At 62.4% G+C, this 57,671-nt stretch carries 50 protein-coding genes (2 of these 50 running past the window's edge); 30 read left to right on the top strand and 20 right to left on the bottom strand.

The genetic code is table 11. The annotated features are described in order from the left end of the window. The 5 genes in view from kdpA to LBW87_RS22490 are tightly spaced (at most 36 nt apart) and all read left to right on the top strand, a layout consistent with a single transcriptional unit that may run on beyond the window. Window positions 1–734, top strand: the final stretch of a protein-coding gene (gene kdpA, locus LBW87_RS22510) for a potassium-transporting ATPase subunit KdpA (protein WP_225203714.1). 1,048 nt of this gene lie to the left of the window's left edge; 734 of the gene's 1,782 nt are visible here — the last part of the coding sequence; the start codon falls outside the window, past its left edge; its stop codon occupies window positions 732–734. A 13-nt stretch (window positions 735–747) separates the two neighbouring features. Continuing rightward, window positions 748–2,916: a potassium-transporting ATPase subunit KdpB gene (gene kdpB, locus LBW87_RS22505; RefSeq protein ID WP_225203713.1), complete on the top strand. Its 2,169-nt coding sequence runs from the start codon at window positions 748–750 to the stop codon at window positions 2,914–2,916. Window positions 2,917–2,944: 28 nt separating this feature from the next. Next, entirely contained in the window at window positions 2,945–3,556 is a 612-nt protein-coding gene (kdpC, locus tag LBW87_RS22500) for a potassium-transporting ATPase subunit KdpC (RefSeq protein WP_225203712.1), read from the top strand. A gap of 36 nt (window positions 3,557–3,592) precedes the next feature. Beyond that, window positions 3,593–6,355 (top strand): sensor histidine kinase, encoded by a 2,763-nt coding sequence (locus tag LBW87_RS22495; RefSeq protein WP_225203711.1) that lies wholly within the window; start codon window positions 3,593–3,595, stop codon window positions 6,353–6,355. Window positions 6,356–6,372: 17 nt separating this feature from the next. Then, window positions 6,373–7,083 carry a response regulator gene (locus tag LBW87_RS22490; RefSeq protein WP_225203710.1) on the top strand — a complete coding sequence of 237 codons (711 nt, stop codon included), beginning with the start codon at window positions 6,373–6,375 and terminating at the stop codon, window positions 7,081–7,083. Between the two features lie 101 nt (window positions 7,084–7,184). Here the strand turns inward: LBW87_RS22490 and katG are convergent, their stop codons facing one another. Together katG and LBW87_RS22480 are read right to left on the bottom strand one after the other, a co-directional pair. Further along, window positions 7,185–9,431 (bottom strand): catalase/peroxidase HPI, encoded by a 2,247-nt coding sequence (katG, locus tag LBW87_RS22485; protein WP_225203709.1) that lies wholly within the window; start codon window positions 9,429–9,431, stop codon window positions 7,185–7,187. Between the two features lie 267 nt (window positions 9,432–9,698). Then, on the bottom strand, window positions 9,699–10,541 hold the full coding sequence (locus LBW87_RS22480; protein ID WP_225203708.1) for a TorF family putative porin: 843 nt from the start codon (window positions 10,539–10,541) through the stop codon (window positions 9,699–9,701). 260 nt (window positions 10,542–10,801) lie between these two features. Here LBW87_RS22480 and LBW87_RS22475 point away from each other — a divergent pair, with 260 nt between their 5' ends. Further along, window positions 10,802–12,427, top strand: a complete 1,626-nt coding sequence (locus LBW87_RS22475; RefSeq protein ID WP_225203707.1) for a methyl-accepting chemotaxis protein — start codon at window positions 10,802–10,804, stop codon at window positions 12,425–12,427. A 298-nt stretch (window positions 12,428–12,725) separates the two neighbouring features. Further along, complete coding sequence (locus LBW87_RS22470; RefSeq protein ID WP_225203706.1) at window positions 12,726–13,679, top strand: DMT family transporter; 954 nt, start codon at window positions 12,726–12,728, stop codon at window positions 13,677–13,679. Between the two features lie 94 nt (window positions 13,680–13,773). Here LBW87_RS22470 and LBW87_RS22465 read toward each other — a convergent pair whose 3' ends face one another. The 3 genes from LBW87_RS22465 to LBW87_RS22455 all read right to left on the bottom strand — a co-directional run bounded on the left by LBW87_RS22465 (window position 13,774) and on the right by LBW87_RS22455 (window position 15,506). Further along, entirely contained in the window at window positions 13,774–14,337 is a 564-nt protein-coding gene (locus tag LBW87_RS22465) for a phage tail protein (protein ID WP_225203705.1), read from the bottom strand. 26 nt (window positions 14,338–14,363) lie between these two features. Beyond that, window positions 14,364–14,879 (bottom strand): phage tail protein, encoded by a 516-nt coding sequence (locus LBW87_RS22460; protein ID WP_225203704.1) that lies wholly within the window; start codon window positions 14,877–14,879, stop codon window positions 14,364–14,366. A gap of 72 nt (window positions 14,880–14,951) precedes the next feature. After that, window positions 14,952–15,506, bottom strand: coding sequence for a phage tail protein (locus LBW87_RS22455; protein WP_225203703.1), 555 nt, complete (start codon window positions 15,504–15,506; stop codon window positions 14,952–14,954). A 278-nt stretch (window positions 15,507–15,784) separates the two neighbouring features. Between LBW87_RS22455 and LBW87_RS22450 the strand changes: the two genes are divergently transcribed. After that, window positions 15,785–20,929 carry a putative Ig domain-containing protein gene (locus tag LBW87_RS22450; RefSeq protein ID WP_225203702.1) on the top strand — a complete coding sequence of 1,715 codons (5,145 nt, stop codon included), beginning with the start codon at window positions 15,785–15,787 and terminating at the stop codon, window positions 20,927–20,929. A 16-nt stretch (window positions 20,930–20,945) separates the two neighbouring features. On the opposite strand, the gene LBW87_RS22445 is transcribed toward LBW87_RS22450, so the two are convergent. Beyond that, window positions 20,946–21,755: a metallophosphoesterase gene (locus tag LBW87_RS22445; protein WP_320442748.1), complete on the bottom strand. Its 810-nt coding sequence runs from the start codon at window positions 21,753–21,755 to the stop codon at window positions 20,946–20,948. Window positions 21,756–21,887: 132 nt separating this feature from the next. Between LBW87_RS22445 and LBW87_RS22440 the strand changes: the two genes are divergently transcribed. The 5 genes from LBW87_RS22440 to LBW87_RS22420 all read left to right on the top strand — a co-directional run bounded on the left by LBW87_RS22440 (window position 21,888) and on the right by LBW87_RS22420 (window position 27,034). Next, window positions 21,888–23,378: an ATPase domain-containing protein gene (locus tag LBW87_RS22440; protein ID WP_225203701.1), complete on the top strand. Its 1,491-nt coding sequence runs from the start codon at window positions 21,888–21,890 to the stop codon at window positions 23,376–23,378. A gap of 2 nt (window positions 23,379–23,380) precedes the next feature. Next, window positions 23,381–23,773, top strand: a complete 393-nt coding sequence (locus LBW87_RS22435) for a response regulator (protein ID WP_225203700.1) — start codon at window positions 23,381–23,383, stop codon at window positions 23,771–23,773. A gap of 193 nt (window positions 23,774–23,966) precedes the next feature. After that, entirely contained in the window at window positions 23,967–24,404 is a 438-nt protein-coding gene (locus tag LBW87_RS22430; RefSeq protein ID WP_225203699.1) for a response regulator, read from the top strand. Window positions 24,405–24,548: 144 nt separating this feature from the next. Then, a complete protein-coding gene (locus LBW87_RS22425; RefSeq protein WP_225203698.1) occupies window positions 24,549–25,259 on the top strand; it encodes a response regulator transcription factor in 711 nt (236 codons plus the stop codon). Between the two features lie 464 nt (window positions 25,260–25,723). Continuing rightward, on the top strand, window positions 25,724–27,034 hold the full coding sequence (locus tag LBW87_RS22420) for an MFS transporter (protein WP_225203697.1): 1,311 nt from the start codon (window positions 25,724–25,726) through the stop codon (window positions 27,032–27,034). 85 nt (window positions 27,035–27,119) lie between these two features. On the opposite strand, the gene LBW87_RS22415 is transcribed toward LBW87_RS22420, so the two are convergent. From LBW87_RS22415 to LBW87_RS22390, 6 genes are all read right to left on the bottom strand, one after another. Further along, complete coding sequence (locus LBW87_RS22415; RefSeq protein WP_225203696.1) at window positions 27,120–27,488, bottom strand: response regulator; 369 nt, start codon at window positions 27,486–27,488, stop codon at window positions 27,120–27,122. 92 nt (window positions 27,489–27,580) lie between these two features. Then, a complete protein-coding gene (locus LBW87_RS22410; protein WP_225203695.1) occupies window positions 27,581–28,237 on the bottom strand; it encodes a GntR family transcriptional regulator in 657 nt (218 codons plus the stop codon). A gap of 62 nt (window positions 28,238–28,299) precedes the next feature. After that, the gene (locus LBW87_RS22405) at window positions 28,300–29,559 is read right to left on the bottom strand and encodes an amidase (RefSeq protein ID WP_225203694.1); all 1,260 of its coding nucleotides are present in this window, start codon (window positions 29,557–29,559) and stop codon (window positions 28,300–28,302) included. A gap of 72 nt (window positions 29,560–29,631) precedes the next feature. Continuing rightward, the gene (locus LBW87_RS22400) at window positions 29,632–30,615 is read right to left on the bottom strand and encodes an ABC transporter substrate-binding protein (protein ID WP_225203693.1); all 984 of its coding nucleotides are present in this window, start codon (window positions 30,613–30,615) and stop codon (window positions 29,632–29,634) included. Continuing rightward, entirely contained in the window at window positions 30,597–31,361 is a 765-nt protein-coding gene (locus LBW87_RS22395; RefSeq protein WP_225203692.1) for an ABC transporter permease, read from the bottom strand. The genes LBW87_RS22400 and LBW87_RS22395 overlap by 19 nt, the downstream gene beginning before the upstream one ends. 12 nt (window positions 31,362–31,373) lie before the next feature. Continuing rightward, window positions 31,374–32,174: an ABC transporter ATP-binding protein gene (locus tag LBW87_RS22390; protein WP_225203691.1), complete on the bottom strand. Its 801-nt coding sequence runs from the start codon at window positions 32,172–32,174 to the stop codon at window positions 31,374–31,376. A gap of 341 nt (window positions 32,175–32,515) precedes the next feature. Between LBW87_RS22390 and LBW87_RS22385 the strand changes: the two genes are divergently transcribed. From LBW87_RS22385 to LBW87_RS22370, 4 genes are all read left to right on the top strand, one after another. After that, window positions 32,516–32,806 carry a hypothetical protein gene (locus LBW87_RS22385; protein ID WP_225203690.1) on the top strand — a complete coding sequence of 97 codons (291 nt, stop codon included), beginning with the start codon at window positions 32,516–32,518 and terminating at the stop codon, window positions 32,804–32,806. A gap of 671 nt (window positions 32,807–33,477) precedes the next feature. Continuing rightward, window positions 33,478–33,981, top strand: a complete 504-nt coding sequence (locus LBW87_RS22380; protein WP_225203689.1) for a sigma-70 family RNA polymerase sigma factor — start codon at window positions 33,478–33,480, stop codon at window positions 33,979–33,981. Further along, window positions 33,978–34,949: a FecR family protein gene (locus tag LBW87_RS22375; RefSeq protein WP_225203688.1), complete on the top strand. Its 972-nt coding sequence runs from the start codon at window positions 33,978–33,980 to the stop codon at window positions 34,947–34,949. Before LBW87_RS22380 ends, LBW87_RS22375 begins: the two co-directional genes overlap by 4 nt. Before the next feature lie 90 nt (window positions 34,950–35,039). Then, a complete protein-coding gene (locus LBW87_RS22370) occupies window positions 35,040–37,424 on the top strand; it encodes a TonB-dependent siderophore receptor (protein ID WP_225203687.1) in 2,385 nt (794 codons plus the stop codon). A gap of 66 nt (window positions 37,425–37,490) precedes the next feature. Here LBW87_RS22370 and LBW87_RS22365 read toward each other — a convergent pair whose 3' ends face one another. From LBW87_RS22365 to LBW87_RS22355, 3 genes are all read right to left on the bottom strand, one after another. Then, window positions 37,491–39,533, bottom strand: a complete 2,043-nt coding sequence (locus LBW87_RS22365; RefSeq protein ID WP_225203716.1) for a TonB-dependent siderophore receptor — start codon at window positions 39,531–39,533, stop codon at window positions 37,491–37,493. Window positions 39,534–39,721: 188 nt separating this feature from the next. Next, a complete protein-coding gene (locus LBW87_RS22360; protein ID WP_225203686.1) occupies window positions 39,722–40,636 on the bottom strand; it encodes a GNAT family N-acetyltransferase in 915 nt (304 codons plus the stop codon). Between the two features lie 8 nt (window positions 40,637–40,644). After that, the gene (locus tag LBW87_RS22355; protein WP_225203685.1) at window positions 40,645–41,412 is read right to left on the bottom strand and encodes a GAF domain-containing protein; all 768 of its coding nucleotides are present in this window, start codon (window positions 41,410–41,412) and stop codon (window positions 40,645–40,647) included. Window positions 41,413–42,015: 603 nt separating this feature from the next. On the opposite strand from LBW87_RS22355, the gene LBW87_RS22350 reads away from it, so the two are divergent. From LBW87_RS22350 to LBW87_RS22340, 3 genes are all read left to right on the top strand, one after another. After that, window positions 42,016–43,614 (top strand): methyl-accepting chemotaxis protein, encoded by a 1,599-nt coding sequence (locus tag LBW87_RS22350; RefSeq protein ID WP_225203684.1) that lies wholly within the window; start codon window positions 42,016–42,018, stop codon window positions 43,612–43,614. Window positions 43,615–44,049: 435 nt separating this feature from the next. Then, window positions 44,050–44,628 (top strand): response regulator transcription factor, encoded by a 579-nt coding sequence (locus LBW87_RS22345; RefSeq protein WP_225203683.1) that lies wholly within the window; start codon window positions 44,050–44,052, stop codon window positions 44,626–44,628. Beyond that, complete coding sequence (locus LBW87_RS22340) at window positions 44,621–45,283, top strand: GGDEF domain-containing protein (RefSeq protein WP_225203682.1); 663 nt, start codon at window positions 44,621–44,623, stop codon at window positions 45,281–45,283. Before LBW87_RS22345 ends, LBW87_RS22340 begins: the two co-directional genes overlap by 8 nt. Here LBW87_RS22340 and LBW87_RS22335 read toward each other — a convergent pair. Then, a complete protein-coding gene (locus tag LBW87_RS22335; protein ID WP_225203681.1) occupies window positions 45,260–45,973 on the bottom strand; it encodes a FadR/GntR family transcriptional regulator in 714 nt (237 codons plus the stop codon). The two genes, LBW87_RS22340 and LBW87_RS22335, sit on opposite strands and share 24 nt — an antisense overlap. 276 nt (window positions 45,974–46,249) lie before the next feature. Between LBW87_RS22335 and LBW87_RS22330 the strand changes: the two genes are divergently transcribed. Then, window positions 46,250–47,509, top strand: coding sequence for an MFS transporter (locus LBW87_RS22330; protein WP_225203680.1), 1,260 nt, complete (start codon window positions 46,250–46,252; stop codon window positions 47,507–47,509). Window positions 47,510–47,544: 35 nt separating this feature from the next. On the opposite strand, the gene LBW87_RS22325 is transcribed toward LBW87_RS22330, so the two are convergent. Both LBW87_RS22325 and LBW87_RS22320 read right to left on the bottom strand, forming a co-directional pair. After that, on the bottom strand, window positions 47,545–48,657 hold the full coding sequence (locus LBW87_RS22325) for an alpha/beta hydrolase family esterase (RefSeq protein WP_225203679.1): 1,113 nt from the start codon (window positions 48,655–48,657) through the stop codon (window positions 47,545–47,547). A 24-nt stretch (window positions 48,658–48,681) separates the two neighbouring features. Continuing rightward, window positions 48,682–49,095, bottom strand: coding sequence for a CopG family transcriptional regulator (locus LBW87_RS22320; protein ID WP_225203678.1), 414 nt, complete (start codon window positions 49,093–49,095; stop codon window positions 48,682–48,684). A gap of 220 nt (window positions 49,096–49,315) precedes the next feature. On the opposite strand from LBW87_RS22320, the gene LBW87_RS22315 reads away from it, so the two are divergent. Next, window positions 49,316–50,542, top strand: a complete 1,227-nt coding sequence (locus LBW87_RS22315; RefSeq protein WP_225203677.1) for a DUF2252 family protein — start codon at window positions 49,316–49,318, stop codon at window positions 50,540–50,542. Between the two features lie 62 nt (window positions 50,543–50,604). Here the strand turns inward: LBW87_RS22315 and LBW87_RS22310 are convergent, their stop codons facing one another. Further along, window positions 50,605–50,904, bottom strand: coding sequence for a hypothetical protein (locus LBW87_RS22310; RefSeq protein WP_225203676.1), 300 nt, complete (start codon window positions 50,902–50,904; stop codon window positions 50,605–50,607). Window positions 50,905–51,158: 254 nt separating this feature from the next. Next, window positions 51,159–51,800, bottom strand: coding sequence for a TetR/AcrR family transcriptional regulator (locus tag LBW87_RS22305; RefSeq protein ID WP_225203675.1), 642 nt, complete (start codon window positions 51,798–51,800; stop codon window positions 51,159–51,161). 505 nt (window positions 51,801–52,305) lie between these two features. Between LBW87_RS22305 and LBW87_RS22300 the strand changes: the two genes are divergently transcribed. The 8 genes in view from LBW87_RS22300 to LBW87_RS22265 are tightly spaced (at most 28 nt apart) and all read left to right on the top strand, a layout consistent with a single transcriptional unit that may run on beyond the window. Continuing rightward, window positions 52,306–53,583, top strand: coding sequence for an SRPBCC family protein (locus LBW87_RS22300; protein ID WP_225203674.1), 1,278 nt, complete (start codon window positions 52,306–52,308; stop codon window positions 53,581–53,583). An 18-nt stretch (window positions 53,584–53,601) separates the two neighbouring features. Beyond that, window positions 53,602–53,973, top strand: a complete 372-nt coding sequence (locus LBW87_RS22295) for a hypothetical protein (protein WP_225203673.1) — start codon at window positions 53,602–53,604, stop codon at window positions 53,971–53,973. A 28-nt stretch (window positions 53,974–54,001) separates the two neighbouring features. Further along, complete coding sequence (locus LBW87_RS22290) at window positions 54,002–54,415, top strand: cupin domain-containing protein (protein WP_225203672.1); 414 nt, start codon at window positions 54,002–54,004, stop codon at window positions 54,413–54,415. Window positions 54,416–54,417: 2 nt separating this feature from the next. Continuing rightward, window positions 54,418–54,789 (top strand): cupin domain-containing protein, encoded by a 372-nt coding sequence (locus LBW87_RS22285; protein ID WP_225203671.1) that lies wholly within the window; start codon window positions 54,418–54,420, stop codon window positions 54,787–54,789. Between the two features lie 3 nt (window positions 54,790–54,792). Next, complete coding sequence (locus LBW87_RS22280; protein WP_225203670.1) at window positions 54,793–56,016, top strand: NAD(P)/FAD-dependent oxidoreductase; 1,224 nt, start codon at window positions 54,793–54,795, stop codon at window positions 56,014–56,016. Beyond that, window positions 56,013–56,579 carry a nuclear transport factor 2 family protein gene (locus LBW87_RS22275; RefSeq protein WP_225203669.1) on the top strand — a complete coding sequence of 189 codons (567 nt, stop codon included), beginning with the start codon at window positions 56,013–56,015 and terminating at the stop codon, window positions 56,577–56,579. Before LBW87_RS22280 ends, LBW87_RS22275 begins: the two co-directional genes overlap by 4 nt. After that, window positions 56,576–57,457, top strand: a complete 882-nt coding sequence (locus tag LBW87_RS22270) for a dihydroorotate dehydrogenase electron transfer subunit (RefSeq protein WP_225203668.1) — start codon at window positions 56,576–56,578, stop codon at window positions 57,455–57,457. Before LBW87_RS22275 ends, LBW87_RS22270 begins: the two co-directional genes overlap by 4 nt. After that, on the top strand, window positions 57,451–57,671 hold the beginning of the coding sequence (locus tag LBW87_RS22265) for a dihydroorotate dehydrogenase (RefSeq protein ID WP_225203667.1). Its footprint extends 718 nt past the window's final position; only the first 221 of its 939 coding nucleotides appear in the window; it begins with the start codon at window positions 57,451–57,453; the stop codon falls past the right edge of the window. The genes LBW87_RS22270 and LBW87_RS22265 overlap by 7 nt, the downstream gene beginning before the upstream one ends.

Genomic DNA, 57,671 nt, shown 5'->3' with positions numbered 1-57,671 from the left:
GCATGATGGAAGGCAAGGAAACCCGCTTCGGCATTACCGCCTCCAGTCTCTTTGCGGCCATCACCACCGCCGCCTCCTGTGGCGCGGTCAACGCCATGCACGATTCGCTGTCGCCCATCGGCGGACTGGTGACGATGCTGCAGATGCAATTGGGTGAGGTGGTCTACGGCGGCGTCGGCGCCGGCTTGTACGGCATGCTGATCTTTGCCGTATTGGCGGTGTTCATCGCCGGCCTGATGATTGGCCGCACGCCCGAATACCTGGGCAAGAAGATCGGCGTGTACGACATGAAGATGATGTCGCTCGCCATCCTGATGACCCCGGCGCTGGTGCTCATCTTTACCGCCGTGTCGGTGATGGTGGAAGGCGGCCTGGCCGGTATCGCCAACCCTGGCGCCCATGGCTTCTCTGAAATCCTGTACGCCTTCAGCTCCGCGGCCAACAACAACGGCAGCGCTTTCGCCGGGCTCTCAGCCAATACGCCTTACTACAACACCACCACCGGCCTGGCCATGTGGCTGGGGCGCTTCGGCGTGATCGTGCCGGTGCTGGCCATGGCCGGCTCGCTGGCCGGCAAGAAGCGCCTGGCGGCAACCTCCGGCACCTTGCCGACACACGGCCCGCTGTTCGTGGCCCTGCTGATCGGTGCTGTGATCCTGGTCGGCGCTCTGACCTATGTGCCGGCGCTCGCGCTAGGACCGGTGGTCGAGCACCTGCAAATGATGGCCATGTGAATTGGAATTCGATATGACTACCCCTGTTAGCAGTAATTCTTCCGACGCCATGCCGTCGACCGCACAGACCGCCCGCTGGATGTTCGATCCCAAGATCGTCAAGCCGGCCCTGGTCGATTCCCTGCGCAAGCTGTCGCCACGCGTGCAATGGCGCAACCCGGTGATGTTCGTGGTGTATCTGGGCAGCATCCTGACCACGCTGCTGTTCGTCCAGGCGTTGCTGGGCGATGGCGAGGCACCGGCCGGCTTCATCTTCGCGGTCACTGCCTGGCTGTGGTTCACGGTGTTGTTCGCCAACTTTGCCGAGGCGCTTGCCGAAGGTCGCAGCAAGGCGCAGGCCGCGGCCCTGCGCGGGGTCAAGAAAAGCGTGCTGGCCAAGAAGCTGCGCCGCGCCGACCAACTGCACACGCCCGGCTTCAAGGCCGACCAGTGCGAAGTGGTCGAGGGCGGCAGCCTGCGTCGCGGCGACCTGGTGCTGATCGAGGCCGGTGACACGGTGCCGGCCGACGGTGACGTCGTCGAAGGCGTGGCCACCGTCGACGAGAGCGCCATCACCGGCGAATCGGCGCCGGTCATTCGCGAGTCGGGCGGCGACTTCTCGGCCGTCACCGGTGGCACCCGCGTGCTCTCGGACTGGATCGTGGTGAAGGTGTCGGTCAATCCCGGCGAGGCCTTCCTGGATCGCATGATCGCCATGGTCGAAGGCGCGCGTCGCCAGAAGACCCCTAACGAATTGGCCCTCACCCTGTTGCTGGTGGCCTTGACGCTGGTGTTCCTGTTGGTCACCGTCAGCCTGCTGCCGTTCTCGCTGTTCTCGGTCACTGCCGCCGGCAGTGGCGCGCCGGTGTCGGTGACGGCGCTGGTGGCGCTGCTGGTCTGCCTGATTCCGACCACCATCGGCGGCCTGCTGTCGGCCATCGGCGTGGCCGGCATGAGCCGCATGATGCAGGCCAACGTGATCGCTACCTCGGGTCGCGCGGTCGAAGCCGCCGGCGACGTCGACGTGCTGTTGCTCGACAAGACCGGCACCATCACGCTGGGCAATCGCCAGGCGGCTGCGTTCTTCCCGGCGCCGGGCGTGTCCGAGCGAGAACTGGCCGACGTCGCCCAACTGGCTTCGCTGGCCGACGAGACCCCGGAAGGGCGCAGCATCGTGGTGCTGGCCAAGAACCGCTTCAACCTGCGCGAGCGTGAAATGGCCGGGCTCGGTGCGCAGTTCATCCCGTTCAGCGCCCAGACCCGGCTGTCCGGCATCGATGTCGGTCCGCGCCGCATTCGCAAGGGCGCAGCCGACGCCATCCGCAAGCTGGCCCGTTCGGCCGATCAGCGCCTGCCGAGCCAGGTCGAGACCGATATCGAAGCCATCGCCCGTCGTGGCAGCACGCCGCTGGTGGTCGTCGAGTGGAGCAGCGAAGCGGCGCTCATCAACCAGGGCGCGCCGATCCGCATTCTCGGTACGGTGGAGCTCAAGGACATCGTCAAGGGCGGCATCAAGGAACGCTTCGGCGAGCTGCGCCGCATGGGCATCAAGACCGTGATGATCACCGGCGACAACCGCCTGACTGCCGCCGCCATCGCCGCCGAAGCCGGGGTCGATGATTTTCTGGCAGAGGCCACGCCCGAACAGAAGCTGGCGCTGATTCGCCAGCACCAGGCCGAGGGCAAGCTGGTGGCCATGACCGGCGACGGCACCAACGATGCACCGGCGCTGGCGCAGGCCGACGTCGCGGTGGCCATGAACAGCGGCACCCAGGCGGCCAAGGAAGCCGGCAACATGGTCGACCTCGATTCGAACCCGACCAAGCTGATCGAGATCGTCGAGATCGGCAAGCAGATGCTGATGACGCGCGGCAGCCTGACCACCTTCAGCATCGCCAACGACGTCGCCAAATACTTCGCGATCATCCCGGCCATGTTCGTCGCCACCTACCCGCAACTCGATGCGCTGAACGTGATGCACCTGGCCAGCCCGGCCTCGGCCATCATGTCAGCCGTCATCTTCAATGCCTTGGTGATCGTGGCGCTGATCCCGCTGGCCTTGCGCGGCGTGCGTTATCGCGCACTGGGCGCGGCCGTGCTGTTGCGCCGCAACCTGCTGGTGTATGGCCTGGGCGGTTTGCTGGTGCCGTTCGTCGGCATCAAGCTGATCGACCTGCTGCTGTCGGGCTTCGGTCTGCTCTGAGCACTCCCTCATTCATCAAGGAAAAATCATGAAAGCATCTTCCAGCAAGTCGCCACTGCGTCCCGCGCTGACCTTGTTCATCCTGCTCGGCGTGGTGCTGGGCGGGATCTATCCGGCGCTGGTGACCGGCCTGGCGCAGGCGTTCTTCCCGCACCAGGCCAATGGCAGCATCATCGAAAGCCGGGGCGTTGCGGTCGGCTCCGAACTGATCGGCCAGAACTTTACCGGCCCCGCCTATTTCTGGGGCCGGCCATCGGCCAGCGGCACCTTTCCCAACAACGGCATGGCATCCGGCGGCAGCAATCTGGGCCCGACCAATCCGGCCCTGAAACAAGCCGCCGATGACCGCGCCAAGACGCTGATCGAAGCCAGCGACGGCAGCCAGCGGCCGATTCCGATCGATCTGCTGACCGCTTCGGCCAGCGGCCTCGACCCGCACATCAGCCCGGCTGCAGCCGACTATCAGCTCACCCGCGTAGCCCAGGCGCGCGGCATCGATGTCCAGCGCCTGCGCGCGCTGGTGCAGCGTCATACCGAGGCGCCGCAATGGGGCCTGTTCGGCGAGCCCCGGGTCAACGTGCTGAAACTGAACCTGGCGCTGGATGAGGCCGCGCCGCTCAACCCGGCCGCCGCCAGGTAGCTCAGCTACAATGCCTCAACAACCAGCCAGCGCCCGATGACCACCCGCCCCGACCCCGACCACCTGCTCGAACGCGTCATGCGCGAAGAAGACCGCCAGGCGCGCGGCCGGCTGAAGATTTTCTTTGGATTCTCGGCCGGGGTCGGTAAGACCTTCGCCATGCTGGAAGCGGCCCAGGCGCTGCTGGCGCAGGGCGTCGACGTGGTCGCCGGGGTGGTCGAGACGCACGGCCGCGGCGAGACCGAGGCACAACTGGCCGGGCTGGTTCGCCTGCCGCCGCGCATGCTGGAGCATCGCGGCCACCAGCTACCCGAATTCGATCTCGATGCCGCGCTCGAACGCGCCCCGCAAGTCCTGCTGGTGGATGAACTGGCGCACTCCAACGTGGCTGGTTCGCGCCACGCCAAGCGCTGGCAGGATATCGATGAACTGCTGCGGGCCGGCATCGACGTCTACACCACCCTCAATGTGCAGCACATCGAAAGCCTCAACGACGTAGTTGGCCAGATCACCGGCATCCGCGTCTTCGAGACCGTGCCCGATCATGTGTTCGATCGCGCCGACGATGTGATGCTGGTCGACATCCCGCCTGACGAATTGCTGGCGCGTCTGCAGCAGGGCAAGGTCTACCTGGCGCAGCAGGCCGAGCATGCCCGGCGCAATTTCTTTCGCAAGGGTAACCTGATCGCACTGCGCGAAATCGCCTTGCGCCGCACCGCCGACCGGGTCGATGCGGACATGCGGCAATATCGTGCCGACCGCTCCATTGCCCAGCTCTGGCAAGCCCGCGAACGCATCGTCGCCGCCATCGGTAGCGGCCCGGGGGAAGAGCGCGTGATTCGCGAGGCGGCACGGCTGGCCGCCAAGTTGCAGGCCGAATGGCTGGCCGTGCACGTCGACCTGGCCGATACCCGACGCAGCCTGGCTGCCCGCGAACGGGTACTCGATCATCTCAAGCTGGCCCAATCGCTGGGGGCGCAGACCGCCAGCATCAGCGGCGACGACCTGCCGGCGGCGTTGCTGCAATTTGCCCGCGCCCGCAATGCCGGCAAGCTGGTGGTCGGGCAGCAACGCGGCCGGCGCTGGTGGCGCGGCACGCTGTCGCAGCGCCTCGCCGCGCGCGGCGAAGGCATCGACATCTATAGCGTGGCGCGCAGCCACGCCAATGGCCCGTCGGGCGATGACGGCATGCTGGCGCCAGTGACCGATCCGCAGGGCCGGCGACGACGTACGCGCGGCAGCCTGTGGGCCGTCGCCAGCTGCGCGGTGACCACTGCGCTGGCTTTCGTGCTCAACGATTTCCTGCATCCGGCCAACGTCATCATGCTGTACCTGGTCGGCGTGATGCTGGTGGCGACCCGTCATGGGCGTTCGGCCTCGGTGCTGGTGTCGGTGCTGTCGGTGCTGTCGTTCGATTTCTTTTTCGTCGCGCCCAGGTTTTCGATCTCGGTCTCCGACGCCCAGTACCTGCTGACGCTGGCGGTCATGCTGGCGGTGTCGCTGTTCATCAGTTCGCTGACTGCGCGTATGCGTCGCCAGGCGCGGGTGGCGATGCAGCGCGAAGCGCGCGCGTCGAACCTCTATATGCTCGGCAAGGAGCTCTCGGCCCTGCTGACGCTGGACCAGATCCTCGAAATCGGACGGCGTCACCTGGCGGCGGTGTTCGGTGCGCGCATCGCTTTCTTCCTGCCTGACAGCGGCAATCAATTGCGCCTGGCCGCGCCCGATGCCAGCGCGCCCGCCCTGCACAGCGTCGATGATGGCGTCGCCCAGTGGGTCTACGACAATGGGCAGGCCGCCGGGCGCGGCACCGCCACGCTGCCGTCGGCAACCGCCTTGTACCTGCCGCTGACGGCCACCATGCGCACCCGTGGGGTGTTGGCGTTTGCCGTCGAAAGTGACGGTGAGGGGGACGATCACCAACTGGCCGCAGCCCAGCTGGCGCTACCCGAAAACCGCCAGATGCTCGAGATATTCTGCTCCCAGATCGCGATGGCCATCGAGCGCCTGCATTACGCCGAAGTGGCTCAGGATGCGCTGGTCAGCATGGAATCCGAGCGCCTGCGCAATTCGCTGCTGGCGGCCATCTCGCACGACCTGCGCACGCCGCTGACGTCGCTGGTGGGCAGCGCCGACGTGCTGGCCGCCGACGTCCGCCTGCCGGACGACGCGCGCGACAGCGCCCGCATGTTGAGCCAGCAGTCGCACCGCATGATCGGCTTGATGAACAACCTGCTCGACATGGCGCGCCTGCAGGCTGGCGCGGTCACGCTGCAGCGTCAGTGGAATGCGTTGGAGGAAGTGCTGGGTGCGGCCTTGAGGCTGTTGCAGCACGCGCTGGCGCAGCATCGCATCGAGATTCGCCTGGCGCCCGATCTGCCGCTGCTGAGGGTGGACGCCGTGCTGCTCGAACGGGTGCTGTGCAACCTGCTCGAGAATGCCGCCAAGTATGCCCCGGCGGCGACCACCATCACCATCGGCGCCCAGTTGCGGGAGCAGGGCAGCGAGCGCGAGATGTGGGTCAGCGTGAGCGACCAGGGGCCGGGATTCGGTGCCGCTGCCGCGTCCCATGCGTTTGAAAAGTTCACCCGTGGCGAACACGAATCGAGCACCCCCGGGGTCGGACTGGGCCTGGCGATATGCCGTGCCATCATCGAGGCCCACCAGGGGCGTATCTGGATTGCCGCACCCGCGCCCGGGGCCAGTGCGATCAGCGGCGCCAGCGTCGTATTCGCGCTGCCGGTCGAACGCCAGCCGGACTTGCCCGACGAGGACGACATCGTCCCGCCGGGCCATTAATGACATCGAGGAGCATCATGCAGGAGCACGCCGGCAATATCGTCTTCATCGAGGATGATCCGCACATCCGCAAGTTGGTCAAGGGCGCGCTTGAGCAGGAGGGCTTCATCGTGCACGAAGCCACCAGCGCCCGCGCCGGCATCGTCGAGGCCGGCACCCGCAAGCCCGACCTGGTGATCCTCGACCTGGGCCTGCCCGACATGGACGGCAAGGCCGTCATCACCGAACTGCGCAGCTGGAGCAGCGTGCCCATCGTGATCCTGTCGGCGCGCACGCAAGAGTCGGAAAAGGTCGAGGCGCTCGACGCCGGCGCCGACGATTACCTGGTCAAGCCCTTCGGCATGCCCGAACTGCTGGCGCGCATGCGGGCGCAGTTGCGACGCCATGCGCGCGGCGCGGCGCGCGACGGCAGCACCGGTCGTTACCGCCTGGGCGAGGTGCTGGTCGATTTGCCGGCCCGCAGCGTCAGTCGCAACGGCGAGCCGCTGCACCTGACCCAGATCGAATATCGCCTGCTGTCGACGCTGTTGCGTGACGCCGGACGCGTCATCACGCATCGCCAGTTGCTGGTGGCAGGGTGGGGGCCTTCGCATGTGGACGACCACCATTACCTGCGCATCTACATGCAGCGGCTGCGTCAGAAGCTGGAGCGCGACGCCACGCAACCGGTGCATATCGTCACCGAGATCGGCGTCGGTTATCGGCTGGCCGAGGTGGCGGGGGAATAGGCGGCGATCGGCAGGCGAACAGCACCACACGCTGCAGGCAGAAAAAAACGGCGGGACCCTTGGGCCCCGCCGTTTTCACGACCAGCTGCAAACCGGCTTGATCAAGCCAGGTCGAAGCGGTCCAGGTTCATCACCTTGGTCCATGCTGCCACGAAGTCCGTGACGAACTTCTCCTGCGCGTCGGATTCGGCATAGACCTCGGCCAGTGCGCGCAATTGCGCATGGGCGCCGAACACCAGGTCGACCCGGGTGCCGGTCCATTTGGCGGCGCCCGTCTTGCGGTCGCGACCTTCGTATTCCTGCTGGGCTGGCGAGGTGGCTTTCCACTCGGTGTCCATGTCCAGCAGATTGACGAAGAAGTCATTGCTGAGGGTGCCCACGCGCTGCGTCAGCACACCGTGCTTGCTGTCGCCCGCATTGGCGCCCAGCACCCGCAGACCGCCCACCAGCACCGTCATTTCCGGCGCAGTCAGGGTCAGCAGTTGCGCCTTGTCGATCAACAGGTCTTCGGCGCGCACCGCGAAGCGCTGCTTGGTGAAGTTGCGGAAGCCGTCATAGACCGGCTCCAGCGGCACGAACGAATCGGCATCGGTCTGCGCGTCGCTGGCATCGGTGCGGCCCGGCGCGAACGGCACGGTGACCGATTGGCCGCCGGCCTTGGCTGCCTGTTCCACGGCGGCGCTGCCGGCCAGCACGATCAGGTCGGCCAGCGAGATCTTCTTGGCGCCGGCATTGAACCCGGCGCGGATGCCTTCCAGCACCTGCAACACCTTGGCCAGCTGCTGCGGCTGGTTGACCGCCCAGTCCTTTTGCGGCGCCAGGCGGATACGCGCGCCGTTGGCGCCACCGCGCTTGTCCGAACCACGGAAGGTCGAGGCCGAAGCCCAGGCGGTCGACACCAGTTCCGACACCGTCAGGCCGCTGGCCAGTACCTTGGCCTTCAGCGCGGCGACGTCCTGCGCATCGACCAGCGGGTGATCGACGGCTGGCACCGGGTCTTGCCAGATCAGTTCTTCGGCCGGGACTTCCGGTCCCAGGTAGCGGGCACGCGGACCCATGTCGCGGTGGGTCAGCTTGAACCAGGCACGGGCAAAGGCATCGGCGAACTGGTCCGGGTTGGCCAGGAAGCGGCGCGAGATCTGTTCGTAGGCGGGATCGAAACGCAGCGACAGGTCGGTCGTCAGCATGGTCGGCAGACGCTTGCCGTCACCTTGCGGATCCGGCACGTCGGCTGCCGCACCCTTGGCCACCCACTGATGCGCACCGGCCGGGCTCTTGGTCAGTTCCCATTCGAACTTGAACAGGTTTTCGAAGAACAGGTTGGTCCATTCGGTCGGCTTCTGGGTCCAGGTGACTTCCAGGCCGCTGGTGATGGCGTCACGGCCAACGCCGGTGTTGAAGGTGCTCTTCCAGCCCAGGCCCTGGTGTTCCAGGTCAGCGCCTTCGGGTTCGCGACCGACGTGCTTGGCGTCGCCTGCACCGTGGGTCTTGCCGAAGGTGTGGCCGCCTGCGATCAGGGCCACGGTTTCTTCATCATTCATCGCCATGCGGGCGAAGGTCTCGCGAATATCCTTGGCCGCTGCGACCGGATCCGGATTGCCTTCGGGGCCTTCCGGATTGACGTAGATCAGGCCCATCTGCACTGCCGCCAGCGGATTCTCGAGATTGCGGCCGGCCGGTTCGGTGCGGTCCTGCTCCTGGCCGTGGCGATCGGCGTCGGCGGTGATCTCGCCGGTCTGGCTCGCGCCTTTACCCTTGCCATAGCGGTCGTCGCCACCCAGCCAGGTGGTCTCGGTGCCCCAGTACACGTCCTGGTCCGGTTCCCACACATCCTGGCGACCACCGGCATAGCCGAAGGTCTTGAAGCCCATGGTTTCCAGCGCCACGTTACCGGTCAGGATCAGCAGGTCGGCCCACGATATCTTGCTGCCGTATTTTTGCTTGATCGGCCACAGCAGGCGGCGCGCCTTGTCCAGGCTGACGTTGTCGGGCCAGCTGTTGAGTGGAGCGAAGCGTTGTTGACCACGGCCGGCGCCGCCGCGACCATCGGCGATGCGATAGGTACCGGCGCTGTGCCAGGCCATCCGCACGAACAGCGGACCGTAGTGCCCGAAGTCGGCTGGCCACCAGTCTTGCGAGTCGGTCATCAGGGCCGCCAGGTCGCGCTTGACTGCGGCCAGGTCCAGGCTCTTGAAGGCTTCGGCGTACTTGAATTGCGAAGTCATCGGATTGGATTTATCCGAATGCTGCGCCAACAGGTCCACTCGAAGTTGTTTTGGCCACCACTCACGGTTACCGGTGCCGCCGCCGGCGGTATGGTTGAACGGACACTTTGCTGGTTCGGACATTCGCTTTTCTCCTGGGGATTGACTTGGTGATCAGTTGGCCTGGGACAGGACTGCAACAGAAAATTGATGGTAGCACCGGCACCATCGGGCCGTGAAATTGGAAATCCTGATGAGTTCGCTAGTCAAAAACTAACGCGCTCATGAATGCGAGCCGGCATGACTGTGATGGATGCCGGAAAACATAACATAAGCGCCATTCAGGAAGTCGGCAATTATCCTTAGGATCAATACATCGCCCCACCCAGGTGGTCCTGACGCAAGTCAGCGTCAGAAGCTCTTGGTCATGCTCAGCACCAGTTGCGAACGCCCGATGTTCTTGCCCTTCAGGGTATAGCCGGCATCGCTGGCGTTGCTGTCGGTATAGAACAGACCCAGCAGATAGCCGGAGAAGTCACGCGTCAGGCCGAGTTTCCAGTCGGTGTACGACAGGGCCGATGCCGATGCGCCGGTGTAGCGCTGGCGTCCGATATGGGCCACGCCCGTGATGCCGCCAAGCAGCTCATGGCTCAGGCCCAGGTCGGCATAACTGGTGCCGCGGGTGTCAGCCGCGCCGAAGGTGTTGCCCAGGCTGTACGAATACTTGAAGGTGATCCATTTGGCATCCAGCCCCAGATAGAGTTCAGTGGTGTCGGGATGAGTCATGCCGACCGGGTAGCTACCGGGGTAGGCGTAGCGCAGCACACCCATGTCGGCGTTCAGCCAATCGTTCAGTGCGGGCTTCCAGCCGGCATAGAAGTCGGCTTCGAGCGAAGCCGACGCGGCCGGGTTGGTGTCGCTGATCCAGCTGACATTGGACATCCATGTCCCGCCGTAGAGCCCGCTGTCATGGCTCAGGTCAAAGCCGCCTTGCAGCGCCGGGCGGCCATTGGTCTGGGTCAGTCCGCGAAACACGTATTGACTGGCCACGCCGATGTTGGCGCTGGGGTGAAACGCAGATGCGGCTTCTTCGGCATGGGCGGCAGGCGCCGCCATGGCGATGGCCAGCAACAGGCCGGCGCCAGCCAGCGTAGCCGCACCGGCGCGGTTGGCGTCGCGCAGGCGCTGCTGCTCGGTAGGTGCGCTCTGGTTGCGCGATGGGGTGGCAAGAATCGATGGGGTGAGGCGGAACATGCGGAAGACTCCACGGGTTGAGAAGCCCGCAGCTTAGGAGCGGGCGCATCTAATCCGGATATAACTTTGTGCGGTCGGCATAAATGCGGAATAAATGCCAAGCCAATAGGGAATAAGCGCGGAACAGGCATTCTCGCCATTCGGGAAAAAATTAACTTATTTATAACGGCGCCAGACCCTTTAGCCAGGGTGCCGGCGCGCCGATAACGAGGTTGACGCATGTCACTGCGCCCTCCCACCCACAACGATCGCCCCCTACGATGAACAATCTTTCCCTGAAGAAAAAACTCTGGTTGCCGCTGGTCTTTTCGTTGATCGCGCTGCTGGCGCTCTCGATATGGCATGCCTATCAGACCCGTGACCTGCAGATTGCCGAGCGTCAGCGCGCGCTCGAAGACGTGACCGAGATGGCCTATACCGTCATCAGCGGCTACGCCCGGCTGGAAACCGAAGGCAAGCTTTCGCGCGAGGAAGCTCAGAAGGGCGCCATTGCCCGCATCCGCGACCAGCGCTATACGGGCGACGGCTATGTCACGCTGGTGGGTAGTGATTCGGTGATCGTGATGCATCCGATCAACACCAAGCTCGATGGCCGCAACATGATCGACTTCAAGGACGCCAAGGGCAATGAGCTCTACAAGATGATCGCCGCCACCGGCACATCGGCGGCCGGAAAAGGTTATCTCGAGTATTGGTGGCCACGCCCCGGCAGCGACAAGCCCAGCCCCAAGATGGGTTTCGTCAAGCGCTTCAAGCCCTGGAACTGGGACCTGATCTGCAGCGTGTACTCGGATGACATCGAAGCCGATTTCCGTCGCTCGCTGATACAAGCGGTGGTGGTGCTGGCCGGGCTGGGCGTGTTGCTGTTGCTGATCGCCGGCGTGGTGTCACGCAACATCTTCCGTTCCATCGGTGGCGAGCCAGGCGCGGCCGCCGACATGGCGCGCAAGATTGCCTCGGGCGACTTGACCGGCGCCATCGACACCAAGGCCGGCGACGAGCGCAGCCTGGTGGCGGCAGTGGCCTACACGCGAGACCGCCTGGTCGAGACGGTGCAGGGAATCCAGGGCGCCACCGAGGCCATCAAGACCTCGGTCGATGAAATCGCCAGCGGCAACATGGACCTGTCGTCGCGGACCGAGCAACAGGCCGGCTCGCTCGAAGAGACCGCCTCGGCCATGGAACAACTGACCGCCACCGTGAAGCAGAACACCGAGAGCGCGCAGAACGCCAACAAGTTGGCCAGCAGCGCTTCGCAGGTGGCAGTGCAGGGCGGTGAGGTGGTGCAGGAAGTGGTGCAGACAATGGCTTCCATCAATGACTCCTCGCGCAAGATCGTCGACATCATCAGCGTGATCGACGGCATCGCCTTCCAGACCAACATCCTGGCCCTGAACGCCGCCGTGGAAGCCGCGCGTGCCGGCGAGCAGGGACGGGGATTTGCGGTGGTTGCTTCGGAAGTGCGTTCGTTGGCGCAGCGCTCGGCGGCGGCAGCCAAGGAGATCAAGATCCTGATCGACGATTCGGTGGGCAAGGTCGACGCCGGCACGCAACTGGTGCAACGCGCGGGACAGACCATGCAGGAAGTGGTGTCGAGCATACATGGCGTATCGGCCGTGGTCAGCGAGATCGCCACCGCCAGCCACGAGCAGAGCGCCGGCATAGAGCAGGTCGGTCATGCCATCACGCAAATGGACGAGACCACCCAGCAGAATGCAGCGCTGGTCGAACAGGCGGCCGCCGCTGCCCAGTCCTTGCAGGACCAGGCGCAAAAGCTGGTGCGACTGGTGGGCGTGTTCACGCTGGAGCGAGGCGCCGCGCCGGTGATCGAACCGCAGTCGGCAGCGCCGCGCCTGTCGGCCAAGGGCCGTGCCTTGCTGCGTTAAGTCGGTCTTGCCGGCGATCCCGCACGATTTGCTGCAGGTGCATGCATTGCTTCAATGCATGCACCAGAAGCGGGATATTCTGCATCATTGTGGTTTGTGCGAATTTTAAATCTGTCGTTAATAATAAATTCGGCATTAAGTGCTGAAAATAGCCTGCCGGCTCAGTGAATTCAGCAGCACTAACGGCGACCTCTTCTCTACCATGAACGCCGTTTAGGATGCGCTGCAGCATCGACGGTAACAGCGATATCGCGCGGTCGCCGCGGCAGCAGCCTCCGCCTCGTTCATGGAGCCTGCAATGTCGACCGCCACCGCGCCCACCCGCGCACTTTCCCCCAGCATCAAGGCCAGTAAGCCCATCAGCGGCTGGTTCCTGGTATGCGTGGTCGTGGCGATCTGCATCTGGGGTGGCAACTGGCCGGTCATGAAATTCGGCAGCCAGTACATTCCCCCGCTGTGGTTCGCCGCCAGTCGCTTCTTCTCGGCAGCCGTATTGAGCTTTGTCATCGCCCTGTGCATTGGCAAATTGCGCATGCCCACGCGTGCCGAATGGCCGATCGTGATCGGCGTGGGGGTGTTGCAGATGGGTTTGTTTACGGCCCTGGTCACCGGCGCACTGCACTTCGTCATGCCCGGGCGCGCTTCGCTGATTGCTTATGCCACATCGATCTGGGTGGTGCCGGGCGCGGCGCTGGTGCTGAAGCAAAAACTTAGTCCGCAGCAATCGATGGCGACCGTATGCAGCTACGCCGGCATGGCCGTGATCGTCCTGCCCGCGCTGCTGCATGCAGACCTGCACAGCATGATCGGTTACCTGATGCTGGGCGTGGCTTCGTTGTCGTGGGCGATGAACATCCTGCAGATCAAGCTGACGCCCGGCGTCAAACTCAATTTCGACCTGTTGCCGTGGCAGACCCTGGTCGCCGGCGTGCCGCTGTGCCTGATCGCATTCCTGTTCGAAGGGGCGCCGAGCTTCCTGCAAGACACGCACTCCTGGTATGTCATCGGCTACACCGGCCCGCTGGCCACCGCCTTGACCTTCCTGATCGTGCTGCAGATGACGCAACGGCTGTCGCCGGTGACGGTGTCGGTGTGCATGCTGGGGGTGCCGGTGGTCGGCCTGGCGCTGTCATCGATGATTTTCGGCGAGACCCTGTCGCCCGATCTGTTGCTGGGCATGGGGCTGCTGTGCATGGGCTTGTTGCTGCCAGCGATACCGGGCATGAACTGGCGTCGCCAGGCAGTCAGGTAAGGGGGGATTTTCGGGGTGTCGGGAACCTGTTCTGCAGTATCGGGGCGCGTGACTTACGCGCCCCTTTTTCATGGCTGAAAGGGCTGCCGGCAGGCTAGTCGAACGTAGGGAAAACAGCACCGCTGCGCGCGGCCGCGGCAAGAATGTAGTAATCGAGCGCCGTGAAGGGCTGTCGGTTTTCGTGCGAGTCGCCGCCGCCTACGAATGCGTCCATCGTATTGGTCATGGTCGAGAGCTGGTCATCTTTCACGAACATCGGGGTGTCGGGGACCGCAAGGCTGTAGCCCTCGACCGGCACGTTTGCGCGGTTGTCGATGACCTTGCCCGTGTCAGGATCGATACTGGTCGGGATGTTGAAGAAATTCAGGCCATGGTTATGTTTCGGCGCATGAATGCCTTCCAGCGTCACGTGGTTCACGCCGACCGCATCGCCGATTTTTCGCATCGACTGGTCACGCCATTGTCCCTGACCACAAGCTGCCCTTGCGCTCAGGTTCGGCACGCGAAAGTTGCTCTTTCCATCGCCGCCATAACTGTTTCCGATCAGGGAAAAGAGCGCCGAAAAATCTTTCGTCTGGAGCAGGGTGCCGTTGCAGGCAACCCAGCCAGGGGGCGCGTAGCCAAAACTGAATAGTTGAATTTCACCGATGAATGCCATGCTCGCAGTTCTCCATTAGGGAAGGCTCAGGCGCGCGGCGGAAAGAATCCGTCGGCGCAGATGCAATACGACACGGTCAGCGTCGGCATCATGTTTTCATGTGCCTTCGATCCACCTGCGGCCGAGGTCGTCGCGGTCGCCGTCACGCCCGACACCGCGCTGCCGATTTTCGCTGGGGCGACGTAGAGGTTTTCGTTGTCACCCCTGGCCAGCAGTCGGCCGTCAGGACTGGTGTTATCTGCCAGATCGCTGCTTACCCAGAACCCATGCGAGTGAACCGGTATGTGCGCGCTATCCAGCGTGACCTTCTCCAATCCACCCCATCTGCCCAGCACGCGTTTGCTCAGGTTGCCGGTCGCGGAAACGCCCTGGCCCTGATGCAGCGGAACGCGTCCACGCATGTCGGGTAACTGGAATGTCTCGGCACCGTCGCCGCCATAGCTGGTTCCCAGCAGCATGAACAGATCCTGATATTCGCTGATCTTGAGCATGCTGCCATCACACAAGAGCCACTTGCTGGGGGCTTTGCTGAAGGCGAACATGCGAATTTCTCCGAGCATGGGGCTAGGCATGGCAGACCGTCCTGTCTGAAGCGTGTGGGAAAGAGGGGACCATCATGGGCGTGGCGGGGTGAGCCCATCCAGGGCAATGCAGAAGCTGATTACCTGGAACGGCTGCATGTTCTCATGCTCGGCATTGTTGCCGACGTTGCTCACGGCATTGTCGACCAGGCGGATCATTTTCGAGTTGGCCGTGCGATATAACTTTCGCTCATTGATGGTGCCAAGCAGGTTGCCCACCGGATTGCGCAAGTTAGCCTTGAGCGCCTTGGATGCATGGAGCTCGTGCGTGTGCCCCGGCAGATGACTGGCCTCCAGCGTGAAGGTTTCGACGCCATCACGCGCGCCGCTCTTGTACGGATCGGGCTGCCAGGTTTCGTCGAGCGAAGCGCCGGCCCCTACCGGAGTCCTGCCCCGCAGGTCAGGTACGGCGAAATTGCTGGTGCCATCGCCCCCATAGCGATTGCCGATCAGTGCAAACAGCTTCGGGTAGGTATTGATCGAGAGCAGTTGTCCGTTGCACGGCGCAAAGTTTCTCGGGACGAAGCCAAAGCCGGTAGCGATGATCTGCCCCAAATAGTATTCATCATCCATTTTCTTGTTCTCCATTCAATCCGGTCGGTGACGGATTCCCCTGATTTTTCGCAAGGATATGGAACCAAAAATAGCGAGTCAAGCGTAATTCCCGAGCTCAAATATTTATTTTATTTTTTTAGGGAATTTGGAAAAAGGTGAGACGCACGGTCAAGTCGGAAAGAAAAGCTGAAATAGAATCGCGTGGAAAAAAAGCGAATAGAAGCTGGTACTCACGAGGGTATCGCAGGCGGATGAATGCGATTTCATCGCAGCAAGGTTTATAAAAATAACACCATCATCCAGGGGGATGCATGTATCAACACAACCAGGGCGGCGAAAATCGCTTTTCCATATTTTCGTCGACCTTGTTGCGTGTCGCCGGTGCGGTAGGGCGACGTAGTGCTGCGATGGCAAGCGCATGGCTGTTGCTGATGGTGGCCAGCTGGTTCAACCCGGCCCATGCCGCCGTATCGCCTTGCGGCACCATCAGCGCCACCGTGGTCTCGGGGCAGCAAGTCCAGATTACGTTCAATATCAACCACTGCTCGGACTTCGGCTGGGCTGGTGTCATCACGGCCCCATCCCATGGCCGCGTCGAGGGGGACAACGTCGGTGGTGGCCGCGACGGCTATATCACCTATTCCAGTGACGGTCTCGGCGCGACCTCGGATACGTTCACCGTCTCGGACGACAGTCTGAACGTGATGACCTTCAACATCACCATCACTGCGCCGCCTACGCCCCTGGTGATGTCGCCGACAGTCTCTGCCAGTCCAACGATCGGCCAGAGTTTTTCCCAGCAATTGAATACCACCGGCGGTACCGCGCCCTACACCTATGTCTTGGCGACCGGGTCATTGCCGGCCGGCATCAGCATGAATGCCAACGGAACGTTCTCCGGCACGCCCACTGAGCGCGCTACCTATAACTTTTCAGTCAGGTCGACCGACTCGACCTCTCCCACGCCTTATACGGTTACCCGGGGCTACCAGATGGCAGTCGGCAGCGCGACACTGGTCACCACCCCGGCAACCTTGCCCAATGGGATGGTCAGCGTCGCGTACTCCCAGCAACTGAGCAGTAGCGGCGGTACTGCTCCCTACACCTATGTCGTCGACGGCGGTTTCAGCCTGCCCCCGGGCCTGCAGCTGAGCACGACCGGCCTGATCTCGGGCACGCCCACCACCGCCGGCACCACGTCGGTCAGGTTCGTGGCCAAGGACAGCACCACCGGCACGGCAACCGAGACCGCCTCGGCCACCTACAGCTTCGTCATCGATCCGTTGCCGCCGCCACCGATAGCGGGTGCGGCCAGCGTCAACGTGACTTATAACGCCAATGCGACGCCGGTGACGCTGGTGCTCAGCGGTGGCACCGCCGCCTCGGTGTCGATCGGGACCGCGCCCGCCCACGGCACCGCGACGGTCAACGGCACGGCCATCACCTATAAGCCCGCCACCGGGTATAACGGTCCCGATTCGTTCACTTATCGAGCGACCAATCCGGGCGGCACTTCGGCGCCGGCGACGGTGTCGGTCACGATGACGGCGCCGACGGTGACGGTGATGCCCGGCGTGACCACGCTAAGTGCCACGGGAGGATCTGCGTTCAGCCAGACCTTCAGTGCCAGCGGCGGCGCCGGCCCTTATACCTACAGCGTCAGCGGTACCCTGCCGAACGGCGTGAGCCTCAATAGCGTCAGCGGGGGGCTGTCGGGCACACCGACCCAGGCCGGCAGTTATCCGATTACCATCAGCGCCACCGACAGTTCCACCGGAACCGCCGTCACTGGCGCACGCAGCTATACGCTGGATGTAAGCGCGCCGACGATTACGGTATCCGCGGTGGCAGCCACGTTCCAGCGGGGCGTGCCGGTGTCCCAGCAATATAGCGCCAGCGGGGGATCGGGAAGCTATACCTATAGCGTGAGCACGGGCACGGTGCCGACCGGATTGACCCTGGCGCCGTCAACAGGCGTGCTCAGCGGCATACCGACCGTGGCGGGCACGTATTTCTTCACTGTCAGAGCCACCGATGGCAACAATTTCACTGGCCAACAGGCCATGGCCGTCACGGTGGGCGCGGGAGCGCCGGTGACCAGCGCCTCCAATGCCTCGGTTACCTACAATGCCAGCGCCACCATTCCCATCTCGACTACCGGCGGCACGCCCACCTCATTGAACGTCGTCTCCGGCCCCGCGCATGGAACGATCACGGTGCTCAGCGCGTCGTCGTTCAGCTATACGCCTACCATCGGCTACGCCGGGACAGACACGTTCAGCTATACCGCGACCAATGCCGTAGGCACCTCCAGCGCGGCGACCGTCTCGATCACGGTGGCGGCGCCGACGCTGAGCCTGTCGCCGGTGGGCGCCAGCTTGTCGGGGATGGTCGGCGTTGCGTTCTCGCAGGTATTCACCGGTAGCGGCGGTGCCGCCACCTACAGCTACAGCCTCAGCGGCAGCTTGCCGACCGGGATGACTTTCAGCGCCGGCACGCTGTCAGGTGTGCCCACGCAAGCCGGTAGTTTTCCGATTACCGTCACGACCCAGGACAGTTCTACCGGACTTGGTCCGTTCAGTACTTCGCGCAACTACACGCTGACGATCGGTGCGCCGTCGCTGGGAATTTCGCCGTCGGTGCTGACAGCGCCCGAGGTGGGCATCAGTTATTCGCAACAGCTATCCACGTCGGGCGGCGTCACGCCCTATACCTATGTCGTGAGCACCGGCACTTTGCCATCCGGTTTGAGCCTGAGCAGCACCGGTCTCATCACGGGCATACCGACGGCCGCCGGTCCCTATAACTTTTCGGTGACCTCGACCGACGCCAGCAGCTTTGCCGTGACGGCCAACTACAGCGGTAGCGTCGGCGCGGGCAAGCCGGTGGCCGGCAATGCGTCGGCGCCGGTTGCGTATGGCAGTAGTGGTAACAGTATTGCAGCTGTTCTCAGTGGTGGAGTCGCCACCTCGCTGGGGGTCACGACCGCGCCCGCCCATGGTGTGGCAACGGTGAACGGCGCGACGGGATTCAGCTACACGCCGACGGCCGGCTATTACGGCACGGATAGCTTCAGTTATACCGCGACCAATGCGGTGGGGACTTCCGGTATTGCCACCGTCAGCATTACGGTGGCGGCGCCGACGGTGGTGATCACGCCGTCGACCACATGGAGCGCCAGCCAGGGCAGCAGTTATGCGCAGACCCTGACCTGGAGCGGCGGCAGCGCGCCTTACAGCACCATTAGCGTCACCGGCTTGCCCAGCGGCCTGACGTTCAGTACCAATACCACGGCCGCGATGATCAGCGGCATCCCCACCCAGAACGGAAGTTTTTCGGTAACGGCATCGGCCACCGACAGCAGTACACCGACGCCTGTGGTCAAGTCACAGGTCTTCACGCTGGTGGTCGGCCAGGCGGTGCCGGTGGCGGTAGCCGATAGTGCGACGACCAACGCCAACCAGGCAGTGACGATTCCGGTCACCACTAACGATAGCGGCGCCATTACATCCGTCATGGTCACGACCGGGCCCACGCATGGAACGGCGGTGGTCAGCGGCTTGAGCGTGCTTTATACGCCAGTCACTAATTATTTCGGTGGCGACAGCTTTACTTATACCGCCACCGGCCCCGGTGGGACCTCGACGGCTGCGGCGGTCAGCGTGACCGTGACAGCCCTGGGCGTGCCGACTTCGGCGCCGCAGAGCGCCGCCGTCCAGCCGGGCCAGTCGGTGACCTTGCATGTCGGCGCGGCCGCCGCCAATGGGCCCATCACGACCGTGCTGGTGGTCGGCGCACCGTCGAGCGGCAGCGCCACGGTCAATGGCAGCGACATCATCTATACGGCTGCAGCAGGATTTAGTGGCACGGTGCAATTCAGTTATACGTTGTCGAATGCGTTCGGCACGTCGGCGCCGATCTCGGCCACGGTGAGCGTCGGCGCCGTGCCGGTGGCGGCCAACCAAAGTGGGTCCGGCGCGGCTGCCTCCACGGTGCTGGTCAATCTGATGACGGGCGCCACCGGTGGTCCATTTACGGCCGCCACGCTGGGTGCGATGACGCCCTCCAATGCCGGCACGGCGGTGATCGTCGATACCGGATCGGGGAGTAACCATGTTTATCAGTTGCGCTTTACGGCGGCTGCCGCCTTTGCCGGCAACGTCACCATCAGCTATACCCTGGCCAATCTCGGCGGCACATCGTCGGCGGCGACGGTGAACATCACCATTGCCGCCCGCACCAGCGCCGCCAACGATGTCCAGGTCAAGGGCATCGTCGCCGCGCACGGCCAGAGCGCAAATCGCTTTGCCACGGCCCAGTTGGGCAACTTCAGTCGCCGGCTGGAAAGCCTGCACGGCAGCGGCTGGGCGCCGTCCAGTTTCGGCCTCGGGTTTGCCCAGCCGACGGCGCCGGTCAAGCCGCTGCTGGCGCAATGGAGCGAAGATGAAGTCGATCGGGTGGTGGGTTCGCCGTTGCAGACCGGCATGCGCCGGGTCGGCTGGCCATTGACCAGTCAGCGCGACCCGGCCAGCCGGGTCGAATCGAAACTGGCGGCGGCAAGTTCGAAAGAAGTTAGTGCATTGCCTGAATTGCCCGCCAGGCCAGATCAGGCCAGGCAGGAACTGTCGTTGTGGATTGCCGGCACGGTCGACTTCGGGCAACGCAATGCGAGAGGCCAGCAGGAAGGGTTCCGCTTCACCACCAATGGTGTGAGCATGGGCGCGGACTATCGCATCAACGATCAACTCACCGTCGGGGCTGGTGTCGGCTACAGTCGCGACCGCAGCGACATCGGCGAGAACGGTAGCAAGAGTATCGGCCAGAGCGTGGTCGCTGCCCTCTATGGCAGCGTGCGGCCGACGCCCAATATCTTCGTCGACGGCATGCTCGGCTACGGCGCGTTGAGCTTTGATTCGACCCGCTATGTGACCGACGACGGCAGTCTTGCGAGCGGCCAGCGCAGCGGTCGCCAGGTGTTCGTGGCGCTGGCCGGCGGTTATGAATTCCGGGGCGAAAACTGGCTGTGGTCGCCCTACGGCAAGATCGACCTGGCATCGACCACGCTGGCGCAATACACTGAAACTGCCGCTGCCAACAACGCGCTGACCTACTTCAAACAACGCGTGCGCACCAGCAGCGGCACACTGGGTCTGCGCAGCGAAGGACAGTATCTCAGTCGCGTAGGTACGTGGACGCCACGTGGCCGGATCGAATATCGCCGGCAGTTTTCAGGCGCTGGCGAAGCAGGCATCGCGTATGCCGACCTGGCTTCCTCGGGCCCGGCCTATGTGATCCGCTCGGATGACAGCTTCACCGGCAACTGGACCGCAGGCATGGGCGCACGTCTGTTGATGCCGAATGGCATCTCGCTCATCGTCGACTACAGCACCAACCTCAACGTTGGGCAGGGGCGTTATTCTTCGGTGCTGTTCGGCGTCAATGTGCCGTTGCGTTAACGGCCAGGCCTGCGCCTCAGATTTCGACGATCAACTGCGGGTCGAACAGCGCATTCTCGGGCGAGCCGTCGCGGCGCACGTAGCCGCACGGATTGCAGACGACCCGGCAACCCTGCAGCCGGTAATCGAATGAATCGTGGGTATGGCCATGCACCCACAGATCGGCCAGCGTGGCGAGCTCATCGAGGCGTGAGGCGAAGGCCGCCGACACCGGGTCGTCGGCGTAGCGGGGCGCGACCGAATGCATCGACGGCGCCATATGCGTCACGACCACGGTGCGACCGTGAAATGGCGCATCCAACCGTTCGCGTAACCAGGCCAGGTCGCGCTGGTGCAGCCGTACCGTATCGGCCGGACGCATGTCGTGGATGCCGCCGTGCTCGACCGTGATACGACGGTAGTCGACCATCACGGGCAAGGCTGCCGCCATCGCCAGTTCGGTCATGGCCGCGCCGAACAGGGCATAGTCGGTCCATAGCGTGGCGCCCAGGAAGCGCACGTCGCCGATGATCATTTCACCGCGGTCCAGCAGATGCACATCGGGCAGGCCGCGCGTGAGCTGCGCCAGCTCGCGCATGGCGCCTTCCCAGCTGTTGCCGTAGGCCTCGTGATTGCCTGGCACCAACAGCACTGGCCGGCCGGCGAAATGCTGCGCGGCCCACGGCACCACCTCATCCGGACGGCCAATGTCACCCGCCAGCACCACCACATCAGGACGGCTCTGTTCGAGCCGGATCGGCGGGGCGTTCTGGCGCCAGACTTCGAGGTGCAGGTCGGACAGGATCAGCAGGCGCATGGTGGATGAGGTGAGAGCAAGGGTGGTCATACGCTAACAGAATCGCGCGCCACCTGCAGCGTGCAACTTATTGTGTGAAACCGGGCCAAACAGCCAGCGAAGGCAAACGTATAATGTCGCTCAAAATTGCACTTTCGCACACCAATAAGGCCAGGCATTCCGATGACGGACGCAAAGCAGACAAAGCTGGAGAATGATGGCAAGGCAGGACAAGTGAGCGCCGGGCGCACCAGCCGCATCCCATTGCTGAGGACCGGAATCGCCGGGTTCGACGAGATCCTCGGCGGCGGCCTGCCCGAAGGCAGCCTGTACCTGATCCAGGGCCTGGCCGGCAGCGGCAAGACCACGCTGGCGTGCCAGATCGGTTTCATGCAGGCGCGCGGCGGACGCAAGGTGATGCTGCTCACGCTGATCGCCGAATCGCACGCCAAGATGCTCAACCATGTCAGCGATTTCGATTTCTTCGATGAGCAATTGGTCGGTAGCAACATGCTGCTGCTGAGCGGTTACGGCAGCCTGGCCAGCGAAGGGCTGCGCGGTTTGCTCAAGCTGATCACGGCTGAACTCAATCGTCATCGTCCGCATTTGCTGGTGATCGACGGTTTCCGCTCGGTGCGCGAATCCGGTCCGTCCGACCTGAACCTGTCCGAGTTCATGCACGCGCTCAATTCGCTGGTGTTCACGATGAATTGCACCACCATCCTGCTGTCGCCGGTCGAGGGAAACCTGCCCGAATCCGAAAACACGCTGGTCGATGGCGTCATCGAACTGAGCCAGTACGAACAGGGCATGCAGTTGGTGCGCGAGATCAAGGTGTTCAAGGTGCGCGGTGCCAATCATCTGCTGGGCAAGCACGTGTTCGAGATCAACGGCAGCGGGGTCCAGATCTTTCCTCGGCTGGAAGCGGTGGCCACGCGCCAGCGCAAGATTCCCGGCTCGGTCGACACGCTGGTCAGCGTCGGCATACCGTCCTGGGATCGCTGCATTGGCGGCGGCGTGGTCGCTGGTTCGATCACCTGCCTGCTGGGCAGCCCGGGCGTGGGCAAGACACTGATGGGTTTGCATTTCATCGAGCAGGGGCTCAAACAAGGCCAGCAGTGCCTCATCGTTGGCTTCTCGGAAGCGCCACAGCGACTGCTGGTCAAGGCCCGTCGCGCCGGCATCGAACTCGATGGCTATCTGGCCGATGGCAGTCTCGACATGCTGTGGCAGTTGCCGCTGGAGATGCTGTGCGATGACCTGGCCAAGCGCCTGCTCGATGACATCGCGCAGCGCGGGGTAGAGCGCCTGCTCATCGATGGCATCGATGGCTTGCGCAGCATCGTGGTGCAGCCGCAGCGCGCCCATTCGTTCGTGGTCGCCTTGTCCAACGAGCTGCGCACCCATGGCGTGACCACCTTCATGACCGAGCAATTGCCTTACTTCCATGATGATCGTCCGCCGACCGACCGCTTTGCCTCGCAGCTCTACGAGAACGTCATACTGCTCGAATACACGATGCAGGATCAGGTCAACCGGCGCCAGATTTCAGTGCTCAAGCTGCGCGAGAACGGCTATGACGGCGCCAAGCGACTGATGAACATTTCAGATGCCGGCATCGAAATCGACGGGCCGGTAGGCGGCCACGGCATCACGGCCCCTGTCGGGCGCTGAGCATGTCGATCAATTCTCCTCCATCGATGGCGCGACGACCGGTCATCCTGGTGGTCGACGACGAAGTCGACATCACCGATACCTACGCCATGCTGTTCGAGCTGCATGACTTCACGGTGGTGACCGCCAGCGATGGCGCCGCCGCGCTGGCCAGGGTCGAGCTGGCCATGCCCGACATCATCGTGTCGGATTGCATGATGCCGGTGATGAATGGCATCGACTTCTGCCTCGCCGTGCGCGCGCTGCCGGAGGGCGGGCAGGTGCCGGTGATCCTGTGCAGCGGTGCGCCCGAATTGCACGACCTTTCGCTGTCGCGCCACGATAAATTTCTGCGCAAGCCGATCTTCTTCGAGCAGTTGCTCGAGCACGTCCAGCAACTGCTGTCGCCGCGCTGAGCATCCTACTCGCCGGTTTTCTTTTTTCCCTCTGACGCTTTTCTTGGCCTCCCGCCCGGGCCGGTATTGCCCTGCGTCAATGTCTGGTTAATGTTGCCATTTTGCTCAGGAAAATCCCGATATCGTGAAGTGCGGCGAACGGCGAATATCGCTCTACCGGAACCTTGGAAAGGTCCGACGAGGGAGTGGAGAAATGGCTGCAGACAACGCAATCGGGCACGCTAGCGAAAAGGTGCGCAAGACAATACTGGTGGTCGAGGATCACGCGGATTCGCGCGAGCTCTTGTGCGAGATCCTGCAAAACAATGGCATGTCCGCCATCGCCGCCGGCGACGGCCGCGAAGCCATCGAGCGCATGCATGAATGCATGCCGCATCTGGTGCTTACCGACATGAGCATGCCCAACATGGATGGCATCGAACTGGCCCGCTACGTCAAGGCCCACGATGACTTCCGGCATATTCCGGTGGCGTTGATCAGCGCCAACCTGCCGCGCGCATCGGTCGACTTTCCCGAGATATCGGCGTTCCTGCTCAAGCCCTGTTCGATGGACTATCTGTTGGAGACAGTGGGTCGTTTGCTGAGCAGTGGAATACGCCATTCTGCGAGAAATAACTGCGAGATTTTATGAGTTTCCTCATGGATATTTTCTGTATAACGTTGTGATTATGGAATCATCGCCGCCACCCCGGGGGGCTTCGGATACGCGTTCTTCGATGGGCGTGGCGGTGGTGGCGGCGGTCATAAAAACAGCTTCGCCCGGAGCACTAATTAGATGAAAGTACTGATTGTTGAAGGCGAAATCGAATGGCGCAGCCAGCTTGCGGCACGCGTCGGTGCGTTGGCCTATGAAGTCAGCCAGTGCGCCAGTCGTGGCGAAGCGCTTGATGCGTTGCGCGGCAGCCAGCCCGATATCCTGATCGCCGATGCCATCCTTCCCGATGGCAACCTGCTGCCCGACCTGGCTGCGATGCGCCAGCGTTTCCCTTCGATGGGGATCGTCATCCTGACGGCCAAGACCCGGCTCGAAGAACGCGTGCGCAGCATGAGCGATGGCGCCGACTATTACATGGTCAAGCCGGTCAAGCTCGAAGAGGTCGCTGCCACCTTGACGGCACTGGCGCGCCGCATGAAGACGGCAGCGCACCAGATCGCGCCGCAATCCGAAAAATGGCGTTTCAACCGCAAGTCGGGGCGTCTGTCCGACAGTACGGCAGTGATGCTGCAGTTCACCGACAAGGAAAGCACCGCCCTGGCGGCACTGCTGCAAAGCCCCAACTATCCGGTCAGTCATACCCAGTTGTTCGACCTGCTCAAGTCCGGGGCAGAAGAATACGATGCCCATCGGATCGACGCCCTGATCTACCGCGTGCGGCAAAAACTGCGGTCGTTGGCCAACCCGCCGATGCAGATCCGCAACATCTACGGCGAAGGCTTCCTGATGCTGCGACGCAGCGCCGAAATCGACGTCTCGCTCGAACAATGACTCTGCTGGGCTCGTGATTCTCAATTGCCAGCCCAGTGGTCGGACAAATGCGTTGTTAAGCCGTCTCGAATAGTCTTCAAAAGCTTTTCGCGAAACGCGCTAAAAATGTCGGAATCCTCTTAAGCTCGCATTGAATCCGGTCAATTTTCTTTCCGGATGCATGCTCCGGGCGATCCTCTTGTCACAGTAATTCCGGCATGCGTTGTCGCAAGATTCGCATGCTGCGGGATGCTCATTTGGCGGCAAGAAATGCTGCATCGCGAAAGATTTCCCGCTTTCGGGTATCATTACATCAGTTTTGGCGTTAATTCGTATATTTTCGAACTACGTTTTTCGCCAAGTCTGCCTTCTGCGGGCCACGCTGTCCGCGATGCACCCATTCGAACCCAACCAGCTGCTCGACCTCGCTGCTCGTGGCCATGCCATGACATCGTCGGGGTCGACCTGTCGATTGTTGAAAAGCCATGTCCACTCCTGTTGAATTTACCGGGGCGCTCAATGAGTCCCGGCATCGTCCTCTTACTTCGTCCGACTACAAGACGCTAGGCCTGTCCGCGCTGGGCGGCACGCTGGAGTTCTACGACTTCGTCATCTACGTGTTCTTCGCCGCCGTGGTCGGCAAATTGTTCTTCCCGGCCGACATGCCGGAGTGGCTGCGCATGCTGCAGACCTTCGGCATCTTCGCGGCCGGCTATCTGGCGCGTCCGGTGGGCGGCATCATCATCGCCCACTATGGCGATGTGATCGGCCGCAAGCGCATGTTCACGCTATCGATCTTCCTGATGGCGATACCGACGCTGGTCATCGGCCTGTTGCCGACCTACGCCAGCATCGGCGTGGCCGCACCGATCATGCTGCTGCTGATGCGCACCTTGCAGGGTGCAGCCATCGGCGGTGAAATGCCGGGCGCCTGGGTGTTCGTCGCCGAGCACGTGCCGGCCAATCGCTATGCCTTTGGCGTGGGCGCACTGACGGCCGGCATCACGGGTGGCATCCTGCTGGGTTCGTTGATGGGTATCTTCATCAACAGCGCCTTCGAACCGGCTGACGTGAACGGTTACGCCTGGCGCATTCCGTTCATCCTGGGTGGCGTGTTCGGCCTGGTGTCGGTCTACCTGCGTCGTTACCTCGAAGAGACGCCGGTGTTCCAGGAGCTGGCCGCGCGCCGCGCCCAGTCCCGCGAAATGCCGCTCAAGACCGTGTTGCGCGAGCATCGCGCAGCCTGCATGCTGACCGCTGGCATGACCTGGTGCCTGTCGGGCGCCATCGTGGTGGTGATCCTGATGACGCCGGCCTATCTGCAGACCGTCCATCATCTGCCGGCCAAGCTGGTGATGCAGGCCAACTGTGCCGCCACCTTGACGCTGACCATCGGCTGCCTGCTGGTCGGCTGGTTGTGCGACCGCATCGGCACCTTGCCGACGATGCTGATCGGCTGGGGCGGCCTGGCGCTGTCGACGGTCTGGTTCTATGGTCAATTGCCGGGCACGCCGGAATCGCTGGTCTGGGGCTATGCGCTGGTGGGCCTGTTCGTGGGCAGCATTGCGCTGACGCCGATCGTGTCGACCCGGGCCTTCCCGCCGGCGGTACGTTTTTCGGGCTTGTCGTTCGCCTATAACATGGCGTATGCCGTGTTCGGTGGTCTCACGCCCATCCTGATCTCGCTGTGGATCAAGCAGGACCCGCAAGGTCCGGCGCACTATGTGCTGGCCCTGTCCATCCTGGGCCTGGTGCTGGCGGTGGTGCCCATGAGCAGCAAGGGTTACAAGGCCTGACGGCCTGCTTTCCCGGACCATGAAAAAACCCGAAGACTGCGTTGCAGCTTCGGGTTTTTTATCGTCCGTGGGTTTGTGAACAGTCTCAATAGACCAGTTCGCGCAATTCGCGTTGCAGTTCTGAAATCAAGGCTGTATTGACCGGCGCCTCGAACAGGAAGGTCGGCCACTTGCCGTTGGCCAGTTCCATCTCGCGTGTGTTCTGGCACAACAGGATCACCGGGACCTGGCTGAAGCCCGGGTGCGATCTCATGTAGTGGGCCAGGCGCAGGCCGCTCATGTCATTCATGCTCAGTTGCGCCAGCACCAGGTCAGGGGGCGCCACGGCCATCTGCTCGATGGCTTCGATGCCGTTGGCGGCGCTCAGGATATCGATCTCGTGCAGCGCCATCCAGCTGGTGAGCGCGCGACGTTCGTCGACGCGGGAGGCGGCAATCATAGCGGTCTTGTTCATGACGGTCTGGGCTCCATGACTTGGCGAATGGAGTCATCTTGCCAACACCGGCCAATGTTGACTATCAGGCATTTCCCGACGTTGTTACGTCGCTAACGCCCCAGGGCCTGCTGCCCGACCGAATCCTGGATCGCCGCCAGCGTCTGCTGCAGATGCTGGCGCACCACCTTCTCGACGGCACGACCGTTCTTCTTGCGGTAGCCCGCCAGGATCATGCCGTGCTCTTCATTGTCGGTCTGCTGGATGTGCGGATGCAGGAACATCGACAGCGATACATAGGGTTCTGCCACCACCAGCAGGTTCCTGACGATCTCGAACAGGCGTGACTGTTCTTCGCTCTTCATCAGGTGGAGGTGGAATTCGCGGTTCAGCGACGACCACTGGTGCGGATCGACCGTGGCGCACATCTGCTGGTGCACCGCGTCGGCGGCCAGCAGCGATTCGGGGTCGATGGTAGCCACCGATTTCTTGGCCAGCAAGGGTTCGAGCGCAATGCGCAGTTCGTAGATCTCGGCCACGTCGCTCACCGTGAGTCCCTTGACCACCACGCCCTTGTTGGCGTCGATGCTCACCAACCCCTCCGAGCGCAGCCCGCGAAACGCCTCGCGCACCGGTGTGGTGCTGACCTCGAAGCGGCGCGCTACCTGGTCCTGACGCAACTTGTCGCCGGGTTGGTAGTGGCCGCGCAGGATGTCGTTGCGCAACAGGCTGAGCACCTGCTGTTCGATGGTCTTGAAGGCTTTGCTCATGCGCTGGATCGGGCTGGTGTCTCGGATGGCGGGGTCAGGCCCCGCTCTGGCTGGTGTCGGCGTTATTGTGGCACAAGCAGGGCCGGCCGCCGCAATCCCGGCAATACCTCCGACAGCCACTGCGCCACGCCCAGCAATGCCAGGTCGTCATCACTGCGTCCGATCAACTGCACTCCGTACGGCAGCAGCTCGCCCGAGAATCCCGAGGGCACGCTCACTGCTGGCAGTCCCAGCAAGGTCGCAGGGGCGCAGAACGAGGCGTCGCCGGTCTTTTCCAGGCCCGGGAGCGCAGTGGTGGGCGAGGTGATGGTGATGATGGCATCGAATTCGCCGAAGCAATCGTTGGCGCGCTCGCGCAGATAATCCAGGCGTTCGATCGCGGCGCCGTGCTCGACCTCGTCGATGGCCTGGCCGCGCGCGACCAGCTCCCGCGTATAAGGTCCGGCCAGCGCTTCACGCCCGGCGATTTCGCCCTGGATCGCCACGCAACCCTCGAAGGCCAGGATCTCGCTGGTCAGCGCATTGAGGGCGACGATGTCATCGCTCAGTTCGACCGCTTCGCAGTGCACGCCATGCGCCTGCAAGCGCTTGACCACGGCCTCGAAGTTGGCCTGCACGTCCGGTGCGACCTGGGCCCATTGCGAAGAACGATAGAGGCCGATCTTGCGTGGCTTGACGGCCTCGAACTGATCTGGCGATGCGGGCGCGGCAATGGCGCCGTTGCGTGCGATCAGCGCATGGCAGACCGCCGCCCAATAGACGCTGGAGGTGATGAATCCGAGGTGGTCCAGCGAAGGCGCCAGGTCATGCACGCCATCGGTGGGGATCAGGCCGAAGGTCGGCTTGTAGCCGAAGGCGCCGCAATACGATGCCGGACGGATCACCGAGCCGACCGTTTGCGTGCCGAGCGCGATATCGACGATGCCCGCGCCCACCGCCGCGGCCGAACCGCTCGACGATCCGCCCGGGCTGTGAGCGGAATTCCACGGGTTGACGGTGGGGCCGGCATCGCGCCAGGCGAATTCGGTGGTGACGGTCTTGCCGAAGATCACCGCGCCCAGGCTGCGCAGCCGGGCGACGATCCAGGCATCGTTCTGCGGACGATGTCCTGCAAACACCTTGGAACCGTAGGTGGTCGGCATGTCGGCCGTATCGATCAAATCCTTGACGGCCACCGGCACGCCGGCCAGCGTGCCATCGACGGCGTCGGGCAAGGCGTATGACACCGGGCGATGGACAAAGGCCCGGAGGGTGCCGTCGAGCTGTTCGGCCGCGCGCATGGCAGCCGCCACGGCGTTCTCTGAAGGGTGGGGTGTACTCATGTTCTGATCCTCTTGGAAGCGGCGGCGCCACCGGATGGCAGGCGACGCCGCGCATGGACAGTCACTCAGGCGTCAGGGCTTGGAAGCCTTTTCCGCAAAGCTGTTATCGACTGCACTTTCATAGGTTACCTCGCCCTGCTTGATGTTGCCGATCGAGATCTGCAGATCGAGCCCGGCCTGGAACGCCTGGCGCGAGATGGAGGGCGTAGCCGGATAGATCTTCTGCGCCAGCATGCGCTTGACCGCCGCTTCCACTACCGCCTTGTCGAGCGAGGGGAACTCGGCCACTGCCACCTTGTAGGCCACCTGCGGGGTGGTCTGCATCAGCTTCTCGGCGTCGGCGATGGCGTTGACGAAGTTCTGCACCATTTGCGGACGCTTCTGGATGGTCGACTTCAGGGTGTCGATGGTGGAGAACGCATACACGCCGTCATACTGCTTGGCGAAGTCGTGCACGATCTTGTAGCCATTGGCCAGCGCCTGTTCTACCTGCGGCTGGTAGAGCGTGGCCGCAGCAGCACGGCCGGCGGTCACCGGCGAGATCTCGGTGCCGATCGCCACCGTGTTCAACTTGACCGCCGACAGGCCTTTTTCCTTCAGCAGGTTCTGCAGCAGGTAAGTGCTGGTCGAAGGCGGCAGCGCGGCCGAGATGGTCTGGTCCTTCAGGTCGGCCACCGACTTGATGGGCGAGTCGCCCGGCGCCACCATCCACACCGGCACGCCCGACACCACCATCGCCACGTTGATCAGCGAAGCGCCCTTCAGGTTGGCCAGCACGGCCGTCATCGGGTCCTGCAGCGAGAAGTCGGCATGGCCGCCGATCACCGCCGCCACCCCTTGCGCGCCGCCACCTGCGGTGACCTTCTGCACCTCCAGGCCATGTTTGGTGAACAGGCCTTCGTTGATCGCCACGTACAGCGGCAGGTACTGGATGGACTGGAAGGCCTGGTAGATCACGGCCTTCTCGGCAGCCTGCACGGGCGCCGCCGCGAGGCAGCCGGTGACCATTGCGGCGCCGACCAGCGTGCGCAGGTACGTCATTGTTCGACTTTCCATGAAACGATCCTTTCTTCGGTGAGTTGGACTATCCAGGTGAGCACGGCTGCCATCAGCGTCAGGATGAGCACGCCCAGCCAGACCGTGTTGAGATCGAACAGCGAGCCGGCCACGAAAACTGCGTGCCCCAGTCCGCTTTCGGAGGCGATGAATTCGCCTACCACCGCGCCGATCAGCGCGAATCCGATGTTGATGCGCAAGATCGAGAAGATCCACGGGATCGAGGCCGGCAGGATCAGCTTGCGAAAGATCATGGCGCGCTGCGCCTTGAACGACTTGAACAGGTTCAGCAGGTCGCGATCGACTTCCTGGGCTGCCGCGCACGACGAGATCATGGCTACCGCAAAGGTCGAGATGCCGGCCAGCCAGATCTTCGACACCATGCCGGACCCGAACCAGATGATGATCAGCGGACCCAGCGCGATCTTGGGAATGCTGTTGAGCAGGATGGCAAACTGTTCGACGATGTCGGAGATGCGCGGATAGAACCACAGCACCAGCCCCAGCACGATGCCCAGCGCACTGCCCACCACCAGTCCCAGCACGGTCTCGGCCAGGGTGACCCAGGTGTCCCACAACAGTTGGCCCTTGGTGAAACCGATCACCGCCGACTTGTAGATGCCCAGCGGAGAACCCAGCAACTGGCCGTTGATCAGGCCGACCTGCGCCGCCATCTGCCACAGCACCACCATGATTACCAGGATGGTGACGACGATGGCGGTGGCGCCGTTGTTTTTCTTTTTCATGGCATATCCCTCTCAAGCGCTGGCGTGGGCGACGTCGCTGGCACGCAGGGCGTTCCAGATGGCCTTGTGATAGATCGGAAACTCCGGCGCGCCGCGCGCCGTGATGGCGTCGCGCAGTCCGTCGCTGCCTTCCACGCTAAGGACGATGTTTTCCTCGCGGGTGATCTTGGCCGGGCGGCCGCCCAGCACCACGATGCGATTGCTCATGGCGATCGCCTCGTCGATGTCGTGCGTCACCAGGATTACGCTGGTGCCTTCGGTGCGGGTCAGGTCGATGACATCGTTTTCCAGCATCAGCCGGGTTTCGTAGTCGAGTGCCGAGAACGGTTCGTCCAGCAGCACCACGGTAGGGCCGGCCAGCAGCGTGCGGGTCAGCGCCACGCGTTGCTTCATGCCACCCGACAGCGAATGCGGATAGGCATTGGCCACCGAGCGCAAACCATACCGATCCAGCATCGCCAGCGCCCGTTCACGGTCGGCATCGGTGACCTTGCGGTGCAGTTCGATGCCCAGCACGGCGTTGTCGAGGATGGTGCGCCACGGCAGCAGCAGGTCTTTCTGCAGCATGTAGGCGATGCTGCCCGGGCTGCCGTCGTCACGTTCGCCCAGCGCGATCTTGCCGGCGCTGGGCTTGAGCAACCCCGAGATGAGATTGAAGAGGGTGCTCTTGCCGGCGCCACTGCGGCCAACGATGGCCACGATCTCGGCGCGGCCGACGGCAAAGTTCAGGTTCTGGAAGATGCGGATTTCTTCATCATTGGATTTGATGAAGGAGTGACTGAGGTTTCTGACTTCAAGGCGGTTCTCCAACATTTGCTCCCGAAAGGCCACCCGGTACGGCGGCGGTTGAGTCAAAAGTGTTGCCATTTGATAACTATGCATAATGCATAATGTATTTTTCACTAAGCATTTGCTGTGCCAGGTCCGATGATCCGGGCGTCGGGCAAGAGTGCAGGCGGCGTGTGGCGGTTCGGCGGCGTTGGCCAACTGCGGGTTTGATTCATTGATGCGCCGGGACGGCACTTAAGCGCCCAATAATCGTGCGCATCAAGCTCATGTAACGGACGCTGACACGCATTAGCGGCGGCGCCCGACTGCGCAGGCTATGCACTAGCCGTTACTGTTGAGAACCAGTCATTTGAAAGGAGCCCATCATGGCCAAGGATGCACAGCAGCAGCGCATCAACGACACCTCGCAGGATGTCGATCTGCCTGGACTGGAAGCCGACCGGGTCATCCAGGCCAGTGACGAAGAAGCCGACGCGCTGGACGATCTGCAGCAAGACGAGCAGCGCGGCGCACCGCCACCGTTACGCGAGGAAGACATCGGACTGGCCCGCATAGCCGGCATCGACGAAGCGGAGGTCGGGCGCGAACTGAATGTGAGCGGCGACGAAGACGATGACGAGGATGATGCGGGCAATCCGGTAGGGGCGGGAGGATAGGACTCCCGTCGTGCCGGCGAAGGCCGGTACCCAGCGACGTTTGTTACGCCACCCGATCGGCAAAAAGACGCTGGGCCCTGACTTTCGTCAGGGCGACGGAGTTCAGGTTATAAGTATTTTTCCGTGTTGGTGTATGAAGTTAAATCTATAGATACCCCGTCGTGCCGGCGAAAGCCGGTACCCAGCGACGTTTGTTACGCCACCCGATCGGCAAAAAGACGCTGGGCCCTGACTTTCGTCAGGGCGACGGAGTTCAAGTTATAAGTATTCCGCCGTGCTGGCGTATGAAGTTAAATCTATAGATACCCCGTCGTGCCGGCGAAAGCCGGTACCCAGCGACGTTTGTTGCGCCACCCGGTCGGCAGAAAGACGCTGGGCCCTGACTTTCGTCAGGGCGACGGAGTTAAGGTTATAAGTATTCTGCCGTGCTGGCGTATGAAGGTAAATCTATAGATACCCCGTCGTGCCGGCGAAAGCCGGTACCCAGTGACGTTTATTGCGCCACCCGGTCGCTATAAAGACAATGGACCCGGGCGTTCCTCAGGGTGCCGGCCAGTTGGCCTTACCTTTCTTTGCATTGCTGTGGCAAAAGGCATGTTGTTACTCTGGCATGCCTTGCGGAGATGAATATAAATAGCAATAATTCTCATTTTCGCAAAGAGAATCTGGCCATGGCTTCCGGCACGCAAGATGTCCTGCTCACGCAGTTCTATGACGCTCACCACGACTGGCTGCAAGGCTGGTTGCGGCAGCGTCTGGGCTGTCGGCATGATGCGGCCGACCTGGCCCAGGACACCTTCATCCAGGTCGTGGCGGCGCGCAATGTCGAGCAGATCGACGAGCCGCGCGCCTTCCTGGCGACGCTGGCGCGGCGCGTCATGTTCAATTTCTGGCGTCGCCGCGACCTGGAGCGCGCCTATCTCGAGGAACTGGCCCGGATCGCCCCCGAACATGCGCCTTCGCAGGAAGACCGGGCCCTGATACTGGAAGCCCTGCACCAGATCGACGCCGTGCTGGGCAGCCTCAAGCCCAAGGTGCGCCAGGTATTTCTGTTGAGCCAGCTGCAGGAGCTGACCTATCGCGAGATCGGCGAACAGCTGGACCTGCCGGTCATCACCGTGCGCCGCTACATGACCCAGGCCATGCGCGCCTGCTGGCTGGCGGGCGAGTCATGAACGCACGGCAGGCGCTGGACAATCCCGCAGCCGAAGAGGCGATCGAATGGATGGTGCTGTTTCGCTCCGGCGAGGCGAGCCCGGACGACTATCGTCGCTTCACCGATTGGCGCGCGGTGCCCGGCAACGGCCAGGCCTGGGAGCGCATCCAGGGCATGCTGCAACGCTCGTTCGCCCCGGTGCGTGAGGTGGAAGGGCGGGCCCAGGGCCAGGTCCAGGCGGTCGAGCGGATCGTGTTGCGCCCGGCATCGCAGGGGCGGCGCAAGGTATTGCGTTCGACCCTGGCACTGGCGCTGACCGGGGTAGCCACCAGTTATCTGGTCAACCGTTTTCACCCGGTGCTGGCCTGGCGTTCCGATCTGCATACGGCCACCGGCGAGCGCCAGCGCGTCGATCTGCCGGACGGCAGCAGCCTGGTGCTCAACGCCCGCACGGCAGTCGATATCGACTATCGCCCGGACCTGCGCCGCATCCGCTTGCGGCAGGGGGAATTGATCGCCACGGTGGCCGCCGACCCGACGCGGCCCTTCGTGGTCGATACCGAACACGGCCAGGCGCGTGCGCTGGGCACGCGTTTCCTGGTGCGTCAGGAGTCACAACGGTCGCTGGCGCTGGTGCTGGAACACAGCATCCGGGTCAGCACCGCCGCCGGTGAAGAGGTGCTCCAGAGCGGCCAGGCCGCTTACTACAATCCCCACGCCATCAAGCCGGTAGCGAGTGACCTGACGGGCCGCGCGGCCTGGGTCGATGGCATGCTGGTGGCCAACGACGAACCGCTGGCCGATGTCATCGAAGCGCTGCGGCCTTACCGGACGGGTTATGTGCGGATGTCGCCGGCGGCGGCGCAGTTACGGGTGCTGGGCGCGTTTCCGCTGGACGACACCGACAACCTGCTGCGTTCGCTGGCGCAGACCATGCCGATCAGCGTGCGCAATCTGGGCGCACTGGTGCTGATCGACGTCAAATAACAAGAATTCATCGGCGCAACTGATCACTTTTCCCGGCCTGGCGTTACCTCCCTTGCAGAGCGACATCATCATCACAAAGCGATAATCGTCATGCAGCCGCCATTCACGCTGCAACTGCGGGCCGTGCTGGTCGCCGTCTCTGCTGCCTGCGCCGTGTTGTTCACCCATCCGGCGCTAGCCCAGAGATCGGCCAGCACGGTCCCGGTTGCCCATTATTACCAGTTGGCCGCAGGCCCGCTGGGCACTACCCTGATGCAAATCGCCCAGCAGAGCGGACAGGCCATCGCGGTCGATCCGGCGCTGGTACGTGGCCGTCAGGCGCAGCCGATCGCGGGCAACCTCACCGCTGCCCAGGCGGTGCAGCAGGCCATCGGCGCCAGCGACCTGGAACTGCAGCAAACCGACAATGGCACCTTGACCCTGAGGCGACGCGACAGCCCTGGTGCGCAGGAGCCGGACAACTTGCCGCAGGTGACGGTGGCAGTCGAGCGCCAGGCGCCCACCGAAGGCTCGGATGCCTATGCGGTGCAGCAAAGCAGCGCGGCCACCAGGCTCAATCTCTCGCCACGCGAGACGCCGCAATCGCTGACGGTGATCACTCGCGCCCGGATCGACGACTTTCACCTGGCCTCGATCAACGACGTCTTCTCCAGCACCGCGGGCATCACGGTCGAGAAGGTCGAGACCGAGCGCACTTATTACACGGCGCGCGGGTTCGGCATTACCAATTTCCAGTTTGACGGCGTCGGCATGCCGCTGACCTACAGCGAGCAGACCGGCGACCTCGACACGGCCATGTTCGATCGCATCGAGATCGTGCGCGGCGCCAATGGCCTGTCGTCGTCAGCCGGCAACCCCTCGGCCACGGTCAACTTCGTGCGCAAGCGGCCCACCGATGCACTGCAGGCCGCCGTCGGCATGACCATCAGTTCGTGGAACACGCGCCGCCTCGACGCCGATGTCTCGGGGCCCCTGAACCAGGCCGGGACGGTGGCTGCACGTATCGTCGCCGCCCATCAGGAGGGGCAGTCCTACCTGGATCGCTACCAGCCGACCAAGGACCTGTTCTATGGCGTGATCGAAGCCAGCCTCGACCCATCGACCCTGCTGACGCTGGGACACAGCGAGCAGAAAGTCCATGGCCGGGGCGCCATGTGGGGCGCCTTGCCGCTGGCCTATGCCGATGGCAGCCTGACCCGTTATGGCGTGGGCACCAGCAGCTCGGCGGAGTGGACTTATTATGATTCGGCCGAGCAGCGCAGCTTTGCCGAATTGAACCGCAAGCTGGCCGATGGCTGGCAGTGGAAGACCACGCTCAACTACAACGAGATCAAGAGCAACAGCGCCTTGCTGTACCTGTCGGGCAATCCCGATGCCGTCACCGGCGCCGGCCTGAGCGTCTATCCGTCGCTCTTTTCCGGCGCCAACCGGCAACTGTTCATGGACAGCAATATCACCGGAAAATACCGCCTGGCCGGGCGCGAGCACGATCTGACGGCGGGCGTCAGCTGGTCGCGTTCGCGGCTGGATAATGGCGGGCGAGACACCACTTCCGGATATGTTCCCATCAACGGCAGCACGGCATTCGACGGCGCTTTCGCCTATCCCGATTTCGATAACAGTCCGACCGGCAGTTCCTATACCGACCGTCGCAAGACGGTCTACGCCGCCACCCGCCTGGATCTGCACGACCGCCTCAAGCTGCTGCTGGGCGCCAACGCCACCCAGGCCGATTCGTCGGGCGCCGCCGAAGGCGTCAGCCATACTCTTAGTCAATCGGCGGTGTCACCCTATGTCGGCCTGGTGCTGGAGCTCAATCGCCAGCTATCGGCCTACGGCAGCTATACCAGCATCTTCAATCCCCAGACCGAGATCGACCGCAGTCGCGCCACGCTGGCGCCGGCCAGGGGCAAGAGCGTGGAACTGGGTTTGAAGGGCGAGTTCATGCAAGGCCGGGCCAATGCATCGGCCGCGTTGTTCCGGGTGGAGCAGAACGGCATCGCCGACGTGGCCGGCAGCTTCGACGATGGCGAGGCTTACTACCGCGGCATCAGGGCTCGCTCCGAAGGCGTCGAGGTCGATGTCGCCGGCGAACTGTCCAGGAACTGGCAGGTGGCGATCGGGGCGGTGATCCAGCGCATCGTCGGCGACCAGGGCGAATCGGCGCGCAAGTACGTGCCGCGCCGCCAGTGGCGACTGTCCAGCGTGTACCGCCTGCCGCAGCTGGAGCAGCTGAAGCTGGGGGCCAGTTTCAACTATCAGGGCCAGACCCGCTATGACGACAGCCAGCAGATCTACCAGGGCGGCTATTGGCTGCTCAACCTGATGGCGCGCTACGACATCGACAAGAACCTGAGCGTATCCGCCAACCTGAACAACGTCTTCAACAAGAAGTACCTGGCCAGCGTGTACTGGAACCAGGCGTACTACGCCGCGCCCATCAACGGCAGCGTATCGATCAACTGGAAGTATTGACGCCACCATGAAAAATGCCCCGCTGTCAGACGACAGCGGGGCATTGAACGGCGCATCAAGCGGGGATCACAGATCCAGCTTCAAGCGCGCCACGATGCTGCGCTCGGTGCCGGGCATGACGTACAGGTTGGCCCACGAACCGGTGTAATAGTTACGATTGAACAGGTTGTGCACGTCCAGCGAAAGGCGCACCGTCTTGCTCACCTGCCAGTAACTGAGCAGCTTGACGATGGTATAGGCCGGCAGCGAATAGGTATCGGCGGTATTGCCAGAACGGTTGCCCACGTAGTTGACGCCACCACCGATCCCATAGCGGCTGCCATTGGGCAGCGCATCTTCACGAATCGTCAGCAGGCCAGCGCTATAGGCTGGGATGTTGGCCAGGCGCGTGCCCGTGGCGAGCGTACGATCCTTGCTCACGCGTGCATCGTCCCACGAGAAATTGGCCGATATGCGCCAGTTGACATTGATCTGGCCAAACACATCGGCCTCGAAACCGGTGCTCTTGACCTCGCCTGCCGCCTGCTGGAATCCGACAACATTGCTGGCGGTCAGCACATTGGTCTTGGTGATGTCGTAGAGCGCAAAGTTGGCGCCCAGGCGTTCGTCGGCGGTCTGCAGTTTCAGGCCGGCTTCATAGGCGGTCGAGTGCTGCGGATCGAAGGCGCGCCCATTGACATCGGTGCCGCTGTTGCCACGGAAGGACTTGCCGGCCGACAGGTAGAGCGAGCTCCAGGCGTTGGGCAGGTAGGTAATGCCGGCGCGCGGCGACAAGGCGCTTTGCTGCTGCGAGGTATTGGTGACGCCACCGACGCGATTCTGGATGCTCTGGTTGTACTGGTCCCAGCGCAGGCCCGCCAGCAATTGCCAGGCCGGCGACAGGCTGATCTGGTCCTGCACGAACACGGCCTTGACGCGCTGGTATTCGTCCGAGCTGCTGGTGCGGTTGGTCGGTGTCAGCGGCGTGGCGCCATAGACCGGATTGTAGATGTCGATGGGCATGTCGGCCGAGCGCAGGATCTCGGTGTTCATCCACAGTCGCGATGCCTCGGTGCCGAACAGCATCGTGTGACCGATGCTGCCGGTGTGGAACTTGCCTTCCAGTTCAGCCTGCAGCGACACATCGCGCGAAGGCAACTGGCGCCATGTGCGGGTGCGGTGCAGGGTCCGGTTATTGGCGTCCAGCGGGTTGGACAACGCTGCCTCGGTGTAATAGCCGTCGAAACTGCTTTCCTTGTAGCTGGCGCCGATGCGGGCGCGCCAGTTATCAGACAGGGTGCGGTCCAGCGTCAGCTGGTGCGTATTGCTGGTCATGTTCATGTTGCCGTCGGAGGGCTCGTTGAGCACACGGTCGCGCGGCAACGTGCCGAGCACGCCGCGCACGTTGATCAGGCCCCGGTCCAGCGGCGTGCTGGCCCGCAGGAACTCGCCCTCGTAGTTCAGCATGGTGTTCTTGTCGATCACCCAGGCGAAGGCCGGGGCGATCAGCGAGCGGCGGTTGCTGAGCAGGTTCGAGCGCGAATCGCCTTCTTCGGTCATCAGGTTCAGGCGATAGGCCAGGCTCTGGGTCAGCGGCCCGGTGCTGTCGAGGGTGGCGCGCTTGAGTCCGGCGCTGCCGGCGCTGACTTCGGCCACGTTGCGCGGCGTGAATTGCGGCTTCTTGGTCACGATGTTGATGGTGCCGCCCGGTTCACTGCTGCCGTAGATGGCCGAGGCCGGGCCCTTCAGGAACTCGAAGCGCTCGACAGTGGCGGTGTCGCGACGTGGGTTGTAGCCGCGCGAACCGGGGAAGCCGTTGACCAGGAAACCCATGTCGGTGCTGCTGAAGCCACGGATGCCGAAGTTGTCCCAGGTGCCGCCGAAATCGTTGAGACGGCTGATGCCGCTGACAAAATCGACGGTATCGGCCAGGCGCACGGCGCCCAGGTCATCGATCTGCTGTGCGGTGATGATGCGCACCGATTGCGGCACTTCCCGCAGCGGGGTATCGGTGCGGGTAGCGCCGCTGCTGCTGGTGGCGGTATACGAGCGGGCCTTGTTGTCGGAGACCACGCTGATCTCGGGCAGTGCCGATTCGGCGGGAGCGCTGGTGGTTTGAGCCCAGGCCATCGCGTGGGTAGACAACAGACTCACTGCCAGAAGACGAGTCGGGAAGGGACGGCGCGGTCGCAAATGCATGGATTTCGGCTTAAAAATAGAAAGAGGCCGAAATATAAATGATAATTGTTAACTTTTGTAAGGGGGGCTTCAGAATATTTGCGAGTACGTGGTAGCGAGACAACGGAGTCGAGCGCTTTTCAGCCCACCGCTTGTGCAATGACCGAGAACAGCTGCATCTCTGCGGCATCGGGCACGGATGGCGCAGGGGCCTGGCCCAGGCGCATGGGAACGATGCTGTCGACATGCGCCAGTCCGATCTCGATCAGCCATGCACTGAGGCCCGCCGTGGCGAAGACGTCGATGCGAATGAAGTCGCCGGCACGGGCCGTGACCCAATGCGTGATCAGTGCCTTGGCATGTGCGATATCGGGCGCCACCACCGGGCCGACCAGGTGGCCGTGGCCAAACGGACGGATCAGCGCAAAGCCGGTCATCTCGCCCGCTCGTTCGATGACGATCCCGTCGGCCAATCCCCCCAGCGCTTCCAGGATGTGACCACGGTCCATGCCGCTGGCGATCGCATCGAGCGCCTTGATGCGAGCAATGTCGGTCGGGACAAATGGGCGCAAGCGCGCGCCATCGGGCAACGGCGCCGATACCGGGGGCAAGTGCGCGCCCTGGTGCTGGTGCGTCGTGCCGGTGGCGACGAAGCCCAGTTTTTCGTATAGCGGCTGTCCCGCTTCGGTCGCATTGAGCAGCCGCACCCGGCCACGGGTGCGCTCAAGCAATGCCTGCATCAGGCGGCGACCGAGGCCATGCCCCTGCATCGCTGGCTGCACGATGACCATGCCAAAGCTGGCGTGTTGCTGGCCCAGGTTGAAGTGCAGGGCAGTGCCGACCACCGCCGGCGCCGCATCGTCCCGGTGCATTTCAACGACCAGGCCGTGGCCCACGCTTTGAAGGAATTGCCAGTCCTGCAGCCGGTGCGGCCATTGCAGTTGCTGCGACAGTTGATGGCAGGCCGTGATATCAGCCGTTGTCAGCGGCCGCGTGGTGAATTCTTCGTGCGCATTGCGCGTGAGGATGTGGGTGCTGGAAGGGATGGCCGGCATGCGTGCAATTACATGCGTTGCGACTTCGATTCCAGTATTTGCAAGCGCAGGATGTCGGTAGCCAGCGCAGCAAGTTCTTCCAGGGCCTGGCGCTCGTGCGAGCGCAGAATCCGGGGCTCGGTATCGATGACGCATAGTGAGCCGAACGCCATGCCCTGGTACATGAGGCGAATGCCTGCATAAAACCGGGCGAAGGGCGCCGAGATCACCAGCGGGTTGTTCTTGAACCGCGCGTCCTTGGTGGCGTCGACGACGCAGAAGACCTCGCTCTGGGCGATGGTGTAGTTGCAGAACGCCCATGATCGCGGCGTGCCGGTGATGTTCAAGCCATGGGCCGATCTGAAGATCTGCCGCTCCGAAGTCAAAAAAGTGATCAGCGCAATCGGCGTGTCGAGCAATTCGTTCGCCAGCCAGGTCACCCGGTGAAATGCAGTTTCAGATGTCGCGTCTTCCATCGTGTTCTCGACAAAGTCGGCACGTTCTGATTCGTTATGAATGACCGGATAGGCGCTGTCGGCCAGCGAGACGATTTCAGTCGTGGTGATGGCGCCTGGCTCGTCCCTCACTACCTCTTGATGTCCAAGCAGCGACATCACCGAGCTATGGCGGGTGCGGCGATGTCCGCCTGGCGTTTTCCACGAGGCGAGCATGCCGCTCTCCATCCACATCTGTGCGGTCGTGATCGACACACCCAACAATTTGGCCGCTTCCCGCGAGGTCATCGCGGGATCGCTGTCCGGCGCGTCGTCGTGATCAGAAGGTGCTGCACGTCCCATATAACCAATCCTTTAAAAATTATAGCTTGCCGACGTGAGCATCTTTCACATATTTTAAATTTGCCATATTTAAAAAGCTAAATTACAACAAAATACAAAATATGTGAGTGCCTGCTTTTAGATTAATGTGAATATGTGCAAAATACGCAATATCTAAAGACGAGCTGGGTAACGGGCAAAGCAAGACGGCTGTGGTGGGAAATCAGTGAATATTTTTCCAGAGGGAAATCTTCTGTGGGTTCGCAGTGAGACAGGTGTTGGAACACGGATGTGCTGCATGCGCCACGTCGAAGCTTTGCCAAAGGCAAGATTGTAGTGCGCAACGGGACTTGGCGCAGGGCCGAGTCGGAATGTTTTGGCCAAACCTGATGCCGATCAGTTTTTTGCTGTTGAGAAAAACAAGACATCACCAGCATCGCACCCCCATCTCTCCCGCTACGGGAGGGATTTTTGGCTCTGATCGCATTTGGATCAGGGCTTTTTTTTGTCCACGTGGAAGCGTCGCCCGGCGCGTTGGCTACGCAGCGGGCAAAGCCATGATTTCAAGCCCCCTTGCGCACCCCGTCATCACGGCGGTGCGTGCTCAATCTCTCGGAGACCCCCATGAAGTTGTTCGCACATATGAAGATCGGCACCAAACTGGGCCTGGGCTTTGCCGCCGTGTTGATCATGATGACGTTGCTGGTGGCAGTGTCACTCACCAGCCTGGCGGCGTTGACGACATCGATCGATACGTCCGACGCCGTCCAGTCCCAGAAGCTGGACCCCTTGTACGACGCAAGAGAGGCATTGGCGCAGACCGGATTGGCGGCACGCAACGCCTACGTGTTCGAGAGCGAGCAGGATGCGCAAGCCGAGTTGAAGATACTGGACCAGCAGCGTGCGATCTACCTCGCCAGCCTGAAGCAGCTGACGCCGGTGTTCGCAGGTAATGCCGACTTCGACAAGGTGCGGACCGGCTTGCTCAGGATGGCAGCCGAACTGGACAAGCCCAGGCAATATCGCGAGGCCGGTCGCATGACCGAGTATCGCAATTTCCTGGTCACGGAATGCAGTCCATTGCGCCGTCAGATCGTGATCGACATGAACCAGGTCATCGCCAATGTCGATCGCGAGAACGAGATGGCCCATGAACGGACCTCCGACGTTTCAAGCGCGGCGAAAAGTCGTATCGCGCAATTGGCGGTCCTGGCGATTGTCATTGCCATGGCCATCGCCTTCACGATCACACGCGCTCTGTTGCGGCAATTGGGCGGTGAGCCGACCTATGCGGCCGATATTGCGCGGGCCATCGCGCACGGCGACCTGTCCACGGAGGTGCAGATCCGCAAGGGCGACCAGGGCAGCCTTTTATATGCCATCAAGTCGATGCGCGACAGCCTGTCGTCGATTGTCAGCCAGGTGCGGCAAGGCACCGTGTCGATCGAGCAGGCGGCAGCCGAGATCGCAACCGGCAACCTGGACCTTTCGGCTCGCACCGAACAGCAGGCCGGTTCACTCGAGGAAACCGCCTCGGCCATGGAACAATTGACCTCTACCGTCAGGCAGAACGCCGACAACGCACAGCATGCCAATCGCATGGCGGTGTCGGCGTCGGATATCGCCCTGGAGGGTGGAGGGGTAGTGGAGCGAGTGGTGCAGACGATGGGGGCGATCAACGATTCGTCGCGCAAGATCGTCGACATCATCAGCGTCATCGACGGCATCGCCTTCCAGACCAATATCCTGGCATTGAATGCAGCGGTGGAAGCCGCGCGTGCCGGTGAGCAAGGCCGTGGCTTCGCCGTGGTTGCCTCGGAAGTGCGAAGCCTGGCGCAACGCAGTGCCGCAGCCGCCAAGGAAATCAAGACTCTCATTGGTGACTCCGTCGACAAGATAGATAGCGGCAGTGCGCTCGTCAGGGAAGCCGGGGCAGCCATGACCCGGATCGTCGATAGCGTGCGCGATGTCACTGCCATCGTGGCGGGAATATCGGAGGCAAGCCGCGAGCAGAGCGACGGTATTGCCCAGGTCAACCTGGCCGTCGGCCACATGGACGAAACCACGCAACAGAATTCAGCGCTGGTCGAGCAGGCCAGTGCCGCAGCGGAAGCGCTGAAGGATCAGGCCAGTTCCCTGGCCGGCCTGGTGTCGGTATTCAAATTGACGAGGCTGCCTGGCGCCACCGGGGTGCCCGCCATCGGCTTCTCCGCGAGCATCTGAAACTAGCTGGCATGCCGCCTGAAGATGGCCTGACTTAATTCCAATTCTGTTAATTTTATATTGCGCCAGGCCGAGCACTGCTCGGCCTGGCTGCATGCGTTATCCCGCGTTTACCTCGCTCCCATGAAAACGATTTTATTAGTTAAAAGTAATGGCGTGAAATTTCTCTTTCGAAACAGAAGCGAGATTTTTTGTGAATATATTCAGATTCAAAAGACGGTATAACGTAATCAATAGTTAAAGCTCAGCCGTCAGCCTGGCAGGTGGGGCGGCGTGGCTAATTTTGGGGAAGCAGATCGGCGTGGCTGTCTTATTGATGGAGCATCCAGAAGGTGGGTCGTCAGAGATCAGGAAGGCGCTCTATTCGATGGAATTCGATGTGAGAGTGGCCGGCTCGGTCTCTCAATTGAATAGTGAGCTTCAAAAAAAAAGCCGTTGATCATCATCATCGATGCCTGGCAGCTGTTGCGTGAACGCATGGCTCTGGTGGCCAACCTGCGCCAGAGATTCCCGATGCTAGGGATAGTGGTGCTGGCGGGAATGCGCGATGAGGCCTCGCATGCCAGGGTGTTGCATGATGGCGCGGACTACTTTCTGTACAAGCCGATCAAGGATTCGGTGTTGCTCGCCACGATACGGTCTTTCATGCGCAGGCTGTCGATCCTGACCGACGCCGTCGTGAACACCGACGAGAGTTGGCGCCTGCATCGGCGTAACTGCATGCTGGGTGGCCCCAGTGGCGAGCGAATTTCTCTTAGCGACCGGGAGTGCGCGGTACTGACAACGTTATTCCTGAGTCCCAACGTTCCGGTCAGCAGCGAGCGATTGTTGCAGGCGCTCAACATGGCGACCGACCTCTTCGACCCGCATCGCATCGACACCATTATTTATCGTATCCGGAAGAAGCTCAGGCAAGCGCGACAGGGCGGGCTTGAAATCAGGAATGTCTACGGCAAAGGCTATATCTGTATAGGTTCTGAAGAAAGCGCGGTCTTTTATGTTTGGGATGGATGATTTTTGGACCGTGGGGCTGTTGAGTCTTGCGCTCACGTCGTCGGCTCTGGCGCTGGCATGCGTGAAGTTGAAATACGTGAGCGATCAACGCGACACCTTGCAGGCGCGCCTTGAGACATCGCTGCTCGATAACGAAGAACTCAAGAAGATCGCCTTGTACGACCATCTGACCGGACTGCCGAACAGGGTGCTGCTGGAGGACCGCATGCATCAGGTCATTGCCAAGTCCCGCAGGGCGGGCGGACAGTTCGTCGTGCTCTTTCTCGACCTCGATTGTTTCAAGGCGATCAATGACCAGTTCGGTCATGCTGCAGGCGACTTCCTGCTGACCCAGGTGGCGCAGCGCCTGTCGGCAACCATGCGGCATCAGGACACCATCGCCAGGCTCGGCGGCGATGAGTTCATCGTGATCGCCGAAACGGGCACCGCATCAAACGCATGCTCTGTGCGCGACAAGGCCGCCGGATGTTTCAGCGCCCCATTCATGGTGGCGGGCAAGTTGATGCAACTGGACGCCAGTATCGGACATGCCCGGTACCCGGACGACGGTCAATCGCTAAGCGAGTTGCTGGATCGGGCCGATATCGACATGTACAGCGGCAAGAAGGCGAAGAGTGCCGACCACCTCGGGCTATCTACCTTCGAAAATCCGTAGCCTTGCGTTTTCGATATGGTGCCGCATGGCAGCAGCGGTTCTTTCCCGCGAGCCGTCGATGATCGATTGCACGATGTCGTCGTGTTCGTCGTCGATGCCAGTGATGCGCTCGGCGCCATGTGGGCGGCCCAGGTTCTGTGCCAGTTCCATGCATTGACGGATCGGACCCAGTGCATGTTCGATCGTTGAAACGAAGAAAGGATTGTGTGAGGCATGGGCGATGGCCATGTGCAGCGCCAGATCTTCTTCTACCGCAGTGCGACCCGCAAGTTGTGCCTGGTGCAAGGCTTCGCGGGTCGAACGCATCCGCAGGATATCGGTTTCATCCCGGGCCTGGCTGGCCAATTCTGCGGCGCCCACTTCGACGCACAGCCGGAAGGCATAGTAGCGTTCGATATCGTGGATGCTCTCGATCTGGGGACGTGCCGGCACCGGCTGCGAAGGCCAGCGCTGGATATAGTTTCCCGACCCCCGGCGCGACACGACCACCCCTTCCGAGCGCAGGCGCGACAGCGCTTCGCGCACTGTCGTGCGCGAAGCCGAATAACGGCTGGCCAGCTCGACTTCGGTGGGCAGGCGTCGATTGTCCGACCATTCGCCGCGCAGGATGGCAGCAATGATCAATTTGCAGATCTGCTCCGAGCGGCTCGGTGGCGGGGAAGCGCGGTTGACGCTGAGAGGGGTAAGCATGTCTAACATGTACGATGACCTTCAATAGGGCGAGGCACGCTTACTATGCGCGACTCTGCTATCGACAGCAAGCCCAGCGTGCCGGAAATCGTCGGGTTCAATCTGACATCCTGCTGACATAAGGGTTGCGAGGCGAATTTAGGTGTCGAAGCCATTGACTTCCGGATAGTGGCTGATTAAAGTTGTCCACCTAAAGTGCGAATTAGTCGGACTAATTATCGACTTACATGTACGACATCGCATAACTAAAAAGTAAAACGCCAAACTGGAGACAACATGAAGTACGTCCGCGGAATCCGCTGGTGGATGGTCACGCTGGTCACATTGGGCTTGATCATCAACTACCTCGCACGCAATACCCTGTCGGTGGCTGCACCCACCATGATGGCCGAGCTGGAGATGTCGACCCAGCAGTATTCGTACATCGTGGTGGCGTGGCAGATCTGTTATGCCCTCATGCAGCCGGTGGCCGGTTATGTGCTGGACCTGGTCGGCACCAAGATCGGCTTTGGCATCTTCGCGCTGGCCTGGTCGCTGGTGTGCGCCCTGGCGGCGCTGGCCACCGGCTGGCAGAGCATGGCTTTCTTCCGTGGCCTCCTGGGCATGACCGAAGCTGCCGGCATTCCGGGCGGGGTGAAGGCCGCCACCGAATGGTTTCCGGCCAAGGAGCGGTCGGTGGCGATCGGCTGGTTCAACATCGGCGCCTCGATCGGGGCCTTGTGCGCGCCGCCGCTGGTGGTCTGGACCATCCTGCACGGCGGCTGGAAGATGTCGTTCGTGGTGGTAGGCATCCTGGGCGTGTTGTGGTTCATCCTGTGGGCGCTGTTCTACAAGAGCCCGCAGGACCAGAAGCGCCTGTCGCCCGAAGAGCGCCAGTACATCATCGAAGGCCAAGAGCCCAACGCCCGCCAGATTCCGCAAAAGGATGGCTGGCGCAAGATCGTCGGCAGCCAGAACTTCTGGTCGATCGCGATCCCGCGCTTTCTGTCGGAGCCGGCATGGCAGACCTTCAACGCCTGGATTCCGCTCTATATGGCCACCGAGCGCCACATGAACATCAAGGAAATCGCCATGTTCGCATGGCTGCCGTTTCTGGCCGCCGACATCGGTTGCGTGCTGGGCGGTTACATGAGCCCCTGGTTTCACAAGCACCTCAAGGTCTCGCTGTTCACGTCGCGCAAGCTGGTGATGCTGGTGGGAAGCCTGTCGATGATCGGCCCGGCCTGCGTGGGCTTTGTCGACAGTCCCTATGTGGCGATTGCCTTGCTGTCGGTGGGCGGCTTCGCGCACCAGACCTTGTCGGGCGCGCTGTATTCGATCACCTCCGACGTGTTCAGCAAGAACCAGGTCGCCACCGCTACCGGCCTGACCGGCATGAGCGGCTATCTGGGGGCGACCCTGTTCACCTTGCTGTTCGGCCTGTTGGTGACGCAGATCGGCTACGGTCCGTTGTTCATGCTGCTGGCTGCCTTCGATCTGGTCGCGGTGGCAGTGGTGTTCGCGATTGCGCGGCCGCGACCGGACGCCGTGGCCTGACGCCATCGCCTGACGTCATCGTTTAACCCACGGCTTCACTCCGGTGCTTCGGCAGGCAGGGCGCCGTGGGTGCTGAAGAAGCGGAACATCTCGCGCGAAGCATCCGGGCCTTGGGGCTCGGTATAGGAACCGCTGGCGCTGCCGCCCGACCAGGCGTGGCCAGCGCCGTGGATCACCCAGTGTTCGGCCAGCACCGGCTGGCCGTCTGCATGCAAGGTAGTGCGCGAGAACTGGCGACCGCCAGCGGCCCGGCCTTCTTCTACCAGTGTGCTGATGTGCTCCGGTCGCTCAAGGCCGGCCACGAAGTCGTCCACCACGACCTTGCCGTTGGCAGGGCTCACCGTGGTGTCGCGGTCGCCGTGAAAGACGATGACCGGCAGCTTGTGATCTTGCGGGCCATGGCGACGGCGCGAGATGCCTTTCATGGCGCTCAGCGCGGACGGCAAGTCGCTGGCCGACGCGTAGGGCAAGCCCGAATGCACTCCCACTGCGCGGTACAGTTCGGGATAGGTCGCGCCCATGATGACGGCCATCGCGCCACCGGCGGACAGCCCGGCCACATACACCTGGTTGCGATCGAGCTGGTAGCGCTCGATGACTTCATGGGTCATGCCGGCGATCAGCGACGGCTCACCCTGGCCGCGTTGCTGATCGATGGCGTTGAACCAGTTCCAGCACCTGGACGCATTGGCGCTGGCATCCTGCGCCGGGTATAACACGACGAATCCTTTCTCTTCGGCCAGCGCATTCATCTGCGTGCCGCGCGCGAAGTCGTCCGGGTCCTGGGTACAGCCGTGCAGCATCACCACCAACGGCATGGCCCGGCCCGAGGTGTTGGTCGGAACATAAACCTTGTAGCGACGGCTGCCGGCTGCGTTGCTGAAGGTGGCGGTGATGAATTTCTCGTCGACGGTATCCGTGCCGGGTGCGGCGCCGGGAAGGTAGTTGCGCGGCATCGGCGCACCGCCAAGGCTGGCGAACAAGGTGCGCAGCGACTGCGGCCCCGCGCCGTTGGGTGGCGTTTGCCCGGTCAGGCCAGCCGCCGAGAGTGCCCGCTGGATGATTTCTGTTGCACCGCCGGCATCTTGCGAGCGGAGGCGGCTGGTGATATCGGCCATTCGTGCATGAAGCTCGCTGAGCTTGGACATGACTTTTCCTTTGGGTTTGGCGTGCTAATGGATACGGCCTGCCAGCGCGGCCTTGACCGCGCTGGTGGCATGGAAGGCGCCCAGGACGGTGACCGATTCGATCACCGCGGCCGCCAGTTCGGGCGGGACATCGCTGGCGATCGTCGCCAGCCCCACCACCTGGATCTGCAAAGTTTCATTGGCTGCCTGCAGTTTTTCGAGTTGTTGCCTGCTATAGGTTTGCAGCCCCAGCACAAGGCTCTTGCGGGTCACCGTCTGCTTGACCACATCGGCGTGCACGCCCAGTTGATTGCGAATGGCGGTACGGATCAGGTCGGTGCGATTGGCATAGAAGCCCTCTTGCACCAACAGATCGATCTGTCCCAGATCCACCACACCGAGGTTGATGGTGATCTTTTCGCTATCGCCGACGCGCGGCTTGAGTTCGGTAACCGACATGTGTTTCCCTTGGGGTATTTATTGTTCAAATCATCCTTGTGGATTCCATATGGATGGTATGTGGATGGTTTCAAGGTGGCTGGGTGAAATAAATGGCGGCCTGTCTGACGTCCATTGGCAGCCTCGGCCGATAGACGCGCGCCATGCAATGGGGGGATGCTGATTGCAGCGGTCCACCCTGGACGAGACAGTCCACTTCACCTTTCAAAAGATAAACCGCATGCCAAAAAAACTGATCAAGGCCGTTCCGCGGCCATCGCAGCGCCTCGACCTGCTCAAGACCGCCAAGAACCTCAAGATGGCGCGCTCGGCCCAGGCTTATGTGCGCGGCAGCACCTTAAGGTTCTACGAATGGCTCAACCAGGCCGCCCCCAGCAACCTGCCCGAGGGTCCCGCCATCTGGATCTGTGGCGATTGCCATATCGGCAACCTGGGGCCGGTCGCCAGCGCCGATGGCCGGGTCCAGATCCAGATCCGCGACTTTGACCAGACCGTGATCGGCAATCCAACGCACGACCTGATCCGACTGGCCCTGTCGCTGGCGATGGCGGCGCGCAGTTCCGATCTTCCCGGCGTGATCACGGCCAAGCTGATGGAGGTATTAGTGCAGGGGTATGAGTCGGCATTTCAGGCGGGTGCGCCCAGCGAGGTAGACCAGAAGCCGAAGTCGGTACGCGTGGCACTGAAAAGCGCGCATCGTCGCACCTGGCGTGAACTGGCCCAGGAACGCATCGAAGGCAAGACGGTGCATATCCCCCTGGGCAAGCGTTTCTGGCCGGCATCCAAGCACGAGCGCCGTGTCATCGGCGAGCTGTTCCAGAGCCCTGATGCGCGAGAACTGGTGACGGCGCTGCGGCACCGCTCCAACGATGCCGAGGTCAAGATGCTCGACACGGCCTACTGGATGAAGGGATGCAGTTCGCTCGGCTTCCTCCGTTTTGCGGTCCTGCTGGACGCCGATGGACAGGCGACGCAACGCAGCAGCATCTGCCTGTTCGACATCAAGGAGGCGGTGACGGCCGCGGCTCCCCGTTATGCCGACGCCAGGATGCCGCGCGACAACGCTGAACGGGTGGTGGAAGGGGCACGGCATCTGTCGCCCCATCTGGGCACGCGCATGAAGGCCGCGCGCATGCTGGACCGGCCGGTCTTCATGCGGGAGTTGCTGCCGCAGGACTTGAAGCTGGAGATCGATCATGTGAGCCAGGCCGAGGCGATTCGTGCAGCGCGTTATCTGGCGCGGGTCGTGGGCCTGGCGCATGCACGCCAGATGGACGAATCCACACGTGCGGCGTGGAGTGCAGAGCTGGCGCGGCACCGCTCCAGGACCCTGGAGGTCCCGTCCTGGCTGTGGAGCAGCGTGGTCGATCTGGTGGCCAGCCATGAGCGGGCCTATCTGGAGCATTGCCGGCGCTATGCGCTGGCCGATCAGCCGATCGAATTCTGAGGCGCAGTAAAAAGCCCCGGCACAGCGGGCTGTCCGGGGCTTCGAGGATGGCGCGGCCGATCTTATCTGGAAGCGCTATCGTCTGGTGAATCGTCAGTCTTCGGTTCGCCGCGATAGATGTCGCCTTCTTCAGGGATGGCATCGCTCTGCTGGTTGGCTTGCGTCTGGCGCAACTCGTCCGGCTGCTCCTGGGCATCCGCTTCGGGTTGAGCGTCACCTGGCAACGGTTCCTGGTCTTCTGCGTTTTCAAGTTCTTCGTCGTCCGCCTGTGGCCGGGTGTCCGGCGAGCTCTGCTGCTGTTGCTGCTGCGAGTCGCCTTGTTCCTGCACGGGATTGCCTTGGGGCTGGTGGAGATTTGACATGGTGATTCCTTTTGAGCGCGGCCTGGCTTGAATCTGTCGGATCAGGCCACTGTGTCCGTTCCGCACCGGTCTGCAGCATCGCCAGGGGAAGCCCTGGGGGCATGGCTGCAGTGAAGAAGTTCATGGTGCGCCCGAAGACAGGGCAAGGATGTAGGCGTAACGCTTGTTAGGGCGTGAGGCAAGCAGTGGCTGCCCGTCCGCGCCTGTGGGATCACGATGCTGGGTCTTCCTGCCGGAATGCGGCCGCGCTCCGGCTACTTGGCTGCGGCTTTCTTGCGCGGGCGCTTCACGGGTGCGGCTTCTTCATTCGCCGTCGTCCTGACGCCGCCGTCCATCAGCAGATTGGTCATGATGTCGGCGATCGAGCCGATGTCGCGCAGGTCGCCCAGGTGCTGGTTGATGACGAAACCATCGAACGCCATCCAGATCACGTGCGCCAGCAGATCATCCTGCACCAGATGCGCCTGTTCTTCCGGCAGGCATTCGGCAATCAGGCCGGTCAGAAAACTCTCCACCTCGATGAGCAGTGTATTCGGCTTGGCCATGCCCTTGGGGGCCACCGCCAGTGCTTCGATCAGCGCGTTGGCAAATGAATGATCCGCTGCCGGGATATCGCCCCAGATGCCGATGAAGATGCGCCGCAGCCGCGACCTCGGCGTGCGGAATTTGCGCACCGATTCCGCCAGCGCCGCAAGCTGCTGTTCGAGCCAGGGTTGATAGATCTCATACAGGATGGAGAGCTTGGAATCGAAATAGACATAGAGATTGGCGACGGTCATGTTCGACGTCCGTGCAATCTCGGCCATGGTGGTCGGGGTGTAGCCCTTGCGTGAAAAAAGGTCGAAGGCCGATTCCAGGATGGCTTCGCGCATGCCGCTTTTTTTGATCTGTGCCACGGTTCCTCTTGCGAAAAATACGGACGGTTGCCGGCGTCCGATGTTGCCGGGCGCACGTGAAATTGCTGCTGCGCACCGCAGTCTTGTTCTTGTTGATGGGCAACGCTCAATGTTAGTGATGCCCGGCATGGCAGGGAGGTCACCTGGATGTTCGCGTCGCTGCTGCGGCTTGATGCGGCGGATTTTAGCATGCGGCGTTGTTTTGACGTCGCCAATGCGCTGATTTCTTGCGTCACTATTTTAGTGAAATTACTTAATATCATTCGTTAATAAGCGTGTTTTTGGTGCGCCGCCGCGATTTTCATCGCCAATCGGGAACATTGTGGTGCGCCTTGATATTGCTGGGATAAATGCCACTTTTTGCTTGCGCAATTCGCGCAATGACGTGGATCAAAAACGCTTGACATTCAATTTTGCAGAATACAGAATGACATTCGTTATTGAGTGATTCAGCCTCCCGTTTTCCATGTTCGGGACGCCGACAAATCCACGAATGAGAGACGTCATGAATAAAGTCATCAAGCTGCATCTGCACGATCGTTATCCCGAACTGGGCAAGGGGCCGGTTCCGGTGGAGCCGTACATTTCCGGCGCCTACTACGACAAGGAGCAGGCCAGGATTTTCAAGAAGACCTGGCTGCAGGTCGGCCGGGTTGAAGAGATTCCGAATGCCGGCGATTTCTTCGTCAAGGACCTGGATGCCTGCGAGGCTTCCATCATCGTGGTGCGCGACAAGAAGGGTGCGGTCAATGCGATGCATAACGTCTGCTCGCACCGCATGAACCAGATCGTGTACGAGAAGCGTGGCCAGACCCGTAAATTCTTTTGCAAATTCCACGGCTGGGCCTATGACCTCGAGGGCAACCTGACCGGCGTGCCGGAAGAAGAATCCTTCTTCGATCTGGACAAGTGCGACCACGGCCTGTCGCGGGTGGCCTGCGATGTCTGGCAGGGCTTCATCTTCGTCAATATGGATCCCGAGCCGGCGCTGTCGCTGGCCGATTTCATGCGTCCGATGTTCGGCGACATCGAAGGCTATCCCTTCGACAAGCTCACCACCGGCTTCTCGTGGTCGACGGTGGTCAACTGCAACTGGAAGCTGGCGCTGGACGCCTTCCAGGAGGCCTATCACGTGGCCTATGTGCACGGGCATTCGATTGCCGATGCGATCGACACCGCTGAAGGCGGCGCCATGCCACCGCTCGATGCGCTATGCGGCGAGTTCCATCGCCGGTTGTCGATCGCGGGCAACCCCAAGTCGGTCTATGGCAACCCGAATGCGGTAACGGCAGGCGGCGATGCCGCCAGGGAAGCGATCGCCTCGTCGGCCGCCGCCAAGCCGATTGCTGCTGCGGCCCTGCGTGCCGGCATGGGCGCCGCCAGTTACCACTTCCGCAAGGAAGACCTGCCCAAGGGCATGAACTGGACCGGTCATCCCAACTGGCTGTTCGACATCAACGTGGTGTTTCCGGACTTCTATCTCTCGTTGCGCCCGAATTACTGCCAGGCCTACAACTTCCGTCCGATCTCCCAGGGCAAGACCCTGCTGGAAGCGCGGGTGTACTACCCGGAGATGAATACCGCCGGCGGTCGTTTCTATCTCGAATACATGAAGGTCGCGCTGCGCGACGTGCTGCTGGAAGATCTGAGTACGCTTGAGCGCACCCAGACGGCGGTGCAGACCGGCATCAAGAAAGAGATGTTGTTGCAGGACTATGAATTGCTGGTGCGTCATGGCGCCCACGTGGTGGATCGCATCGTCCAGGACGAAACCAAGGCTTGAGAGGGTTAGGGAAAATAAATGAATACCGAACAACAACATCGCAATCAGCCGCCAGTCCTGCCAGCGCCATTCGCGCACCTGGCGCCTTTCATCGGTTGGAGCCTGGCCACCGAAACCGAACGCAATCGCATGCGCAACACCAGCGACATGCGCGACATCATCGCCTTCAAGGACGCCATGCTGGCCGATGTCGACGCCATCGTCGCCTGGCTCGACAACTATCCACTCGACGCCATGCCGCCCGAGGCGCAAGCACTGATGCACATGCTGCTGTCGCTGGCCGAAGTCGCGCCTGCGGTCGAGGCCTATCACCAGCCCGGCGTGATCGACGGCTATGACCCGACCCGATTCGTCGCCGACGAGAATTTCGTCATGCGCCCGCCGATCTGAACCGACGACGGCATACACAGGAGAGATCATGGCCAAATGCAGAGTGTTCGCAATCGATGACAACCTCAAGGAGATCGTCGCCGACGGCCTCTATGGCAAGCACCTGTTCGGCGCCAGCGTTAGCGTTGCAGTGGTCAAGTTCGTGGCCGAGAAGGGCAGCGACCTGCCGGCGAAATCGCACAGCCATGGCGAAGAAGCCTCATTGCAACTGGTCGGCGCCTGCTCGGTGTTCGAAAGCGCCGACAGCCAGCAGAGTGACTACGAATCGATCATGGCCAGCGGCGACGCGCTGATCATTCCCGCCGGCGCCCTGCACTACGGCAGCAATCGTTTCGGTCCCGAAGGCGTATCGATGCGACTCAATGTGGTCACGCCGGCCCGCAAGGAATACGGCCCGGAAGATTCGACTCCCTACTACCCATTGAAAAGCCGGGCGGATTGAACATGACGATGACATTGCAGCAGAGCGGCGACGGCCTGCGCCATTGCGAACGCCTGGAAATCGACTGGCAGGACAGCACCTCGCCAAGCCAGACCGCCCTGGTGGAGGGCGAGCACCTGGCCATCGCCATCAGCGTACTGCACCGGGGCGAGCGCAGCGAAGACGCACCGCAGCCCCAGGGCGAAGAAGTGGCGACGGTGCTCGAAGGCGAATTCCTGGTGGAAGCCGCCGGTGAGCGCTATGAGCTGTCGCCCGGCGAAGGCATCATCATCCCGCCGCGCGAACCCCGGGTGTGGACTTGCCTCAGCGAGCGCGGCGCATTGTACCGGGTCATCACCCATCTCGACCGACTGCCGCCGCCAGAGGGGGCCTGAGCCATGCAACATCAACACGTCCTGATCGCGGGCGCCGGACATGCCGGTGGCCGCGTCGCCCAAGCCCTGCGGGTGGCCGGGCATACCGGCCTGATCACCCTGGTCGGCGACGAGCCGCATCCGCCCTATGAACGACCGGCACTGTCTAAAGAAGTGCTGCAGGGAAAGAAGACGGCCGCCGAGTTGACGCTGGAGCCGGCCTCGTTCTGGCATGAAGGCGACAACCTGCAGTGGCGCAGCCATGGCATTGCCGCCGTCTGCGCCGACCGCGTGGCGATGCTGGGCAATGGCGAACGGCTGGCTTTCGATGTGCTGGTGGTGGCCAGCGGCGGCGCCCCGCGCGCGCTCACCGTGGCGGGTTCCGATCTGCCGGGCGTCAGGATGTTGCGCACGATCGACGATTGCCATGCGCTGCAGCCGGCCTTCGCGTCCGGCAAGCATGTGGTGGTCATCGGCGGTGGCGTGATCGGAATGGAAGTGGCCGCCAGTGCCGCCCGCATGGCGTTGAATGTGACCGTGCTGGAAGGTGGGGCGCGCGTCATGGCGCGTTGCCTGCCACCCGAAGCATCGGCCTGGTTGCAAAAACTGCATGCAGACAATGGCGTCAGCATTCGCATCGGGACCACGGTCGAGAGCATCCAGCGCAATCATGGCGGCATGCTGGTCAATCTCAGTTCGGGCGGTCACCTGCCGGCCGACATCGTGCTGGTCGCCATCGGCATCACGCCGGCGACCGGGTTCCTGAAGGGTAGCGGCATTGCGCTGGAGAACGGCGTGCTGACCGATGCGTTCTGCCGCAGCAGCAATACGCCCTGGTGCTATGCCGTCGGTGACGTCGCCAACAGTTTCAGCCCCTTGTACCAGCGGCATGTACGCCAGGAGACATGGCGCAATGCCGAAAACCAGGCGCGCGCGGTGGCCGCATCGGTGATGGGGCGTGACGTCGCCTACGAAGAATTGCCGTGGATGTGGTCGGATCAGTTCGACCGCAACATCCAGGTGGTCGGCATCCATGCTCCGGGCGACATCAGCGTGGCGCGCGCACCGCTGGGCGAAGGCGCCGGCAGCATGTTGTGGCTGCATGAGGGCAAGGTTGCCGGTGGCGTGCTGGTCGATTGCGGCCGGGAACGCAAGCAACTGGAGGCGCTGGTGCGTCGGGGCAGCCAGATTGATGTCGCCAGGCTCGGCGACAGCACCGTGTCACTCAAGGAGTTGGCCACAGCATGATTACCCTGGAACAACGCGTCGCCATGCTGGAGGCGACCGAAGCGATACGCCAGCTCAAGGCGCGCTACTCCGGCCTGGCGGATCAGAAATACACCGCCAGCTACCAGCGTCAGCCGGCCTCACGCATGCAGAAGATCGCCCGCGCCCAGGCCGCCTGCTTTACCGAGGATGCGGTATGGGAAGGCGGCGCCGAATTCGGCGCCAGCCTGGTCGGCCGCGAAGCGCTGGGTGAATGGTTCAACCGCTCGCCGTGGTGCTTTGCGCTGCACTACTACGTCAGTCCCGAGATTTCGGTGCATGGCCGCACCGCGGCGGCCACCTGGCGCCTGTGGCAGATTGCCCTGCGCGACGAGAACAAGCATGCGGTGCTGCTGGGCGCCATCACAGCCGAAGAATATGCGCAACAGGATGACGGCCAGTGGCTGTGTTCGCGGATGCGTTTCGAACAGACCCAGATGCTGCCGATCGAGGCCGGAGCTTTTCCGCTGGTGACCTCCTTCACTCAAATCAGCGATGCCGGCCACCGGGCATCGCAACTTTTCAACAACCTGTCGACAACATGATCAATAGCGCCGAAAACACGACGTCGCCCGCTGCCCAGGCCCCGGGTTGCAGTAGCGGGGGAGCCTGCGATTTTCCCATTGCCGAGAACCTGTGCGAGGTGATCAGCAATGAATGGGTCAACGCCGAATACAAGCATCTGGTGCTGAAGGCGCCGGCGGTCGCCCTGGCGGTGCTGCCGGGCCAGTTCTTTCACCTGGCCTGCCCGCCCTCGGGTAACGACACGCCGTATCTGCGCCGGCCGATGAGCCTGTATCGGGTCAACCGCGAGGCTGCCCAGATCGAGTTCCTGTACAAGGTGCAGGGCGCGGGCACGCGTGGGCTGGCCACGCTGGAGCCGGGCGGCATGCTGGACGCCTTCGGTCCGGTCGGCGTCGGCTTCAGCCTGTCCCCGGGGTGTCGCCATGTCTTGGTGCTGGCGCGCGGCGTCGGGCTGGCCACCATGGCGCCGCTGGCCGAATATGCGGTGCAAAGCGGCGCGGCCGTGACGGCCATCCTCAGCGCGCGTTCGCCGGCGGTGGTGATGTCGGAAGACTATCTGCGCGCGGTCGGAGCCAACGTGCAGATCGTGACCGATCAGGATGGCAGCAGCGATATCGCCCATATCGAAAAGCTGGTGCGTGACAAGCATGCCGAGCAGCCCTTCGATCTGCTGGCGACCTGCGGCTCGAATCGTTTCCTGCTGGCGTTGCAGCGGCTGGGCAAGGAGCTCGACGTGCCGGCGCAGGTGGCCCTGGAGCAGCACATGGGGTGTGCGCTGGGCATGTGCTATGCCTGTGTGCGGCCGTTCCGCAAGAGCGCCGATTCGGAAGTGATGAGTTATCGACGCGTGTGCTGGGATGGCCCGGTATTCGACGCACAGGAGACAGTGACATGGTAGATATGCGCGTTTCGATCGGCAATCTGACGTTGCAGAATCCGATCATGCCCGGCTCGGGCACCTTCGCCGAAGGCATGACCAAGGTGATCGATCTCAATCGCCTTGGCGCCATCGTCACCAAGACCATCACCAACGACCTGCGCGAAGGCAATGTGCCGCCGCGGGTGGCCGAGCTGCGTGGCGCCACGCTGTTTTCGATCGGCATTCCGAGCAA

It is taken from the genome of Herbaspirillum sp. alder98 (assembly GCF_020179755.1).
In the GTDB taxonomy this organism is placed as follows: Bacteria; Pseudomonadota; Gammaproteobacteria; order Burkholderiales; family Burkholderiaceae_D; genus Herbaspirillum.
The sequence above is the reverse complement of the archived record's forward strand: the minus strand, read 5'-3'. Positions and strand labels throughout refer to the sequence as shown.

Bases quoted from the DNA above. Each gene is read 5' to 3' on its own strand.
- LBW87_RS22460 (WP_225203704.1), bottom strand. From the start codon at position 14,879: ATGTTCGCCTTCAGCAAAGCCCCCAGCAAGTGGCTCTTGTGTGATGGC.
- LBW87_RS22445 (WP_320442748.1), bottom strand. From the start codon at position 21,755: ATGACCACCCTTGCTCTCACCTCATCCACCATGCGCCTGCTGATCCTG.
- LBW87_RS22370 (WP_225203687.1), top strand. From the start codon at position 35,040: ATGCAGCCGCCATTCACGCTGCAACTGCGGGCCGTGCTGGTCGCCGTC.
- kdpB (WP_225203713.1), top strand. From the start codon at position 748: ATGACTACCCCTGTTAGCAGTAATTCTTCCGACGCCATGCCGTCGACC.
- LBW87_RS22325 (WP_225203679.1), bottom strand. From the start codon at position 48,657: ATGTCCAAGCTCAGCGAGCTTCATGCACGAATGGCCGATATCACCAGC.
- LBW87_RS22340 (WP_225203682.1), top strand. From the start codon at position 44,621: ATGGATGATTTTTGGACCGTGGGGCTGTTGAGTCTTGCGCTCACGTCG.
- kdpC (WP_225203712.1), top strand. From the start codon at position 2,945: ATGAAAGCATCTTCCAGCAAGTCGCCACTGCGTCCCGCGCTGACCTTG.
- LBW87_RS22475 (WP_225203707.1), top strand. From the start codon at position 10,802: ATGAACAATCTTTCCCTGAAGAAAAAACTCTGGTTGCCGCTGGTCTTT.
- LBW87_RS22280 (WP_225203670.1), top strand. From the start codon at position 54,793: ATGCAACATCAACACGTCCTGATCGCGGGCGCCGGACATGCCGGTGGC.
- LBW87_RS22270 (WP_225203668.1), top strand. From the start codon at position 56,576: ATGATCAATAGCGCCGAAAACACGACGTCGCCCGCTGCCCAGGCCCCG.
- LBW87_RS22425 (WP_225203698.1), top strand. From the start codon at position 24,549: ATGAAAGTACTGATTGTTGAAGGCGAAATCGAATGGCGCAGCCAGCTT.
- LBW87_RS22415 (WP_225203696.1), bottom strand. From the start codon at position 27,488: ATGAACAAGACCGCTATGATTGCCGCCTCCCGCGTCGACGAACGTCGC.
- LBW87_RS22395 (WP_225203692.1), bottom strand. From the start codon at position 31,361: ATGAAAAAGAAAAACAACGGCGCCACCGCCATCGTCGTCACCATCCTG.
- LBW87_RS22465 (WP_225203705.1), bottom strand. From the start codon at position 14,337: ATGGCATTCATCGGTGAAATTCAACTATTCAGTTTTGGCTACGCGCCC.
- LBW87_RS22320 (WP_225203678.1), bottom strand. From the start codon at position 49,095: ATGTCGGTTACCGAACTCAAGCCGCGCGTCGGCGATAGCGAAAAGATC.
- LBW87_RS22375 (WP_225203688.1), top strand. From the start codon at position 33,978: ATGAACGCACGGCAGGCGCTGGACAATCCCGCAGCCGAAGAGGCGATC.
- LBW87_RS22360 (WP_225203686.1), bottom strand. From the start codon at position 40,636: ATGCCGGCCATCCCTTCCAGCACCCACATCCTCACGCGCAATGCGCAC.
- LBW87_RS22410 (WP_225203695.1), bottom strand. From the start codon at position 28,237: ATGAGCAAAGCCTTCAAGACCATCGAACAGCAGGTGCTCAGCCTGTTG.
- LBW87_RS22450 (WP_225203702.1), top strand. From the start codon at position 15,785: ATGTATCAACACAACCAGGGCGGCGAAAATCGCTTTTCCATATTTTCG.
- LBW87_RS22315 (WP_225203677.1), top strand. From the start codon at position 49,316: ATGCCAAAAAAACTGATCAAGGCCGTTCCGCGGCCATCGCAGCGCCTC.
- LBW87_RS22400 (WP_225203693.1), bottom strand. From the start codon at position 30,615: ATGGAAAGTCGAACAATGACGTACCTGCGCACGCTGGTCGGCGCCGCA.
- LBW87_RS22365 (WP_225203716.1), bottom strand. From the start codon at position 39,533: ATGGCCTGGGCTCAAACCACCAGCGCTCCCGCCGAATCGGCACTGCCC.
- LBW87_RS22380 (WP_225203689.1), top strand. From the start codon at position 33,478: ATGGCTTCCGGCACGCAAGATGTCCTGCTCACGCAGTTCTATGACGCT.
- LBW87_RS22435 (WP_225203700.1), top strand. From the start codon at position 23,381: ATGTCGATCAATTCTCCTCCATCGATGGCGCGACGACCGGTCATCCTG.
- LBW87_RS22335 (WP_225203681.1), bottom strand. From the start codon at position 45,973: ATGCTTACCCCTCTCAGCGTCAACCGCGCTTCCCCGCCACCGAGCCGC.
- LBW87_RS22330 (WP_225203680.1), top strand. From the start codon at position 46,250: ATGAAGTACGTCCGCGGAATCCGCTGGTGGATGGTCACGCTGGTCACA.
- LBW87_RS22405 (WP_225203694.1), bottom strand. From the start codon at position 29,559: ATGAGTACACCCCACCCTTCAGAGAACGCCGTGGCGGCTGCCATGCGC.
- LBW87_RS22495 (WP_225203711.1), top strand. From the start codon at position 3,593: ATGACCACCCGCCCCGACCCCGACCACCTGCTCGAACGCGTCATGCGC.
- LBW87_RS22480 (WP_225203708.1), bottom strand. From the start codon at position 10,541: ATGTTCCGCCTCACCCCATCGATTCTTGCCACCCCATCGCGCAACCAG.
- LBW87_RS22490 (WP_225203710.1), top strand. From the start codon at position 6,373: ATGCAGGAGCACGCCGGCAATATCGTCTTCATCGAGGATGATCCGCAC.
- LBW87_RS22310 (WP_225203676.1), bottom strand. From the start codon at position 50,904: ATGTCAAATCTCCACCAGCCCCAAGGCAATCCCGTGCAGGAACAAGGC.
- LBW87_RS22290 (WP_225203672.1), top strand. From the start codon at position 54,002: ATGGCCAAATGCAGAGTGTTCGCAATCGATGACAACCTCAAGGAGATC.
- LBW87_RS22295 (WP_225203673.1), top strand. From the start codon at position 53,602: ATGAATACCGAACAACAACATCGCAATCAGCCGCCAGTCCTGCCAGCG.
- LBW87_RS22355 (WP_225203685.1), bottom strand. From the start codon at position 41,412: ATGGGACGTGCAGCACCTTCTGATCACGACGACGCGCCGGACAGCGAT.
- LBW87_RS22275 (WP_225203669.1), top strand. From the start codon at position 56,013: ATGATTACCCTGGAACAACGCGTCGCCATGCTGGAGGCGACCGAAGCG.
- LBW87_RS22390 (WP_225203691.1), bottom strand. From the start codon at position 32,174: ATGTTGGAGAACCGCCTTGAAGTCAGAAACCTCAGTCACTCCTTCATC.
- LBW87_RS22455 (WP_225203703.1), bottom strand. From the start codon at position 15,506: ATGGAGAACAAGAAAATGGATGATGAATACTATTTGGGGCAGATCATC.
- katG (WP_225203709.1), bottom strand. From the start codon at position 9,431: ATGTCCGAACCAGCAAAGTGTCCGTTCAACCATACCGCCGGCGGCGGC.
- LBW87_RS22385 (WP_225203690.1), top strand. From the start codon at position 32,516: ATGGCCAAGGATGCACAGCAGCAGCGCATCAACGACACCTCGCAGGAT.
- LBW87_RS22430 (WP_225203699.1), top strand. From the start codon at position 23,967: ATGGCTGCAGACAACGCAATCGGGCACGCTAGCGAAAAGGTGCGCAAG.
- LBW87_RS22350 (WP_225203684.1), top strand. From the start codon at position 42,016: ATGAAGTTGTTCGCACATATGAAGATCGGCACCAAACTGGGCCTGGGC.
- LBW87_RS22420 (WP_225203697.1), top strand. From the start codon at position 25,724: ATGTCCACTCCTGTTGAATTTACCGGGGCGCTCAATGAGTCCCGGCAT.
- LBW87_RS22285 (WP_225203671.1), top strand. From the start codon at position 54,418: ATGACGATGACATTGCAGCAGAGCGGCGACGGCCTGCGCCATTGCGAA.
- LBW87_RS22470 (WP_225203706.1), top strand. From the start codon at position 12,726: ATGTCGACCGCCACCGCGCCCACCCGCGCACTTTCCCCCAGCATCAAG.
- LBW87_RS22440 (WP_225203701.1), top strand. From the start codon at position 21,888: ATGACGGACGCAAAGCAGACAAAGCTGGAGAATGATGGCAAGGCAGGA.
- LBW87_RS22300 (WP_225203674.1), top strand. From the start codon at position 52,306: ATGAATAAAGTCATCAAGCTGCATCTGCACGATCGTTATCCCGAACTG.